General features: G+C 69.5%; 51 protein-coding genes and 6 pseudogenes. 14 read left to right on the forward strand and 43 right to left on the reverse strand.

Annotated features, from left to right (window positions below; genetic code table 11):
* Positions 1–337 precede the first annotated feature (337 nt).
* The 8 genes and pseudogenes from QC282_RS26550 to QC282_RS26585 all read right to left on the reverse strand — a co-directional run bounded on the left by QC282_RS26550 (position 338) and on the right by QC282_RS26585 (position 5,940).
* Positions 338–1,444: a hypothetical protein gene (locus tag QC282_RS26550; RefSeq protein WP_279552096.1), complete on the reverse strand. Its 1,107-nt coding sequence runs from the start codon at positions 1,442–1,444 to the stop codon at positions 338–340.
* A 46-nt stretch (positions 1,445–1,490) separates the two neighbouring features.
* Positions 1,491–2,087 (reverse strand): ATP-binding protein, encoded by a 597-nt coding sequence (locus tag QC282_RS26555; RefSeq protein ID WP_279552097.1) that lies wholly within the window; start codon positions 2,085–2,087, stop codon positions 1,491–1,493.
* Between the two features lie 24 nt (positions 2,088–2,111).
* On the reverse strand, positions 2,112–2,273 hold the full coding sequence (locus tag QC282_RS26560; protein WP_279552098.1) for a hypothetical protein: 162 nt from the start codon (positions 2,271–2,273) through the stop codon (positions 2,112–2,114).
* Between the two features lie 6 nt (positions 2,274–2,279).
* Entirely contained in the window at positions 2,280–2,588 is a 309-nt protein-coding gene (locus QC282_RS26565) for a hypothetical protein (RefSeq protein ID WP_279552099.1), read from the reverse strand.
* Positions 2,585–3,091 (reverse strand): Mu transposase C-terminal domain-containing protein, encoded by a 507-nt coding sequence (locus QC282_RS26570; protein WP_279552100.1) that lies wholly within the window; start codon positions 3,089–3,091, stop codon positions 2,585–2,587. Before QC282_RS26570 ends, QC282_RS26565 begins: the two co-directional genes overlap by 4 nt.
* Positions 3,092–3,719: 628 nt before the next feature.
* Positions 3,720–4,058: pseudogene (locus tag QC282_RS26575) on the reverse strand (hypothetical protein); the annotation flags it as partial.
* A gap of 67 nt (positions 4,059–4,125) precedes the next feature.
* Positions 4,126–5,259 carry an aromatic ring-hydroxylating dioxygenase subunit alpha gene (locus QC282_RS26580; RefSeq protein WP_279552101.1) on the reverse strand — a complete coding sequence of 378 codons (1,134 nt, stop codon included), beginning with the start codon at positions 5,257–5,259 and terminating at the stop codon, positions 4,126–4,128.
* Between the two features lie 66 nt (positions 5,260–5,325).
* Positions 5,326–5,940, reverse strand: a complete 615-nt coding sequence (locus tag QC282_RS26585; protein WP_279552102.1) for a sarcosine oxidase subunit gamma — start codon at positions 5,938–5,940, stop codon at positions 5,326–5,328.
* 522 nt (positions 5,941–6,462) lie between these two features.
* On the opposite strand from QC282_RS26585, the gene purU reads away from it, so the two are divergent.
* Positions 6,463–7,335 carry a formyltetrahydrofolate deformylase gene (gene purU, locus QC282_RS26590; RefSeq protein WP_279552103.1) on the forward strand — a complete coding sequence of 291 codons (873 nt, stop codon included), beginning with the start codon at positions 6,463–6,465 and terminating at the stop codon, positions 7,333–7,335.
* Between the two features lie 367 nt (positions 7,336–7,702).
* Here purU and QC282_RS26595 read toward each other — a convergent pair whose 3' ends face one another.
* The 7 genes from QC282_RS26595 to QC282_RS26625 all read right to left on the reverse strand — a co-directional run bounded on the left by QC282_RS26595 (position 7,703) and on the right by QC282_RS26625 (position 18,576).
* Positions 7,703–8,308: a sarcosine oxidase subunit gamma gene (locus QC282_RS26595; RefSeq protein WP_279552104.1), complete on the reverse strand. Its 606-nt coding sequence runs from the start codon at positions 8,306–8,308 to the stop codon at positions 7,703–7,705.
* Positions 8,301–11,585 (reverse strand): sarcosine oxidase subunit alpha family protein, encoded by a 3,285-nt coding sequence (locus QC282_RS26600; RefSeq protein WP_279552105.1) that lies wholly within the window; start codon positions 11,583–11,585, stop codon positions 8,301–8,303. Before QC282_RS26600 ends, QC282_RS26595 begins: the two co-directional genes overlap by 8 nt.
* Before the next feature lie 12 nt (positions 11,586–11,597).
* A complete protein-coding gene (locus QC282_RS26605; RefSeq protein WP_279552106.1) occupies positions 11,598–12,830 on the reverse strand; it encodes a sarcosine oxidase subunit beta family protein in 1,233 nt (410 codons plus the stop codon).
* Positions 12,827–14,116, reverse strand: coding sequence for a serine hydroxymethyltransferase (glyA, locus tag QC282_RS26610; RefSeq protein ID WP_279552107.1), 1,290 nt, complete (start codon positions 14,114–14,116; stop codon positions 12,827–12,829). Before glyA ends, QC282_RS26605 begins: the two co-directional genes overlap by 4 nt.
* A complete protein-coding gene (locus tag QC282_RS26615; protein WP_279552108.1) occupies positions 14,113–14,973 on the reverse strand; it encodes a bifunctional methylenetetrahydrofolate dehydrogenase/methenyltetrahydrofolate cyclohydrolase in 861 nt (286 codons plus the stop codon). The genes glyA and QC282_RS26615 overlap by 4 nt, the downstream gene beginning before the upstream one ends.
* A 37-nt stretch (positions 14,974–15,010) precedes the next feature.
* Complete coding sequence (locus QC282_RS26620; RefSeq protein ID WP_279552109.1) at positions 15,011–17,449, reverse strand: FAD-dependent oxidoreductase; 2,439 nt, start codon at positions 17,447–17,449, stop codon at positions 15,011–15,013.
* Positions 17,450–17,739: 290 nt separating this feature from the next.
* Positions 17,740–18,576 (reverse strand): methylenetetrahydrofolate reductase, encoded by an 837-nt coding sequence (locus QC282_RS26625; protein WP_279552110.1) that lies wholly within the window; start codon positions 18,574–18,576, stop codon positions 17,740–17,742.
* A 187-nt stretch (positions 18,577–18,763) separates the two neighbouring features.
* Here QC282_RS26625 and QC282_RS26630 point away from each other — a divergent pair, with 187 nt between their 5' ends.
* Positions 18,764–19,510, forward strand: coding sequence for an IclR family transcriptional regulator (locus tag QC282_RS26630; protein ID WP_279552111.1), 747 nt, complete (start codon positions 18,764–18,766; stop codon positions 19,508–19,510).
* A gap of 68 nt (positions 19,511–19,578) precedes the next feature.
* Here QC282_RS26630 and QC282_RS26635 read toward each other — a convergent pair whose 3' ends face one another.
* The 15 genes and pseudogenes from QC282_RS26635 to QC282_RS26705 all read right to left on the reverse strand — a co-directional run bounded on the left by QC282_RS26635 (position 19,579) and on the right by QC282_RS26705 (position 36,179).
* A complete protein-coding gene (locus QC282_RS26635) occupies positions 19,579–20,742 on the reverse strand; it encodes an NAD(P)/FAD-dependent oxidoreductase (RefSeq protein WP_279552112.1) in 1,164 nt (387 codons plus the stop codon).
* Complete coding sequence (locus tag QC282_RS26640) at positions 20,739–21,101, reverse strand: bifunctional 3-phenylpropionate/cinnamic acid dioxygenase ferredoxin subunit (protein WP_279552113.1); 363 nt, start codon at positions 21,099–21,101, stop codon at positions 20,739–20,741. The genes QC282_RS26635 and QC282_RS26640 overlap by 4 nt, the downstream gene beginning before the upstream one ends.
* 91 nt (positions 21,102–21,192) lie before the next feature.
* Positions 21,193–22,023: a dihydropteroate synthase gene (folP, locus tag QC282_RS26645; protein ID WP_279552114.1), complete on the reverse strand. Its 831-nt coding sequence runs from the start codon at positions 22,021–22,023 to the stop codon at positions 21,193–21,195.
* Positions 22,024–22,100: 77 nt separating this feature from the next.
* Positions 22,101–23,306 (reverse strand): NAD(P)/FAD-dependent oxidoreductase, encoded by a 1,206-nt coding sequence (locus QC282_RS26650; protein WP_279552115.1) that lies wholly within the window; start codon positions 23,304–23,306, stop codon positions 22,101–22,103.
* A complete protein-coding gene (locus tag QC282_RS26655; RefSeq protein ID WP_279552116.1) occupies positions 23,303–23,668 on the reverse strand; it encodes a bifunctional 3-phenylpropionate/cinnamic acid dioxygenase ferredoxin subunit in 366 nt (121 codons plus the stop codon). Before QC282_RS26655 ends, QC282_RS26650 begins: the two co-directional genes overlap by 4 nt.
* Before the next feature lie 275 nt (positions 23,669–23,943).
* Positions 23,944–25,008 carry a chorismate-binding protein gene (locus tag QC282_RS26660; protein WP_279552117.1) on the reverse strand — a complete coding sequence of 355 codons (1,065 nt, stop codon included), beginning with the start codon at positions 25,006–25,008 and terminating at the stop codon, positions 23,944–23,946.
* A 126-nt stretch (positions 25,009–25,134) separates the two neighbouring features.
* A complete protein-coding gene (locus QC282_RS26665; RefSeq protein ID WP_279552118.1) occupies positions 25,135–25,770 on the reverse strand; it encodes an MBL fold metallo-hydrolase in 636 nt (211 codons plus the stop codon).
* Complete coding sequence (locus tag QC282_RS26670; RefSeq protein WP_279552119.1) at positions 25,770–26,855, reverse strand: S-(hydroxymethyl)mycothiol dehydrogenase; 1,086 nt, start codon at positions 26,853–26,855, stop codon at positions 25,770–25,772. Before QC282_RS26670 ends, QC282_RS26665 begins: the two co-directional genes overlap by 1 nt.
* Positions 26,856–27,099: 244 nt before the next feature.
* Positions 27,100–28,713 carry a BCCT family transporter gene (locus QC282_RS26675; protein WP_279552120.1) on the reverse strand — a complete coding sequence of 538 codons (1,614 nt, stop codon included), beginning with the start codon at positions 28,711–28,713 and terminating at the stop codon, positions 27,100–27,102.
* Positions 28,714–28,891: 178 nt separating this feature from the next.
* A pseudogene (mshA, locus tag QC282_RS26680) lies at positions 28,892–30,122 on the reverse strand (D-inositol-3-phosphate glycosyltransferase).
* A 185-nt stretch (positions 30,123–30,307) separates the two neighbouring features.
* Positions 30,308–30,493: pseudogene (locus QC282_RS26685) on the reverse strand (hypothetical protein); the annotation flags it as partial.
* Between the two features lie 26 nt (positions 30,494–30,519).
* Positions 30,520–31,902, reverse strand: a complete 1,383-nt coding sequence (locus QC282_RS26690) for an L-serine ammonia-lyase (RefSeq protein WP_279552121.1) — start codon at positions 31,900–31,902, stop codon at positions 30,520–30,522.
* 137 nt (positions 31,903–32,039) lie between these two features.
* Entirely contained in the window at positions 32,040–32,429 is a 390-nt protein-coding gene (gcvH, locus tag QC282_RS26695; protein WP_336621090.1) for a glycine cleavage system protein GcvH, read from the reverse strand.
* Between the two features lie 861 nt (positions 32,430–33,290).
* Positions 33,291–34,380: pseudogene (locus QC282_RS26700) on the reverse strand (S-(hydroxymethyl)mycothiol dehydrogenase).
* 386 nt (positions 34,381–34,766) lie between these two features.
* Positions 34,767–36,179 (reverse strand): MFS transporter, encoded by a 1,413-nt coding sequence (locus QC282_RS26705; protein WP_279552123.1) that lies wholly within the window; start codon positions 36,177–36,179, stop codon positions 34,767–34,769.
* Between the two features lie 709 nt (positions 36,180–36,888).
* On the opposite strand from QC282_RS26705, the gene QC282_RS26710 reads away from it, so the two are divergent.
* On the forward strand, positions 36,889–37,686 hold the full coding sequence (locus tag QC282_RS26710) for an IclR family transcriptional regulator (RefSeq protein ID WP_279552124.1): 798 nt from the start codon (positions 36,889–36,891) through the stop codon (positions 37,684–37,686).
* Positions 37,687–38,028: 342 nt separating this feature from the next.
* Here the strand turns inward: QC282_RS26710 and QC282_RS26715 are convergent, their stop codons facing one another.
* The 7 genes and pseudogenes from QC282_RS26715 to QC282_RS26745 form a co-directional block, all read right to left on the reverse strand.
* On the reverse strand, positions 38,029–38,544 hold the full coding sequence (locus QC282_RS26715) for a GNAT family N-acetyltransferase (RefSeq protein WP_279552125.1): 516 nt from the start codon (positions 38,542–38,544) through the stop codon (positions 38,029–38,031).
* 182 nt (positions 38,545–38,726) lie between these two features.
* Positions 38,727–39,227, reverse strand: a complete 501-nt coding sequence (locus QC282_RS26720; RefSeq protein ID WP_336621089.1) for a hypothetical protein — start codon at positions 39,225–39,227, stop codon at positions 38,727–38,729.
* 13 nt (positions 39,228–39,240) lie between these two features.
* Positions 39,241–39,537 (reverse strand): hypothetical protein, encoded by a 297-nt coding sequence (locus QC282_RS26725; protein ID WP_279552145.1) that lies wholly within the window; start codon positions 39,535–39,537, stop codon positions 39,241–39,243.
* Between the two features lie 2 nt (positions 39,538–39,539).
* Positions 39,540–39,989 (reverse strand): annotated as a pseudogene (locus QC282_RS26730) (ion transporter); the annotation flags it as partial.
* A 176-nt stretch (positions 39,990–40,165) separates the two neighbouring features.
* On the reverse strand, positions 40,166–41,185 hold the full coding sequence (locus tag QC282_RS26735) for a hemolysin family protein (RefSeq protein WP_279552126.1): 1,020 nt from the start codon (positions 41,183–41,185) through the stop codon (positions 40,166–40,168).
* A complete protein-coding gene (locus QC282_RS26740) occupies positions 41,182–42,525 on the reverse strand; it encodes a hemolysin family protein (protein ID WP_279552127.1) in 1,344 nt (447 codons plus the stop codon). The genes QC282_RS26735 and QC282_RS26740 overlap by 4 nt, the downstream gene beginning before the upstream one ends.
* Positions 42,526–42,657: 132 nt before the next feature.
* The gene (locus QC282_RS26745) at positions 42,658–43,929 is read right to left on the reverse strand and encodes a hemolysin family protein (RefSeq protein ID WP_279552128.1); all 1,272 of its coding nucleotides are present in this window, start codon (positions 43,927–43,929) and stop codon (positions 42,658–42,660) included.
* Between the two features lie 442 nt (positions 43,930–44,371).
* On the opposite strand from QC282_RS26745, the gene QC282_RS26750 reads away from it, so the two are divergent.
* From QC282_RS26750 to QC282_RS26765, 4 genes are all read left to right on the forward strand, one after another.
* Positions 44,372–44,593: a hypothetical protein gene (locus QC282_RS26750; protein ID WP_279552129.1), complete on the forward strand. Its 222-nt coding sequence runs from the start codon at positions 44,372–44,374 to the stop codon at positions 44,591–44,593.
* Positions 44,594–44,688: 95 nt separating this feature from the next.
* Positions 44,689–45,750 carry a sporulation protein gene (locus QC282_RS26755; protein ID WP_279552143.1) on the forward strand — a complete coding sequence of 354 codons (1,062 nt, stop codon included), beginning with the start codon at positions 44,689–44,691 and terminating at the stop codon, positions 45,748–45,750.
* A gap of 111 nt (positions 45,751–45,861) precedes the next feature.
* Positions 45,862–46,317 carry a TerB family tellurite resistance protein gene (locus QC282_RS26760; RefSeq protein ID WP_279552130.1) on the forward strand — a complete coding sequence of 152 codons (456 nt, stop codon included), beginning with the start codon at positions 45,862–45,864 and terminating at the stop codon, positions 46,315–46,317.
* 32 nt (positions 46,318–46,349) lie between these two features.
* Positions 46,350–46,613 carry a GlsB/YeaQ/YmgE family stress response membrane protein gene (locus QC282_RS26765; RefSeq protein ID WP_279552131.1) on the forward strand — a complete coding sequence of 88 codons (264 nt, stop codon included), beginning with the start codon at positions 46,350–46,352 and terminating at the stop codon, positions 46,611–46,613.
* 91 nt (positions 46,614–46,704) lie between these two features.
* On the opposite strand, the gene QC282_RS26770 is transcribed toward QC282_RS26765, so the two are convergent.
* The 3 genes from QC282_RS26770 to QC282_RS26780 are packed head-to-tail and all read right to left on the reverse strand — an operon-like array spanning position 46,705 to position 48,605.
* Positions 46,705–47,634 carry a M56 family metallopeptidase gene (locus QC282_RS26770; RefSeq protein ID WP_279552132.1) on the reverse strand — a complete coding sequence of 310 codons (930 nt, stop codon included), beginning with the start codon at positions 47,632–47,634 and terminating at the stop codon, positions 46,705–46,707.
* A 5-nt stretch (positions 47,635–47,639) separates the two neighbouring features.
* Positions 47,640–48,044 (reverse strand): BlaI/MecI/CopY family transcriptional regulator, encoded by a 405-nt coding sequence (locus tag QC282_RS26775; protein ID WP_279552133.1) that lies wholly within the window; start codon positions 48,042–48,044, stop codon positions 47,640–47,642.
* A gap of 48 nt (positions 48,045–48,092) precedes the next feature.
* Complete coding sequence (locus QC282_RS26780; protein ID WP_279552144.1) at positions 48,093–48,605, reverse strand: BlaI/MecI/CopY family transcriptional regulator; 513 nt, start codon at positions 48,603–48,605, stop codon at positions 48,093–48,095.
* Positions 48,606–48,876: 271 nt separating this feature from the next.
* Between QC282_RS26780 and QC282_RS26785 the strand changes: the two are divergent.
* The 6 genes and pseudogenes from QC282_RS26785 to QC282_RS26810 all read left to right on the forward strand — a co-directional run.
* Positions 48,877–49,335, forward strand: a pseudogene (locus QC282_RS26785) (LCP family protein); the annotation flags it as partial.
* 363 nt (positions 49,336–49,698) lie between these two features.
* A complete protein-coding gene (locus tag QC282_RS26790) occupies positions 49,699–50,274 on the forward strand; it encodes a TerD family protein (RefSeq protein ID WP_279552134.1) in 576 nt (191 codons plus the stop codon).
* Between the two features lie 142 nt (positions 50,275–50,416).
* Positions 50,417–51,133: a hypothetical protein gene (locus QC282_RS26795; RefSeq protein WP_279552135.1), complete on the forward strand. Its 717-nt coding sequence runs from the start codon at positions 50,417–50,419 to the stop codon at positions 51,131–51,133.
* A gap of 174 nt (positions 51,134–51,307) precedes the next feature.
* Positions 51,308–51,892 carry a TerD family protein gene (locus QC282_RS26800; RefSeq protein WP_279552136.1) on the forward strand — a complete coding sequence of 195 codons (585 nt, stop codon included), beginning with the start codon at positions 51,308–51,310 and terminating at the stop codon, positions 51,890–51,892.
* Between the two features lie 39 nt (positions 51,893–51,931).
* Positions 51,932–52,201 carry a Sec-independent protein translocase subunit TatA gene (gene tatA / locus QC282_RS26805; RefSeq protein WP_279552137.1) on the forward strand — a complete coding sequence of 90 codons (270 nt, stop codon included), beginning with the start codon at positions 51,932–51,934 and terminating at the stop codon, positions 52,199–52,201.
* A 100-nt stretch (positions 52,202–52,301) separates the two neighbouring features.
* Positions 52,302–52,568, forward strand: a complete 267-nt coding sequence (locus QC282_RS26810; RefSeq protein ID WP_279552138.1) for a GlsB/YeaQ/YmgE family stress response membrane protein — start codon at positions 52,302–52,304, stop codon at positions 52,566–52,568.
* Between the two features lie 140 nt (positions 52,569–52,708).
* On the opposite strand, the gene QC282_RS26815 is transcribed toward QC282_RS26810, so the two are convergent.
* Both QC282_RS26815 and QC282_RS26820 read right to left on the reverse strand, forming a co-directional pair.
* On the reverse strand, positions 52,709–53,260 hold the full coding sequence (locus QC282_RS26815; RefSeq protein ID WP_279552139.1) for a hypothetical protein: 552 nt from the start codon (positions 53,258–53,260) through the stop codon (positions 52,709–52,711).
* A gap of 402 nt (positions 53,261–53,662) precedes the next feature.
* Entirely contained in the window at positions 53,663–54,151 is a 489-nt protein-coding gene (locus tag QC282_RS26820) for a hypothetical protein (protein WP_279552140.1), read from the reverse strand.
* 823 nt (positions 54,152–54,974) lie between these two features.
* On the opposite strand from QC282_RS26820, the gene QC282_RS26825 reads away from it, so the two are divergent.
* Complete coding sequence (locus QC282_RS26825) at positions 54,975–55,484, forward strand: hypothetical protein (RefSeq protein ID WP_279552141.1); 510 nt, start codon at positions 54,975–54,977, stop codon at positions 55,482–55,484.
* Between the two features lie 66 nt (positions 55,485–55,550).
* Here the strand turns inward: QC282_RS26825 and QC282_RS26830 are convergent, their stop codons facing one another.
* Positions 55,551–55,937: a NucA/NucB deoxyribonuclease domain-containing protein gene (locus QC282_RS26830; RefSeq protein ID WP_279552142.1), complete on the reverse strand. Its 387-nt coding sequence runs from the start codon at positions 55,935–55,937 to the stop codon at positions 55,551–55,553.
* Positions 55,938–56,053: the final 116 nt, after the last annotated feature.

Consider the following 56,053-nt stretch of genomic DNA (forward strand, 5'->3'; position numbering starts at 1 on the left):
CTCCAGCCTTCCACCGCGCTGCGCGCGGCAAACGGGCCTCCGGCCCGTGCGGCAGCAGGGGAAGGGGGTTGTGCGGCTTGGGGAGGAACGTGACGATGAGCCAGAGGGCGGCTTCGGAGAGAAGAAGCCCGAGGGTGCTCCCGTCCCGGAACTGTGGAGGGCCCGGGTTGGGTGCTCAGATCTGTGCTTCAAAATGGCTTCCGGATCGAATCTGGATCACGTCTTACCTGCCGCCTCCGCCTCACACGGCTCCCGCAGACCACTGAACTGCGCAGCATCCGGTGCTCCTGCTCGCTTCTTGCAGTCACGGGCTATGGCCCTGGGCGGTAATCGACCGTCAGAGCATCGCGTATGGCTGGGGTTTGGGCTTGTAGCCGGGTGGCTGAGGGCAGCCGCGCATGTCTTCTGGCGTGATCCAGGGCAGGTGGTGGTGGGCGTTGCTGAGTGGCCACACGGTCGGTGGCGGTGGTCTTCTGCGCGTGTTCTTGCGCCGCTTGGGGCGTGGTGGCTGGGGCGGGCGCAGTTTCAGTTGCTCTGCGAAGTCGGTCAGGTAGGGCAGTCCTGTGGGCTCGTAGGGATCGGTGAACAGCTTGTCGCTGCTGGTGCCGGTGGCCAGGAGATGAGTGAACGCAGCAACCCAGAGAAGAGCCCGTGCCCAGGCGGGCACGGGGTGGGTCATGCAGCCCTGGCGGACGTTGTGGCGATCGTGGAGCGTCACCGTGCTGCCGTCCAGGGCGGCATCCCGTACCCGGGCGGTGGAGAGCTGGCTGGTCGAGGCGGCCGTGAAACAGGCGGTGGCGAGCTCGGCCGCGAGATAAGGATGGGCGGTGCCGGCATGAAGGCGCCGGGCGACCTCCTGCTCGGTCAGCGCGGGTATCGCGGGAGGCGTGAAGCCGCGCTCGCTCGCCAGGGGGGCGGCACACGTGCAGGCCGGGCTGTCCTCCCAGGACATCAGCGTGGTCAGGGCCGGCAGGCTGATCCACCGCCGTCGCAGCACGTTGGCCGTGGGCTCGTCGTCTGGAGATTCCTGCTGGGAGAACACCGCTTCGGCGTCGGGCACGGTGTGCTGCGTGCGGGCCAGGGTGCGCTCCAGTGTCCGCGGGAGCGTCCGCTGGTGGCAGACGAGGGCGAGGCGTACCCCGGTGCGGGAGCGCAGCGCGATCAGCTCGGCGAGGCAACGCTGGTGGAGGAGGTGGACGCGCAGGACGGTCAGGTGGGTGACGGGGCCGGCGAGAGTCCAGGCCGCGCACAGTGTCCATGCGGGGCGGGGATCGGAGGCGGGGTAGGCGGTCAGAGGGGCGGGTTTGCCGAGGGCGGCAAGGATGTCGCAGGCCAGGGTGAAAGTGGAGTCGGTTGCGGGGGTGGGATGGACGGTGATGCGTCCGCCTGACGGGTCGTGCGCGGCCAGGGCCGCGCGAGTGTGGGTGACGTCGTCGGGGTCCAAGACCAGTGTGACGGGCGGCGGATGGGGGCAGGCCAGCATGTTCGTCTCACGCGGCCTGGCGGGTGCTGAGTTTGCTGTAGGCCCAGCGCAGCAGTTCCTCGTCCACCTGCTCGCGGCCGCTTTCTTTCATCTCGGTGACGAGGTGATGGGTGATCTTCGCCCAGGCGCGGAAGTTCCCGTGCGCGGCTTCCTGGTCGCAGACCGCGATCAGTTCGGCCTCAGCGTCGGCCCATACAGGGTGGAAGGCGGGGATGACGGTGAGGACCTCGTCCAGGGGCATGCGGCCGATCTCCTGCCAGGCGTACACGCGGGACTCGAGCATCGGCTCGCTCTGCAGCATCTCGAAACAGCCGTTGCCGCCGGTGAACACGATGGTGAGGTCGGATGAGGTGTCGTCCCACAGATAGCGCAGGTACTCGAAACACAGCTTCGACAGCCACTGCGCTTCGTCGCACACCAGCACCCGCGGCTCCTCCAGCGCACCGCGCAGCATCCGGTCGAACTCGATCGCATGTGACAGCGGACAGCCCGGCAGGCCCAGGGCGTGGAACAGTTCGTGCCGCAGGTCCCAGGTGGAAGGGCGGGCCCGGAACTGAATCCGGCGGGTCAGTGTCGGTGCGAGTTCGCGCAGGGAGGCGTTCACTGCGAACGACTTCCCGTTGCCGGCTTACCCGTAGACGCAGATCATCGCCTTCCCCTCGATCGCCGCCCGGATGTTCTCCCGCGCCGCCAGCAGCGCCCGTATGGAGACGATCTGGGCGCCGGGCAGGCGCATGAAGTGGTCTTCCCGCTCCCCGGGCAAACGCCCCTTGCGTTCGGCGGTAGCCATCTGGTGTCACTCCTCGGTGTGCGAAGCAGGTGCGGTGCCAGTTGCATCGCCCGACACCGAGGGCCGCGGCACGGGACCCGGGCGCAGCCCGGCGGCGGTGGAGGGACGCGGGCGGGCCCAGTCGGCAGGCGGGTCCCGGGGCGGGATCAGGTCCGGCAGCGCCCGGCCCGCCAGATCGGTCTCCTTCGCGCGGGCGATCTCCGCCCGGGCCTGCTGCCCGGTGACCGTCCGCCGCGGACGAGGAACATCCGGTGTAGTGGTGGCCGTGTAGCGGGCGCGGCGCAGCTTCTCCGCCGCCTTCAAGTCGGCCCTCAACGCACGGGCCTTCTTCTCCCTGACCGCGCTGAGCTCTCTGCGCTGCTCGAGCGTCGCTTCCTCTGCCAGATGGGCGGTCCCCAGATGACGGTCCGGATGCTCGCAGAGAAGACCTCGACCTGGCCGTCGTGGTGCGGCAAATAGCGAAGCCGCACGCGTGTACCAACGTGCCCGACCATCCACGGAGCGATGTAGAACCGGCGCCGCCACCTGACCCCGCTCGTCGAAATTTTCCGCACCCTGCCGTCGTCCTCCAGGGAGAAGAACGCCAGTTGCTCCTCGGGCACGTCCTCCACCGGGGTCGGATCCGCCTCCCATGCCGCCATCGGGGTCAGCCCCGACGCAAGGACCGAGGGCCGGTGCCCGGTGTTCCACCAGCGCACCCAGCCCAGCAGCGCTTCGACGAAGTCCGCGAAGGACAGCAGATCGCCCACCTCGTCGGGGCGATGAACACCCACAGGCCGGGCGCGGCGGGTGTAACCGGGAAGCGAGACCAGGAACATTTCCTCCACCGCGCTGTTCAGCGCCTCGATGGTGCCCTTGCGGTAGGGCGTTACGCCGGCAGATCCTCCACCGGCACCGCGAAAGCGCCCAACGCACGCCCCGCCGTCCGGCGCAAGAACTCCTTGCCCCGGTCCACCCGCACCCGGCCAGGCAGCCCACCGAAGGGACCGTAGGGACCAGCACGGCTGATCCCCGCACGCAACACCGCCAACACCGCATCCCGCGCAGGCTCATGCGTCAGCAACCGTGCCAGCACGCGACCCCAACTGGCTCCAACGCCGCCAACGCCAACACGACGGCCACGCATAGCCCCAAGACGACCAACCGCCATCCGCACTCCCGGAGACCGAGCCACGGCGGGACGGCAGGCTAGCGGCTCGCCGCAGAACCCCAGAGGCAGCACACCCACCAGGAAACGCGGACGGCAGACCAGCCCGAGGGCTCAACGAGCAACCAACCAACAACATGCCTACAGACACCGCAAAGATCGACAGCACCGAAACCGCAAACCCGTCACCACACACACGGCAGCAACGTCAGCAGATACCCGCAGATCAAACACTTGACCAGCAGCAAATCCAACTGGCACCCATGCGGCCATCAACTGACAAAACCGTGCAGCCCATTACGGATGGTCGGTACGGAATGGCGGTGCTGGGTGAGGCCCATCGCCCAGCAGACGACGATCTTCTCGGCGGCCAGCACGTCCCGGAACGACTCCTCGATCTCCTGCACCGAGAGGCCTGTGGCTTCCAGGGTGTCGTCCCAGGACGTCTTGCGGGTCTGCTCGGCGAAGGCTTCGAAGCGGTGGGTGTGCGCGGTGATGAAGTCGCTGTCGAGGACCGTGCCCGGAGCGGTGTCCTCTGCTTCGAGGAGCATCCGGTTGAAGGCCTGGAACAGGGCTTGGTCGCCGCCGAGCCTGATCTGCAGGAACCGGTCGGACAGCTGGGTGCCGCCGCCGACCACAGCCGGTGCCGGACGGAGCAGGGACGTGGCTCTCCGCCCGGCACCGCCGCCGGCTCACTCCTGGTGACTACTGGGGCAGTTGGGTGCCCAGCCGCTCCTGAACCCACTCGTGGAACTCGCCGATGTGGTGCTCGCTCGGCACCAGGACGCCGCCCTTGGCGTACAGCCTTGAGTTCATCGCGGGCTGGCAGCGCTCGCAGGCGTCGAAGTCCTGCCGGTTGACCCGGTCGAACAGTTCCACGGACCGGCTGACGTCCTTGCCGCTCTCGACCACGTGCGGCAGGTACAGCCAGTCACATTCCACGATCGTCCGGTCGACCGCCACGGGGTACATCCGGTGGAAGATCACGTGGTCGGGGACCAGGTTGATGAACACCTGGGGCCGCACCGTGATCGCGTAGTAGCGGCGGTCCTGTTCCTCGGAGACCGTGGGGATGCGGTCCAGGCCTTCGGAGCCGTCGACGGTGAAGCCCTGGACGTCCTCGCCGAACTCCGCGCCGTGGCCCACGTAGTACTGCGCCGCATAGCCGTCGGCGAACTCGGGGAGGACCTCGGTGAGTTCGGGGTGGATCGTCGCGCAGTGGTAGCACTCCATGAAGTTCTCGATGATCAGCTTCCAGTTCGCCTTCACGTCGTAGACGATGCGCTTGCCGACCTCGAGATCCTCGATCCCGTACCGCTCGATGGACTCCACGTCTCCCAGACGGTCCACCACGTCCGCGATCACCGACTGCTCGAACGGGGGCGGGTTCTCGGCCAGGCACACCCACACGTAGCCCAGCCACTCGTGCACCGCCACGCTCGCCAGGCCGTACTCGGTCCGGCCGACGTCCGGCATCTTCGTCAGGTTCGGGGCCGCGACGAGCTTGCCCTCGAGGTCGTAGGTCCAGGCGTGGTACGGGCACTGGAACGCGCGCTTCACCTCGCCGGACTCCTCCGTGCACAGCTTCGCGCCCCGGTGCCGGCACACGTTGAAGTAGGCACGGACGGACTTGTCCCGCGCCCGGGTCACCAGGATGCTCTCACGCCCGACGTCCACGGTCTTGAAGGCACCGGGCTTCGCCAGCTCCGACGAGCGTGCCACGCAGAACCACATGGCCTCGAAGATGCGCTCCTGCTCCAGGCGGAAGATCGCCGGGTCCGTGTAGTGGTCACCGGGGAGGGTCGCGATCAGGCTCTCCGGAAGGTCGGTCGTAGTCATTGTTCACCTCGGGGGATGTGTCTTGGGCAGGTGGTTCGTGCCGACGGGAAGGAGGTCAGAGGCTTTTCAGCGCCCTTGGAGGGCGGGCCGCCCGAGGTACTCCGTGGCCGCGTCCAGGAGCCAAGCGGCGAGGTATCCGGAGTAGGAGGAGCGGACCAGCACCCAGAATCCGGGCTTGAGACCGTCACGGGCCACGATGACGACCTGGGCGCGGGCCAGTGTGGTCTGTGCGCAGTGGCCGATCCCGAAGGCCCGCGGGTGCAGGTCGAGGGAACAGCCCTGTGCGAGGAGATCGCGGGAGAGGGGTCCGGCGACGAGCAGTGTGGTCCGCTGCGCGGAGACGTCGACGACCGCCGAGGGCTCGTCGCCGATCGCGGTGCGCAGTCGCTCGGCCAGGTCGGTCGCCGTCGCCGGCCCGACGACGAGCCACTCGTCGGGGCCGAGCCACAGCACGGCCAGTTCGGCGCCCCGATTCACGGTGTTCGGTGACAGGGGCAGCGGCACTCCCAGAGCCAGGCCTGCCGCCTTGGCCGCCGGGCTCTTGGGGTCGAGCCGGACGGTGATCTGGGTGAGGAAGGGGAGTTCGGCCAGGCGCAGCGCTCCGCGCGAGTTCCGGGTCACGGCGGTGAAGCGATCGGCGGCGTGCGCCAGCGGACTGCGACGGGTCGTGGTGTGGGCCATCGGGGCGGGCTCCCTCGGAGGTCGTGGAGAACTGGGCTGAGGCCTGTCCGGCACATCCGGCCGGCTCCAGGCAGCGGTGCTGTGTCAGCGCGGGCGGACGGGCCCGGCGCGCCCGGCTGTGCGGCGCAGGAGGGTGTCGAAGCCGGGACGACCGCCCTGCCTCAGGCGTCCGGCACCGCTCTCGGGTTGCCCGGGAAGGCCGGCGCCCGGAAGGTGAGGATTCATCACAGAGCTCCCTAACGCCCACGGGAGAGACCGAATCCCCGAGAAGTTGTTTCATACGCAACCCGCATCGGGGAACGCAACAAACAGTGCAGTCCCTCCGGACCGCTGTCAAGAGGTCGACGCAAGACCAGGACGCACACCTGCGCCGCAAGCGGAGGTGATGGCGCCCGAGGGGGCCGACGCGCCAACTCGCAGCGAACGAACGTCAGGAAAGCCCCTTGACCGCAGGCTGCTGCGAGCCGAGTATGTTGCGTATCAGTCTCACTGTTGCGTAATGCGCACTACCTGGAGGGCTCAGTGTCTCTTCGACCCCCACCCGACAGCGAGTTCGTCCTCACCCTCTCCTGCCCCGACCAGGCCGGCCTCGTCCACGCCGTCACCAGCTTCCTCGTCGAGCGCTCCGGGAACATCCAGGAGAGCCAGCAGTTCGACGACCGGCTCCAAGGCCGTTTCTTCATGCGTGTGCACTTCGAGGTCTCGGATCCGGGCACGACACTGGAGGATCTGCGCGCCGGCTTCGCCCCGGTGGCGGAGGCCTACCGGATCTCCTGGCAGCTGCGCCACGCGGCGACTCCGACCCGCACGCTGATCATGGTGTCCAAGTTCGGTCACTGCCTGAACGACCTGCTCTTCCGCTGGAGCATCGGCGCGCTGGACATCGAGGTGCCCGCGATCGTCTCCAACCACCGGGAATTCGAACCGCTCGCGGAGCGCCACGGGATCCCGTTCCACCACGTCCCGGTGACTCCGCAGACGAAGACCGAGGCAGAGGCACGTCTGCTGGAACTCGTCGACGAACTCGACGTCGACCTCGTCGTCCTCGCCCGCTACATGCAGATCCTCTCCGACGACCTGTGCAAGCGTCTCGAAGGCCGGGCCATCAACATCCACCACTCGTTCCTGCCGAGCTTCAAGGGCGCACGACCGTACGCCCAGGCACACGAACGGGGCGTCAAGCTCATCGGCGCCACGGCGCACTACGTCACCCCGGATCTCGACGAGGGACCCATCATCGAACAGGACGTCGTCCGCGTGGACCACTCGCAGAGCCCGGAGAATCTGGTCGCCCTGGGACGCGACGTCGAAGCCCAGGTCCTCGCCCGCGCCGTGGAATGGCACAGCCGGAGCCGGATCATGATCAATGGCAACCGCACGGTCGTCTTCCGCTGAGCTGTCGACTCGCGAAGGAGTGACCCATGTAAAGGGCCGCCGCGTATGCGGCGGCCCTTTACATGGGCGCGCACTGAAAGAGCGCAAGTCTGCCGGTGTGGAGCCCTCGGGGCCCTAGGCAAGCCGCACGCGGCCGGCCGGCCCACCGCCGCACGCGGCTCGCAGGCGAACCCAACCGCGGTCGGTCCCGCACGTCCCGCCGATCTGCCGGAGATCCGTCCGGCCCCTGCCAGGGACACCGAAACGCCAAAGGCAAAAGTTCCGGTGGTCCGCGTCGAGCCATTGCGGACCACCGGAACGAGCGGCGATCGGAGGTCAGGGGCTGGTCACCGATCGCACGACACTGCGGCAGGCGGGTCTGCCGGTCTCAGGCCCTCCATTCCGTGGCCGCGTCCAGCAGCCAGTCCGTCAGGTAGCCGGCGAAGGACGAACGTACCAGCACCCGGAACCCGCCCCCGGGCTCGTCCGGGGCGACCAGCACGACCTGTGCGCGGGCCAGGGTGGTCTGGGCACAGCGTCCGGCCCGGAAGGCACGCGGGTGCAAATCCAACGGGCAGCCGTGGGCCAACAGGTCACGGGCGCGTGGCCCCGAGACGACGAGGGTGGTGCGCTGCGCGGAGACGTCGGTGACGGAGACCGGTTCGTCGCCGCCGGCCTCCCGGATCCGGCTCTCCAGATCCTGACGACTGCCGGGCGGTCCGAGCACCAGCCACTCGTCGGGGCCCAGCGACAGGACGGACAGGTTCCCGGCGCGGACGACGGTGTCGGGCTCGGCGGGCAGTTGGAGGCCCAGTGCCAGTCCGACGGCGTCCGCTGCCGCTCCCTTGGGGTCGAGCCGGACGTCGATCTGGGTGAGCAGGGGCAGTTCGGACAGTTCCAGGGCTCCGCCGGTGTCTCGGCCGACGGCGGCCAGGCGGTCCGCCGCGTGCGCCAGTGGGCTGCGGCGGGCTGCCGGAAGAACGGCGTCAGCCATCGCGGCGGGCTTCCTCGGGGTCGTAGAGGACGGGGCCGGTGACGGTCACGGGAACAATCCGGTCGCCCACGGGGGCGTAGAGCCGCTCTCCGATGCGCTCCCGGCCGCCCTTGATCAGGGCGAGGGCGAAGGTCCGGCCGAGCGCCGCACTGCGGTAGCTGGAGGTGACGTGGCCGAGCATCGGGACCGGGGGGGCGGGCAGCACACCGTCGGCGACCAGATGCGTGCCCTCGGGGAGGAAGGTGCCGGGGTCCTCGGGCAGCAGACCGACCAGGTGCTTGCGGTCGGGGCGGGCGGCGTCGGCACGGGCGTGGGACCGCTTGCCTATGAAGTCCGGCTTCTTCTTGGACACCACCCAGCTCATGCCGAGGTCCTGCGGCGTCACCGTACCGTCGGTGTCCTGGCCGACGATCGGATAGCCCTTCTCCGCCCGCAGGACGTGCATCGTCTCCGTGCCGTACGGGGTGATGCCGAAGGGCCGGCCCGCCTCGTACAGCGCCTCCCACAGCGCCAACGCCTCCCACGGCGACACGTTGATCTCGTAGGCCAGTTCGCCGGAGAAGCTGATCCGGCACACCCGCGCCTCGATGCCCGCGACGGTCGTGTCCCGCCACGCCATGAACGGGAAGCTGTCGTTGTCCACCGCCAGCGTCGGCGCGAGCCCGGCCAGCACCTCGCGGGAGCGGGGGCCGACCAGAGCCACGGTGGCCCACTGCTCGGTCACCGAGGTGCAGTGCACGCGCAGTTCCGGCCACTCGGTCTGCAGCCACTCCTCCATCCAGTCCAGCACGGCCGCGGCGTTGCCCGTGGTCGTGGTGACCAGGAAGCGGTCCGGTGCCAGGCGGATGACGGTGCCGTCGTCGAAGACCATCCCGTCCGCACGGCACATCACGCCGTAGCGGATCATGCCGACCTTCAGGGTGCTCATCATGTTCGTGTAGAGCCGGTCCAGGAACACACCGGCGTCCGGGCCCTGCACATCGATCTTCCCGAGCGTGGACGCGTCCATGAACGCCACGCCCTCCCGGGCAGAACTGCACTCGCGCAGGACCGCCGCCTCCATGTCCTCGCCGTCCTGCGGGTAGTACCACGGCCGCTTCCACTGCCCGACGTTCTCGAACAGCGCACCGTGCTCGACATGCCACTCGTGCAGCGCCGTCACCCGGATCGGATCGAGCAGTGAGCCCCGGTCACGGCCGGCCAGCGCGGCGAAAGAGACCGGTGTGTAGGGCGGCCGGAAGGTGGTGGTGCCGAGGTCGGAGATGTCCACGCCGAGCAGTTCGGCGACGACACCGCTGGAGAGGACTCCGGAGGTCTTGCCCTGGTCGTTGGCGGTGCCGGCCGTGGTGTAGCGCTTGGTGTGCTCCACCGAGCGCAGACCGGCGCCGGTCGCGCGGGCCAGGTCGTCGACCGTGACGTCGCGCTGGAGGTCGACGAAGCGGGGCGCCCCGGCCGCGCCAGGGACGAGGAAGACGTGCATGGGCGGCGACTGCGGCACGGCGGCCAGGTCGGGAAGGCGGGGCGTCACCGAGGTGTAGCCCTCGGCCTCGATCGCGCGAGCGCCGACTGCGGCACCCTGCGCGAGAACCTCGGCCAGGTCCAGGACGCCGTTCGCGCCGCCCGCGGCCTCGACGGCCTGGTGGCAGGTGTCGGGGACGAAGGAGCCGAGCGAGTCGTCGTAGCGCAGCTTGCCGCCCGCCTGGCTGAACAGGTGGGCCGCGGGGTTCCATCCCCCGGACACCAGCAGCAGGTCCACGGCGAACTCCCGGCGCGCCGCTGTCTCCCCGTACGGGGCGACAGTCACCGCGGTGAGGCGTTCGGTGCCTTCCGTGCCGGTGACGGCGTGTCCGGTCAGCACCTCGATGCCGGCTTCCCGGGCGCGGTCCGCCCACTGGCCCGGCTCGGACCGCGTGTCGACGACCGCTGTGACCTCCACGCCTGCCGCGACGAGGTCGAGGGCGGCGGCGTAGGCGCTGTCGTTGGTGGTGAGGACGACGGCGTGGCGACCGGGCAGGACACCGTGACGGTTGACGTAGGAGCGGGCCGAGGCGGCCAGCATCACACCGGGGCGGTCGTTGTCCGCGAAGGCCAGCGAGCGCTCGTGGGCGCCGGTGGCGAGCACGACGCGCCGGGCGCGGATGCGCCAGACGCGCTCGCGGGAAACATGACCGGGGGCGTCCGCACCGAGGTGGTTGGTGCGGCGCTCGACGGCGAGCAGATGATTGTCGTCGTAATAGCCGAAGACGGTGGTTCGGTGCAGCACGCGCACCTCGGGGGCGGCCTCGAGCCCGCGGCCGACTTCGGCCACCCAGTCGAGCAGTTCACCCGTCCCCAGCAGGCTTCCGCCCAGCTCGGGCTGGTCGTCGGCGAGGATGACGCGGGCACCGCTGCGGGCGGCGGCGGCCGCCGCCGCGAGTCCGGCCGGTCCGGCGCCGACGACGAGCAGGTCGCAGTGCGCGTGGACTGCGTCGTAGCGGGCGGGGTCCGGGTCGGTGGCGAGCCTCCCCTGGCCGGGCAGGCTGCTCGCCACCAGGCCGTCGTACAGCTCGACCGTCGTCGCGGGCAGCATCGGCTCGGGGAAGGGTTCCTCGATCTGGACGACGGCGTTGGGCTCCTCCACGCCGGCGGAGAAGATTCCGCGCGGTCGGCCGAGCTTGATGCTCGTGCCGGCCTGGATGACGCCGTTGGCGAGGAGGGCGGAGGCGAGGGTGTCGCCTCGGTAGCCCTGGTACTCGGTGCCGTCGAAGACAAAGGTGAGCGGCTTGTCGCGGTGGATCCGGCCGCGCGTGGGGTGCCGGAACGGCTGGGCCGTGGCGGAGCCGTCGATGGGTGCAGGGCCCCCGCCGCCCTCGCCCGCACCGTCCTGAAGGGACTGCGCCCCTTCGGCTCCGTCAGGGCGCTCCGCCCTCTGGACCCCCGCGGGCTCCGAACGGGCCTCGTCCTCAGGCGCCGGACGGGCCGGTTGCGCCGTACGCGGTCCGGAAGCGATCGGACGCGGCTCGACTGTCGCCGGGCGCTCCTCCCCCGCCCGGTACACCGCCAGGATCTCGTTCGTCGCCGTGTTGCGCACCGCGTTGAACCAGCGGCGGCAGCCCGCCGCGTGGCTCCAGCGTTCGGCGAACGGGCCCTTTGGGTTGTCGCGGAAGAAAAGGTAGCGTGCCCATTCCTCGTCGGTCAGGACCGCGGGGTCCTCGGGGTAGGGCACGTGTGCCTGGCCACCGTAGTGGAACTCGGCCTCGTCACGGGGCCCGCACCAGGGGCATGGGATGAGAAGCATGGGTTCGGCTCCCTAGTGGGCTACCGCGGCCGCGCCGTGCTCGTCGACGAGCGCGCCGGTGGTGAAACGGTCGAGCGAGAAGGGGGCGTTGAGGTGGTGGGGGGTGTCATGGGCGATGGTGTGGGCGTAGACCCAGCCGACGCCGGGGGTGGCCTTGAAGCCTCCGGTGCCCCAGCCGCAGTTGAGGTAGAGGTTGTCGACGGGGCTGAGCCCGACGATCGGTGAGGCGTCGGGGCTGACGTCGACGATGCCGCCCCAGGTGCGCAGCACGTGGGCGCGGGCGAAGACGGGGAAGAGTTCCAGGGCGGCCGACATCTGCTCTTCGATGATGTGGAAGGCGCCGCGCTGGGTGTAGGCGTTGTACGCGTCGATGCCCGCGCCCATCACCAGCTCGCCCTTGTGTGCCTGACTGACGTACACGTGGACCGCGTTGGACATGACGACGGTCGGATGCACCGGCTCGAGGAGCTCGGAGACCAGCGCCTGCAGCGGGTGGCTCTGGATGGGCAGTTCGATGCCGGCCATGGCGGCGAGCACCGAGGTGTGGCCGGCCGAGCAGAGCGCGACCTTCCCCGCCGCGATCGGGCCGAGCGTGGTCTGCACACCGACGACGCGGCCGTCGACGACGTCGATGCCGGTGACTTCGCAGTTCTGGATGATGTCGATCCCGGCCGCGTCGGCGGAGCGGGCGAAGCCCCAGGCGACGTAGTCGTGCTTGGCGATGCCGGCGCGCGGCTGGTAGGTCGCGCCCAGCACCGGATAGCGCACTTCCTGCGAGATGTTGACGATCGGGCAGACCTCTTTGACCTGCTCGGCGTCGAGCCATTCGGCGTCCACGCCGTTGAGCCGGTTCGCCTCGACGCGGCGGACGCTGTCGCGCACGTCCTGGAGGCTGTGCGCGAGGTTCAGCACGCCACGCTGCGAGAACAGGATGGGGTAGTCGAGCTCCTCGTCCAGCCCCTCCCACAGCTTGAGCGCGTGCTCGTAGATGCCGGCGCTCTCGTCCCACAGGTAGTTGGAGCGGATGATGGTGGTGTTGCGGGCCATGTTGCCGCCCGCGAGCCAGCCTTTCTCCAGGACGGCGACGTTGGTGATGCCGTGGTTCTTCGCCAGGTAGTGGGCGGTGGCCAGGCCGTGGCCGCCGCCGCCGACGATCACCACGTCGTACGACCGCTTGGGTTCGGGCGTGCGCCACAACCAGTCGGGGTGGTCCGGGAGGTCGGCGCCGGGCGTTCGGGGACTCATCGTGCGTCTCCGGCTTCTGCTTCGGAAAGGTGCGGATAGAGCGGGTGCTTGGCGGCGAGGGCCTCGGTGCGGCCGCGCAGGTCCTCGATGTCGGGGTTGGGCTGGAGCGCCAGGGCGATCACGTCGGCGACCTCGGCGAAGTCCTCGTCGGTGAAGCCTCGGGTGGCCAGTGCGGGGGTGCCGATGCGCAGTCCCGAGGTCACCATGGGCGGCCGCGGGTCGAAGGGGACCGCGTTGCGGTTGACGGTGATGCCGATCCGGTGGAGAAGGTCCTCGGCCTGCTTGCCGTCCAGTTCGGAATCGCGCAGGTCGACCAGGACCAGGTGCACGTCCGTGCCACCGGTGAGGACCTTCACTCCGGCCGCCGCCGCGTCCGGCCGCGTGAGCCGCTCGGCGAGAATTCGGGAGCCGGCGAGGGTACGGGCCTGGCGGTCGGCGAACTCGGGTGACGCGGCCACCTTGAATGCCACCGCCTTGGCGGCGATGACATGCTCCAGCGGTCCGCCCTGCATACCGGGGAACACCGCCGAGTTGATCTTCTTCGCGAGGTCGGCGTCGTTGGTCAGGATGACTCCGCCGCGCGGACCGCCGAGCGTCTTGTGGGTCGTCGTCGTGGTGACGTGCGCGTGCGGCACGGGGTTGTGGTGCAGCCCGGCGGCGACCAGACCCGCGAAGTGCGCCATGTCGACCATCAGCAGGGCGCCCACCTCGTCGGCGATCCGTCGGAAGGCCGCGAAGTCCAGTTGCCGTGGGTACGCCGACCAGCCCGCGATGATCATCTTGGGGCGGTGTTCCTTGGCGAGGCGTTCCACCTCGTCCATGTCGACGAGGTTGTCCGCCTCGGACACGTGATACGGCACGATGTTGAGCATCTTGCCGCTGTAGTTGATGCGCATGCCGTGGGTGAGGTGCCCGCCGTGCGCGAGGTCCAGGCCGAGGACGGTGTCGCCGGGCTGGAGCAGCGCGAAGAAGACGGCGGTGTTCGCCTGGGCGCCCGAGTGCGGCTGGACATTGGCGAACCCGGCGCCGAAGAGGGACTTGATCCGCTCGATGGCCAGCCGCTCGGTGACATCGACGTGTTCGCAACCGCCGTAGTAACGGCGGCCGGGGTAACCCTCGGCGTACTTGTTGGTCGCGACCGATCCCTGAGCCTCCATCACGGCGGTGGGGGCGAAGTTCTCGGAGGCGATCATTTCGAGGGTGGACTGCTGGCGGTGCAGTTCGGCGCGGAGCGCGGCGTGGACCTCGGGGTCCAGCTCCGCCAGGGGGGTGTTCAGCGCGTTCATACGGTGTTCGCGTTCCTCTCGGCGGCCTCGACGACATTGGCGAGCAGCATGGCTCGGGTCATGGGGCCCACACCTCCGGGCATCGGCGCGAGCCACCCGGCGACCGAGGCCGCGTCCGGGTGCACATCGCCGACCAGTCCCCGATCGGTGCGGGTGATGCCGACGTCCAGGACCGCCGCGCCGGGGCGCAGCATGTCCTTGGTGATCAGCTCGGGCGAGCCTGCGGCGGCGATGACGATGTCCGCCTCGCGCAGGTGCCAGGACAGGCCCTTGGTGCCGGTGTGGCACAGGGTGACGGTGGCGTTCTCGGATTTGCGGGTGAGCAGCAGTCCGATGGGACGGCCGACCGTGATGCCCCGTCCGACCACGCACACCCGCGCTCCCGCTAGCGGCACGTCGTGGCGGCGGAGCAGTTCGACGATGCCGCGCGGTGTGCAGGGCAGCGGGGCCTCGACGCCGAGGGCGAGCCGGCCGAGGTTGACGGGGTGCAGGCCGTCGGCGTCCTTGGCCGGGTCCATGCGTTCCAGGACAGCGTTCGCGTCCAGGTGGCGCGGGAGCGGCAGTTGGACGATGTAGCCGGTGCAGGCCGGGTCGGCGTTGAGCTCGTCGATGACCTCCTCGACCTGCTGCTGGGTGGCGTCGGCGGGCAGTTCCCGGCGCAGGGAGGCGATGCCCACCTGCGCGCAGTCCCGGTGCTTTCCGGAGACGTAGGCGTGGCTGCCCGGGTCGTCACCGACCAGGACGGTGCCGAGGCCGGGCGGCCGGCCGAGGGTGGCGGTCAGCTTGGCCACGCGTTCGGCCAGTTCGCGGCGGACGGCGGCGGCGGTCGCCTTGCCGTCGAGCAGCTGTGCGTTCACCGGCAGTGCTCCTTTTCCTTCATGTCGGCGCTGTGCGTCAGCCACGGAGGCGGGACATGGTCGGGTCGAACAGGGGCTCCTCGGCGACGACCGCCTCGACGCGCCGGTCGAAGTAGCCGATCTGCAGGGTGCGGCCGGTGGTGGCGAGCTCCGCCGGGAGCCAGGCGTAGGCGATGCCCTTGCCGATCGTGTAGCCGAAGGCGGCGCTGGTGACGTAGCCGACGGGGCGGTCGCCGTCGTACACCGGCTCCTTGCCCATCACGACGGCCTGCGGGTCGTCGACGGTGAGGCAGGTCAGCCTGCGTCGCACGTCGGCCTTGCGCTGTTCCAGCGCGGCCTTGCCGATGAAGTCGCCCTTGTCGAGCCTGACGGCGAACCCGACACCGGCCTCGTAGGGGTCGTGCTCGTAGGTCATGTCGGTGCCGAAGGAGCGGTAACCCTTCTCCAGGCGGAGGCTGTTGAAGGCGCCGCGGCCCGCCACGATGCCGCCCAGCGGCCGGGCCGCCTCCCACAGGGTGTCCCACAGCTTCTGTCCCTGGTCGGCGGTGGTGTAGAGCTCCCAGCCGAGTTCGCCGACGTACGACAGTCGCATCGCGGTGACGGGCACGGAGCCTATGTACGCCTGCTTGGCCCGGAAGTACTTCAGGCCGTCGCGCGAGAAGTCCGCGTCCGTGAGCGGCTGGAGCACCTCGCGGGCGAGCGGTCCCCACAGGCCGATGCAACAGGTGCCGGCGGTGGTGTCGCGGACCTGGACGGTGCCGTCGGCGGGCAGGTGGCGGGTGAACCAGTCGAGGTCCAGGTTGCCGTTGGCTCCGATCTGGAAGCGGTCGGGGGCGAGCCGGGCGACGGTGATGTCGCTGCGGATGCCGCCGTCATGGTCGAGCAGGAGGGTGTAGGTGACAGAGCCGACGGACTTGTCGATCTTGCCGGTGCACAGCCGCTCCAGGAAGGCGGCGGAGCCGGGCCCGCTCACCTCGAGCCGCTTGAGGGCCGTCATGTCGTACATCGCGACGGTCTCCCGGGTGACCTGCGCCTCGGCGCCGACGATGGGCGACCAGAAGCGCGCCGCCCAGTCGTTGGGGGTCACGATGGAGCGGCCTTCGACCAGGCCCGCGTTGGCCTCGTACCACTGGGGGCGCTCCCAGCCGTTCGCATCCAGGAAGAAGGCGCCGAGTTCCTGCTGGCGGGCGTAGAAGGGGCTGGTGCGCAGGGGCCGCAGGTCCTCCGGCGGCTGGAGCGGGTGGAGGATGTCGTAGACCTCGGCGAAGTTCCGGCAGTCGCGGGCCAGCACGTACTCCGGGGCCAACTGGTGCGGCTCGAAGCGGTTCACGTCGCACTCGTGCAGGTCGAAGGACGAGCAGTGGCCGTCGACCAGCCATTCGGCCATGGCCCGGCCCACGCCGGCGGAGTGGGTGACCCACACGGCCTCCGCGACCCAGAAGCCCTTGACGTCCGGGGACTCGCCGAGGAGGGGCAGGCCGTCGGTGGTGAACGAGAACAGGCCGTTGATGCCTTCCTCGACCTTGGCCTCGCGGGTGGCGGGGATCAGTGACTGGGTCTCGGTCCAGGCCTCCTCGAAGTCCTCCTCGGTGAACTTCAGCACCGACGGCATCTCGTCGGCGTCGTCCACGGACAGGATCTCGTCGGCGGTGATCGGCATGGGGCGGTGACCGTAGTAGCCGATGCCCAGGCCGTCGAAGCGGTCGCGGTAGTAGAGGTCGGCGTCCTGGTGCCGCAGGATCGGGCGCACCGCCTCCTCGGTCTGGCCGGCCAGCGCCGGGACGGGGCCGGTCCAGGCGAGCTGGTGGGCGAGCGGTGTGAGAGGCAGGTTCATACCGGCCATGCGGGCGATCTTCGGGCCCCAGATGCCGGCGCAGCACACGACGATGTCGGCGGGGATCTCGCCCTGGTCGGTGAGGACGCCGGTCACCCGGCCCTCGGTGTGCTGGACGTCCAGGACCTCGTGACGGGCGAGGAAGCGCACGCCGCGTTCGGTGGCCCGGCGGATCTGCGCCTCGACGGCGAGGACGGCCTTCGCGAGGCCGTCGGTCGGAACCAGCAGACCGCCGAGGACCTTGTCCGGGTTCACGAGCGGGTGCTGTTCGACGCACTCCTCGGGGCCGATCAGCCGGGCCTCGATGCCCCATGAGGTGAGCCACCCGTGGCGCCGCTGGAGCTCCGCGACGCGCTCAGGGCTGGTCGCCACCTCCAGGCCGCCGACCTGGAGGAAACAGGGCTTGCCGTCGACCTCGAGCGAGCAGAACTTCTCGACGGTGTAGCGGGCCATTTCCGTCATGGTCTTGGACGAGTTGGTCTGGAAGACCAGGCCCGGGGCGTGCGATGTCGAGCCCCCCGTGGCAGGGAGCGGGCCCTGGTCGACCACCGTCACTTCGGTCCAGCCTCGCTCGGAGATCTCGTCGGCGAGCGCCGCTCCCACGACGCCCGCTCCGATGATGACCACCCGGGGTCCCGCCATCGCCGCACCTCCGACGTTGAAAACGTTTTAGTTGCTTGTTACGCAACACAGTTCAGGTTGCGCAACTCAATGTGCCCCCCGAGGGGGTGAGTGTCAAGAGGTCCGTGACGTCGGGAAACAGGCCGGAACACAACAGGGCCCGGCAGGCCGTCGAGGAGGCCTGCCGGGCCCTGCAGACGGCCGCCCGATCATCCGGCGCGAGACAGTACGGGCCGCCGTCCGGTGGCCCGGTTCCGCTGCTCGCACCGTTCGGCGCGGCCGTGTCGCACACGGCTTCGACGTCGGAAGGCTCAGCCGTCCGACCGGTCGAGCAGGGCACGGCGCCACCGCTCGGTCTCGGCGATCTGATTGAAGGTGAAGACGTGCAGGCCGGCCACTCCCGCGGAGGGCTCGGTGAGCGCTCCGGCACTGCGGGCGAGCAGCCGGCCGGGCGAGTAGCCGCCGGGGGCCGCGAAGCGCAGGAACCAGGACGCGTGCTTGGTCAGGAAGCGGGTCGACTCCCCCACGCCGATCTTCGCCGCCACGGACAGCAGTTTGGCCCGCTGCACCGGCCCCGCGACCCCCACGCGCAGGGGCAGGGTCACGCCGCGACGGCGCACCCGGCCCACCCAGTCACCGAGCAACCGCGGGTCGAAGCAGAGGTTGCTGACGATGTAGGTGGCGTGCGCCCGCTTGTCCCACATCGCCTGGATGGTGAGATCGTCGTGGATCAGCGGATGACTCTCGGGGTATCCGGTGATCCCGACCTGAGCGAAGGGACTGCCCAGTGCGTCCAGCCTGCGCAGTAACGGCAGCGCACCGTCGTAGGGCCCGGCCGGCGGATCGGCGTCGCCCGCCGGGACGAAGACGTCGTCGACACCGGCGCAGCGGAGCCGGTCGACGACATCCTTCACGTGTGCGTCGTCCCGCAACAGCCGTGCGGGCACGTGCGGTACGACGCGGAAGCCGTGGGCCGCGAGCCGGGTGGCGAGGTCCAGCGTGGGCTCCAGGCCCTTGACCGGCGAAGCCGTCACCGTGACGGCGATGTCGCGCGGAACGTGGGCAAGCACCTTGTCTTCGGTCGCCCTCGCGGGCAGCACTTCGTAACGGACGCTGCGCAGGAGCGCGCGGAAGGATTCACCGGTCATCGCACCTTCTTTCGCGGCCCGAGCCAGGAACTCAGCATGATGCGATGCAGTTGCACATTGCGCAACTCCAACGTTCCATGCCGAGCCTGTGGCGTGCGCCGCTGTCGTCGATGTTTACTAGGAGTATGGTTGCGCCATGAGCAACTTCCGTCCGGATAACGAAGCGACAGATTCGCAAGCCGGCGGCGTGCAGTCCGTCGACCGCGCCATCACCGTGCTGGAGATCCTGGCCGAGCACGGAGAGGCCGGAGTCAGTGAGGTGGCCGCCGACATCGGGGTGCACAAGTCCACCGCGTTCCGGCTGCTCGGCGCCCTGGAGACGCGAGGCCTGGTGGAACAGGTGGGCGAGCGCGGCAAGTACCGTCTGGCCTTCGGCATCGTGCGCCTCGCCGGCGCGGTCACCGGACGGATCGACATCACCCAGCAGAGCCGCCCGGTCTGCGAACGTCTCGCCGACGAGATCGGCGAGACCGTCAACGTCGCCGTGATGCGGGAGCACTACGCGATCAACCTTTACCAAGTGCGCGGTCCCGGTGCCATCACCGCGCACAACTGGGTCGGCCAGCTGACCCCGCTGCACGCCACCTCCAGCGGCAAGGTCCTCCTGGCGCACATGCCGGCCAAGGAACGCGCCGCGCTCCTGTCGAAGATGCGCCTGAACAAGATGACCCCGCACACCCTGTCGACGAAGACTCAGCTCGAGAAGAACCTCGCCGAGACCCGGGAGCGTGGCTACTCCTGGACCCTGGAGGAGTTGGAGGTCGGGCTGCACGCCATGGCCGCGCCGGTCCGCGACCGGGACGGAAACGTCATCGCGGCCCTCAGCGCCTCCGGGCCCGCGTACCGGCTCACCGAGAAGCTCATGCACGAACTCGCTCCCGTGCTGGTCAAGGGCGCGGATGAGATCAGCCATCGCATGGGCTACCCGGGCTGAGACGGCGCGCGGGTCGGGGTCGCCGTGCGTTCCCGGGAGGACGCCGCGGACCGGTCGCGCCGCCGCGGTCAGGGCGGCGGTGCCGCTAGCTGCTTGCGCCATCGCGTGAACAGCCGTGTCTGGTTCATGCCGAGCACGGCGACCGGACGCCCGGCGCGCCGGTAGACGGCGAGGACGTCGCGGCCCTCGGGGGTGCCTTCCTCGATCGTCACGCTGTCCGCGCCCGCCGCATGGCCGACGAACTGGATCTTCACGCCGTACTGGTCGGACCAGAAGTACGGCGGCCTGGGCACGCCCGGTTGCGCCGCACCCCACGACAGCAGCGCGGCCACGGCCGCGTCCGGCCGCTCCCGGGCACCGGTCCAGTGTTCGACGCGGCGGTGCGCGCCCGCCCGCGGGTCATACCAGGAAGCGCAGTCACCGACAGCAACCACGCCGGCCAGACTGGTGCGGCCGTCCACACCGCACTTCACGCCGTTGTCGAGCGCGACGCCGGAGCCCTCCAGCCACTCGACGCACGGGCGCGCGCCGACACCGACGACGACGGTGTCGGCCGGGACGGTACGCCCGTCGTCGAGCAGAACGGCACTGACCCGGGTGTCACCGCTCAGTCCCTTGACGCCCACGCCGCACAACAGCCGTACGCCGTGATCCGCGTGAAGGGCGGAGACGATGCGGCCCATACCCTCGCCGAGCGGTCCGGCCAGCGGGGTGGGTGCCGCCTCCACGACCGTCACGTCGAGTCCGAGGGCGTATGCGGTGGAGGCGACCTCGGCTCCGATGAACCCGCCGCCGATCACGACGAGCCTGCCGCCCAGTGCCAGGTCCTCCCTCAGGGCACGGGCGTCGTCCAGGGTGCGCAGCGTGTGCACACCCGCCAGGCCGTGCGCCCCCGGCAGAGTCCGCGCGGCCGCGCCGGTCGCGATGACGATGCCGTCGACCCTCACCTCTCGGCCGTCGGCGAGCCGGACGGCACGCCGTTCCCTGTCGAGCCCGGTGGCGCGGGCGCCGAACAGCCACTCCGCCGCCAGGTCCTCGCCGTCCTGCTCCAGTTCCAGATCGCCTTCATCGATCTTGCCGGCCAGGAACTCCTTGGACAGCGGCGGCCTGTCGTAGGGGCGGTGCGGTTCCTCGCCGATGACGATCAGCTGCCCGTCGAAGCCCTGTTTCCGCAATGAGCGCGCCGCGGACAGGCCTGCGAGCGAGGCCCCCACCACGGCCACGGTCCTCATGCGGGACCGCCGGCGAGCCTGGCCGCGACACATGGCGGCAGATTGGGGGCCTCCGTGGACAGCTTGACGTGGATCATGCCGTCCTGGACGACGACCTCGTGGGTGCGGACGGGGAGCTTGGCCGGTGGAGCATCGACGGCCCCCGTCCGGAGGTCGAACTTCGAAGCGTGAAGCGGGCATTCCACCTCACAGCCCTCCAGCCAGCCGTCGGCGAGCGAGGCGTCCTGATGGGTGCAGGTGTCGTCGATGGCGAAGACCTCGCCGTCGTCGGTGTGGAAGACCGAAACCGGCGGATCGATGTCGAGCCGGTGAGCCTCTCCTCGCGGCAGATCCGCGAGACGGCACGCGGGAATCATCATGACACCTCGGTGCGTATAGCGAAACGGATTGCGTTGAACGCAACGCCAGTCTGAGGGCGGCCACGAATCCCTGTCAAGGCATTCGCGGCCCTCACAGCTGCGACATCCGCGGCGTCGCTGCCGCGGCCTCCAGGCCCCAACGGGCCGTCACGCGCACCGCGTCCGACGTCGAGGCGACGTCGTGGACACGGACACACCAGGCGCCCTGCGCGGCCGCCAGGACGGACACCGCCGACGTGGCCGCGTCCCGCAACCGCGCAGAACGGGGCCGGCCCGTCGCCGGGTCCGCCAGCAGGTGGCCCAGAAAGGACTTCCGCGCCGCGCCCACGAGGACCGGCCGGCCCAGCGCGACGATCTCCCCGAGGCGGGCCAGCAACTGCCAGTTGTGATCGGCGTGCTTGGCGAACCCGAGACCCGGGTCGACGATGAGGTGGTCCGGCGAGATGCCGGCGTGCAGCGCCGCCTCCACCCGCAGCCGCAACTCGTCGGCCACGTCGGTGACGACATCGCCGTACACGGCGTTCGTCTGCATGTCGGCGGAGTGCCCACGCCAGTGCATGGCCACGTACGGCGTCCCGGCCTGCGCCACCAGCGGCAGCATCGCGGGGTCGGCGAGCCCGCCCGACACATCGTTGACGAGTCTCGCGCCGGCCTCGATGGCGCGCGCGGCGACCTCGGCCCGCATGGTGTCGACGCTGACGGGCACACCGGTGGCAGCGAGTTCACGGACGACGGGCAGTACGCGCCTCAGCTCCTCCTCCACCGGCGGGCGCAGGGCCCCGGGGCGGGTCGACTCGCCACCCACGTCCAGGATGTCCGCACCCTCGTCGATCAGCGCGAGCCCGTGCGCGACGGCCCGTTGCGGGTCGGACCACCGCCCACCGTCGGAGAACGAGTCGGGCGTGACGTTCACGATGCCCATGACCAGGGTCCGGCCGGGCCGGGGAAGCCCGCGTGGGTACGGCGCGGGAACTCCCTGACCCGTCCGGGTCGCGGTGCTCATGAGGTCCCGGCCCGGACCGTGGCGGTCGCCAGCTGCCGACGCCAGCGCGTGAACGGCTTGACCCGGTTCACTCCCAGGGCGGCCACCGGGTGGCCGGCGCGCCGGTAGACCGCGAGGAAACTCCGGTCGGCCGGGTCGCCGTCCTCCACCGTCACGCTGTCGGCCTGTGCGGCATACCCGGCGAACTGGATCCGCACGCCGTACTGGTCGGACCAGAAGTACGGCGGGCGGGGCGGGGTGGACGGGACGTCCCCGCCGGAGAGCAGGGCGGCCGCAGCCGCCGACGGGCGTTCCTTGGCGCCGGTCCAGTGCTCGACTCGGCGATGGACGCCGAGAACCGGGTCGTACCAGGCGGCACAGTCGCCGACCGCGACGACGCCCGGCACGCTCGTCGTGCCGTCGGCCCCGCAGCGCACGCCGTTGTCGAGCACGACGCCCGACCCCTCGAGCCACCCGGTGCAGGGAGTCGCGCCGATCCCTACGACGACCGTGTCGGCCGGGATGCTGCGGCCGTCGTCGAGCAGGACGGCCGTCACCCTCTCCCTGCCCTCCCCCGAGCCGTCGTCCGGCCTGCTGGTCATCCCTCGCACGCCGGTCCCGCACAGCAGGCGGACGCCGTGATCACCGTGCAGCAGGGAGACGGCTGCCGCCATGTCGGGCCCGAGCGCGCCGGCGAGCGGTGCGGGACCGGCCGCGACGAACGTGACCTCGAGGCCCATGCCGCGAGCCGTCGAGGCCACTTCGGCGCCGACGAACCCGCCGCCGACGACCACCAGTCGGCCACCGCACGCCAGATCGTCCCGCAGGGCCCGGGCGTCGTCGAGCGTGCGCAGTACGTGCACACCGACGAGACCGTCGGTGCCGGGCAGGGTCCGCGCGGCGGCTCCCGTGGCGATCACGACGCCCTCCGCGCGCACCTCCCTGCCGTCGGCGAGTCGCACGGAGCGGTCCCGGGTCCCCAGGCCGACGGCTCGTGCGCCGAGGATCCATTCGGCACCGAGGTCCTCGCCTTCCGTCTCCAGGGCGAGTTCGGCGTCGTCAAGCGCGCCGGTGAGAAACTCCTTCGACAACGGCGGCCTGTCATAGGGGCGGTGAGGCTCGTCGCCGATGATGACGAGGCGCCCGTCGTAGCCCTGGCCGCGCAGCGAACGGGCGGCGGACAGTCCGGCGAGCGAGGCGCCCACGATGGCCACGGTCTTCATGCGGAGCCTCCGGCCAGACGGGCGGCCGTGCAGGAGGGCGGCAGGTTCGGCGGGGCGTCGGACAGCACCACGTGGATCATGCCGTCCTCGACGAGGACCTCATGGGTGCGCACCGGGAGCCTTGCCGGAGGGGCGTCCACGCTGCCGGTTCGAAGGTCGAACTTCGAAGCGTGCAGCGGGCATTCGACCCAGCACCCCTCCAGCCAGCCTTCGGACAGCGAGGCGTCCTGATGGGTGCAGGTGTCGTCGATGGCATAGATCTCGCCGTCCTCGGTGTGGAACACCGCGACAGGCGGATCGGTCTCGAGCCTGTAGGACTCGCCTCGCGGCAGATCGGCGAGACGGCACGCGGGAATCACCATGACACCTCGTTGCATATAGAGGAACAGTGTGCGATTTACGCAACGAGTTTGCGGGCGCTCCAAAGCCCTGTCAAGGCACAGGGAAGGCCGGAGAAAGTGAGTCGGGGCTGAGCCGGGCACGACGGCTGACGCCGGGGGGCGGGTAGCCCACGGCTGACGCCGGGGGCGGGCAGCCACCCGAACTCCTGCGGGCACGAAGGCGTCGGGGCGCACACCGGACAGATGTCGGCACGCCCGCTGTGCGGCCGCACGGTTTTCAGGTCTCTTGAAGGGCTTCAGACCGCACGGGGCTGTCTCGACACCCGACGCGGCCTCGACGAGGCGAGAGCCAGCAGCCGGGAGGCCTTCAGCTCCGTCTCGTCCCACTCCCGCTCCGGGTCGGAGCCCCAGGTGATGCCGGCCCCCGTGCCGAAGCGCAGCACCGGTCCTCCCGGGGCGCCGCGGTGGATCCAGAAGGTGCGGATCCCCACTGCCAGTTCACCGGTACGCCGGTCGGCGTCGACCCAGCCGATGCCGCCGCAGTACGGGCCGCGGGGCGCGGTCTCCAGGGCGTCGATGATGCGCAGCGCGCTGGACTTGGGCGCGCCCGTGACGGAGCCCGGCGGGAACGTTCCGGCCAGCAGCTCGGGCCATCCCGCGCCGGTCGCCAGTTCGCCGCGGACGGTCGAGACCAGATGCACCAGGCCGGGGTGTTCCTCGACGGCGCACAGGGCGGGGACGGTCACGGATCCGGTGGCGCAGACCTGTCCCAGGTCGTTGCGGACCAGGTCCACGATCATCACGTTCTCGGCGTGGTCCTTGTCCTGCAGGTCGTCCGCCGTGCGCCCGGTGCCCTTGATCGGCCCGGACTCGACAGTGCGGCCCGTACGGCGCAGGAAGAGCTCGGGCGAGGCGGTGGCCACCTCGACGCCGTGTGCGGGGAGCCGGACCGTACCGGCGTAGGGGGCGGGGTTGCCTCGGGCGAGAAGCATGGTCAGCGCGTCGACGTCCGCGGCGGCCGGGTCGGGCAGTCGCGCGGAGAGCACCCGGCAGAGGTTGGCCTGGTAGACCTCGCCCGCCGCGATGTGCTCGCGGATGCGGCGCACGCCCGCGATATAGGCGGCGCGGTCCAGCGACGAGGTCCAGTCGCCTGCGGCCGGTCCGCGCCAGGCCCCGGTCACCGGTGCGGGCGGCCGCTCGCGGCGCACGTCACCGAACCGGGCGCAGACCAGACGGCCTTCGAAGTCCGCGACGACTGCCCAGAAGCCGGAGGACTCCAGGGCGGCAGGGTCGCTGGTCACATCACGCAGGTCGGTGGCGACGAGCCCGCCGAAGCGGGCCAGCGGGGCGAGATCGCGCACGACGGTTCGTCCAGTGAGGAGGCGGGGATTTGGCGGCGGAGGGTGGATCGGGGCGCTCGGCTGCGGGTGTCGTCCGAGGGACGCCGTGGCAGTCGAGCGCCCCGACGGGGCATGGCAGGGCCCGCGTCACCAGCCGCGGGCCACCCACTCGGCGAGGTGTGGTGCCTCTGCGGCGACAGTGGTCGTCTCGCCGTGGCCGGTGTGGACGACCGTCTCCCCCGGGAGCGTCAGCAGCCGGTCCCGGATCGAGGTGGTGATCGTGCCGAAGTCGCTGTACGAGCGCCCGGTCGCGCCGGGGCCTCCGGCGAACAGGGTGTCGCCGCTGAACAGGGCCCCCAGCTCGGGTGCGTACAGGCACACGGCCCCCGGAGCGTGTCCGGGCGTGTGGAGAACCCGAAGGCCGATGCCCGCGACCTTCAGCTCCTCACCGTCGGCGAGCGCGCCGTCGGGCCGCCGGTCCGGGTGCGCCAGCTCCCACAGCACCTGGTCGTCGGGGTGCAGAAGGACGGGGGCACCCGTGGCGTCCGCGACGGCAGGAGCGGCGCTCACATGGTCGTCGTGGGCGTGAGTGCACACGATGGCCGTCAGACGGCGGTCACCGACGGCCGCCAGGATGGCGTCGGCGTCGTGCGCCGCGTCGATGACCACGACCTCGTCGTCGTCACCGACGATCCAGACGTTGTTGTCGACCTCCCAGGTGCCGCCGTCGAGGCTGAAGGTGCCGCTGGTGACGAGGTGTTCGATACGGACGGTACCGGCCATCACAGCACCACCACCGAGCGCAGGACGTCACCGTGGTGCATCTTCTCGAACGCCTTCTCCACGTCACCGAGACCGATGGTCTCGCTGACGAACGCGTCCAGGTCGAAGCGTCCCGACAGGTACAGGTCGATGAGCGCAGGGAAGTCGCGCGAGGGCAGACAGTCGCCGTACCAGCTGGACTTCAGCGCGCCACCGCGTCCGAAGACGTCGATCAGCGGAAGTTCCACGGTCATTTCCGGAGTGGGCACGCCGACCAGGACGACCGTGCCGGCCAAGTCGCGGGCGTAGAAGGCCTGCTTGTACGTCTCGGGCCGGCCGACCGCGTCGACGACCACGTCCGCGCCGTTGCCGCCGGTCAGCTCACGCACGGCTTCCACGACGTCCGCCGCCTTGCCGTCGATCACATGCGTGGCGCCCATGCTCATGGCCCGGTCGAGCTTGCGCTGGTCGACGTCGACGGCGATGACCTTGGTCGCGCCGGCGAGCCTCGCCCCCGCGACGGCGGCCATACCCACCCCACCACAGCCGATGACGGCGACGGAGTCCCCACGGCCGACGGCGCCGGTGTTCACGGCCGCGCCGAAGCCCGCCATGACGCCGCATCCCAGCAGGCCGGCGGCGGCCGCCGGAGCCGCCGGGTCGACTTTGGTGCACTGTCCCTCGGCAACCAGCGTCTTCTCCGCGAAGGCACCGATGCCGAGCGCGGGCGAGAGCGGCGTGCCGTCGAGCAGCGTCATCGACTGCTTGGCGTTGTGCGTGGCGAAGCAGTACCAGGGCTTGCCCTTGCTGCACGCCCTGCACTGCCCGCAGACCGCACGCCAGTTCAGGATGACGAAGTCACCCGGCTCGATGCCGGTGACACCCTCTCCGACGGCCTCGACGCGGCCCGCGGCCTCGTGCCCCAGCAAGAAGGGGAACTCGTCGTTGATGCCGCCCTCCCGGTAGTGGAGGTCGGTGTGGCAGACGCCGCACGCCTCGATCGCGACAAGCGCCTCCCCCGGGCCGGGATCGGGTACAACGATCGTCTCGACGGACACCGGGGCGCCCTTCTTAAGGGCGACGACGGCACGAACCTCGTGAGCCATGGGTTACTCCTCTGGCGGGAACTTTCAACTGCGTGTTGCTTAATCAGACACACGCACCGTTATACGCAACTGAGCATCGGGGAAGGGCAGGTGCGAGGTCAAGTGGCCGACTGCCACCGGGTGAGTTGGCGTTGGGCGACGTCGACGCGGGCGGGGCGCGGGCGGGGACGGCATCCTGGGATGCGGCCCTCGCCCGCGCCCTGAGTCGGCCGGTTTTCGGCCGGTTTTCGTCTCTTCCGGCAGCTCAGCCGGTAACCTGCGGATCCGCCACCTCGGTCGGTCGCGCACCGTCGTCCGGCGCGCGTTCGTCGGCGGCTACCACGGCCTCCGGGGCCCGTTCACCTCTCGGTTCGGCGCGCAGCGCCTTGACCAGGGAGACACACATGCCGATCATCACGAACAGGAACGGGAAGGCGGCGATGATGGCGACCTGCTTGACCGCTTCCAGGCCTCCGGCCAGCAGCAGGACGGCCGCGACCAGGCCGGTCAACGTGCCCCAGAGGATCACGACGGGTCGGCTGGGGTTCGCGCAGCCCCGGCAGGAGAGCATGCCCAGCACCACGGATGCCGCATCGGCACCGCTGACGAAGAACAGGCCGACCAGGACGATCACCAGGACCGAGGTGATGGTGAACCAGGGCAGCGTCTGCAAGGTGGCGAACAGGCCCGCTTCCTCGCCCTCGGCGACCGCCGCGGACAGCCGGCCGCCGTGCATCTCCTGATTCAGCGCGGTCCCGCCGAGGATCGCGAACCACACGACGCTCACCACGCTCGGCGCGATGATCACACCGACGATGAACTGGCGGATCGTGCGACCACGGGAGATCCGCGCGATGAACGTGCCCACGAACGGCGTCCAGGAGATCCACCACGCCCAGTAGAAGATCGTCCAGCCGGAGAGCCATTCGCTGCCGCCGAAGGCACCCGTCGTGAAGCTCATCTCCGGAAGGGAGGCCAGGTAGCCGCCCAGCGCCTCGGTCTGGCTGTTCAGGATGAATACCGTGGGGCCCACGACGAAGACGAACAGCAGCAGAACGCCGGCCAGGATCATGTTGCCGTTGCTCAGCCACTGGATACCGCGATGTACCCCGGTGAGGGCCGAGACGACGAACAGGACGGTGAGCACCGCGATGATCAAGACGGCCAGCGCGGTGGAGTCCGCGATCCCCCAGAGCTCGTTCAGTCCGCTGTTGATCTGCAACGCGCCGAGCCCCAGGGAGACGGCGGAGCCGAAGAGGGTGGCGAAGATGGCCAGAATGTCGATGGACTTGCCCAGCGGTCCGTTCACCCGGTCGCCGAGCAGCGGCCGGAAGGCTGAACTGATCAGACTGTTGCCGCTCTTGCGGAATCCGAAGTAGGCGAGGGCGAGGCCGGCGACGGCGTACATGGCCCACGGGTGGACTGCCCAGTGGAAGTACGAGTACTCCAGCGCGACGCGGGCCGCGTCGTCCGTGCCCGCCTTGGCGGTGCCGGGCGGTGGGCTGGCCATGTGCATGAGTGGCTCACTCGCGCCGTAGAACATCAGGCCGATGCCCATGCCGGCGCTGAACATCATCGCCACCCATGAGGCGGTGCTGAATTCCGGACGGTCGGTGTCCTTGCCGAGCCGGATACAGCCGAACCGGCTGAACGCCAGCACAACCGCCAGCAGGACGAATCCGGAACTGGCCAGGACGAAGAGCCAGCCGAAGTTCTCGATGATCCGCCCCAGCGTCACCTCGGCCACGGTGGCGAGACTGTCGGTGAAGAACACTCCCCACGCCACGAAGAGGGCGGACAGCGTCACGGAGATGTAGAGGACTGCCGGATCAAGCCGAGTCGTGGCCGAACTCGGTTTCTTTGTCGCAGGGGTACTCATCGGCGACCTTCCGTACGGGGCATGGAGAGAGGAGAGGGGGCGGACGGGAAGAGGAAGTTCCCTGCCGCTCGAAACCTGCGCACATGGTGCGCAACACGCAACCGAAAGCTCGATGTGCAACAGTTTCGCGGTCAGCCCCGACAGGTCAAGCCCCGTACACCCATCGTTATGACGACGGTCACATCGCCTCCGCGTAGACGGCCGCCGTCGCCGCGGCGGTCCTGTCCCAGCCGAAGGAGCGGGCGTGCCGGACGGCGGCCTCGCCCATCCGAACGCAGAGTGCCGGGTCGTCGGCGAAACTCTGCAACGCACGTGCGTAGTCGACCGGGTCGTGCCCCGGTACGAGCAAGCCGCTCGTACCGTCTCGCACCGCCACGGGCAGACCGCCCACCTCCGCTGCGATCACCGGGGTGCCGCAGGCCTGCGCCTCGATGGCCACCAGGCCGAAGGATTCGCTGTAGGACGGCGTGACCAGGACCGACGCCGCGCGATACCAGTCGGCGAGCTGCTCCTGACCCACCGGCGACTGGAACCGCACGACATCACCGATGCCGAGGTGCGCCGCCAGCTTCTGCAGCCCGTCCGGCTTCGACAGGCCGTTGCCGCTCGGCCCACCCACGACCGGGACCATGATCCGCTCTCGGAGCCACGGCCGTTCTTCCAGCAACCGGGCCACCGAGAAACAGCAGGACGTCCGGCGCTTTCAAGGGCTGTATCCGCCCCACGAACAAAGGTATGAGCGCGTCTTGGGGCAGGCCGAGGCGGGCGCGCGCCGCAGCCCGGCCGACCTCGACGCCGGACGGGTCGGGCCGGAAACGCTCCAGATCGACGCCGGGGTGGACGACCGTGACCCGGCTGCTGTCGGCGCCATAGTGGCGGAGCAACTCCTCCGCTTCCTTCCGGGTGTTGGCGATCAGCCGGTCCGCGGCGGCGACGATCCGGGACTCGCCGACAACCCGGGCCGCAGGCTCGGGGGTGTCGCCCTCGGCGAGGTTGGCGTTCTTGACCTTGGCCATGGTGTGCATGGCGTGCACCAGGGGCAGGCCCCAGCGCCGGGCGGCGAGCCGACCGACATGACCGGAGAGCCAGTAGTGCGAGTGGACCAGATCGTAGTGGCCTGGGCGGTGGCCGGCCCACGCCTGCATCACGCCATACGCGAAGGCGCACAGTTGGGCGGGCAGGTCCTCCTTGGCAAGCCCCTCATAGGGGCCGGCGTCGATGTGCCGCACGAGGACGCCGGGGGCCAGTTCCACGGCGGACGGAAGCACGGCAGAAGTGGCGCGCGTAAAGATCTCGACCTCGATGCCGATCGCGGCGAGACGCCGGGCCAGCTCCACGATGTAGACGTTCATTCCACCGGCATCGCCGGTGCCCGGCTGGTGCAGCGGAGAGGTGTGCACGCTGAGCATCGCCACACGGCGCGGGTGGCGGCGGGCGTCGCGAGGCCGCGGCCACGAGGCGTCGACAGGGGTGCCGGGGACGAGACCACGGTCCTCGCCGAGCCGGCGCAGGTGCCGGCTCACCTGGCCGGCCCGCCTTCCGGCTGCCGTGGCCTGCCGACTGCCGTCCGAAGGTCGATACGCTGCTCGCCGTTCAGCCGGACGACCTCGTCGTCGGTGAGCAGATCAGGCTTGGTCAGCCACCGCAAACCCTCTTCCGGCATGCAGGAGGCGCCGCGCGGATCGCACCTGTCGGTGAGTGAGACCCACAGGTCGGTGGCGGCACACCCGTAGGTGTCGACGAGTCCCGGCCCGACTGCGACTCGATCGTGCTCGCCCATGAACAACCCTCTCAACTCCCCCGCGCTCAGCACTCGATGACGTTGACAGCGAGTCCGCCGCGAGCCGTCTCCTTGTACTTGACCTTCATGTCGGCGCCGGTCTCCTTCATGGTTTTGATGACCTTGTCGAGTGAAACGTGGTGGCGACCGTCGCCGCGCAGCGCCATGCGGGCGGCGGTCACGGCCTTGACCGCGGCCATGCCGTTGCGCTCGATGCACGGGATCTGGACCAGGCCGCCGACGGGGTCGCAGGTGAGGCCGAGGTTGTGCTCCATGCCGATCTCCGCGGCGTTCTCCACCTGCTCGGGGGTGGCGCCCAGCACTTCGGCCAGACCACCCGCGGCCATCGAGCAGGCCGAGCCGACCTCGCCCTGGCAGCCGACCTCGGCGCCCGAGATGGAGGCGTTCTCCTTGAACAGCATGCCGATCGCGCCCGCGGTGAGCAGAAACCGGACGACGTCCTCCTCGTCGGCGCCGGGCACGAAGTTGATGTAGTAGTGCAGGACCGCCGGGATGATGCCGGCCGCGCCGTTGGTCGGGGCGGTCACGACCCGGCCGCCGGCCGCGTTCTCCTCGTTCACGGCCATCGCGTAGAGGGTTACCCACTCCATCGCACGGAGCGCCGGATCGCCCTCGCTGCGCATCGCCCGGGCCGCGGCCGCGGCGCGACGGCGGACCTTCAGACCGCCGGGGAGAATCCCCTCACTGGACAGTCCGCGGGAGACACAGGCCTGCATGACCCGCCAGATCTCCAGCAGGCCCTCGTGGATCTCGTCCTCGGTGCGCCAGGCCTTCTCGTTCTCCAGCATCAGCGCGGAGATCGACAGACCTGTCTCGCGCGCCAGGCTCAGCAATTCGTCACCGGTGCGGAAGGGGTACTTCAGGACGGTGTCGTCCAGCTTGACCCGGTCCGCGCCGACGGCCTCCTCGTCGACCACGAAACCGCCACCGACCGAGTAGTACGTCTTCTCCAGCAGCGGCTGCCCGCCCACGTCGTACGCACTGATGGTCATGCCGTTGGCGTGATAAGGCAGTGAACGCCGGCGGTGCAGGACCAGCTGGGTGTCGACGTCGAAGTCGATCTCGTGGTCCGGTCCGATCTCGGTACCGAGGAGGCGGATGCGCTTGGTACTGCGGATCCGCCCGACGTCCAGCTCGGCCTGGGCGACGTCGACCGTGTGCGGTTCGTTGCCCTCCAGGCCGAGCAGCACGGCCTTCGGGGTGCCGTGGCCGTGGCCGGTGGCACCGAGGGAGCCGAACAGCTCCGCTCGCACCGCGGCGGACTGCGCGAGCAGGCCGTCCCTCTTCAGCCGGGCGGCGAACATTCGGGCGGCTCGCATCGGGCCGACGGTGTGCGAGCTGGACGGACCGATGCCGATGGAGAACAGGTCGAAGACGCTGATTGCCACGCCACACTCCATGGGGTGGAAGGGAATTACGAACATGCCGCGGGCACGGCCCGCGGGAGGCGGTCACATGAGTGGGTGAACGGGGTCCCGCTCCGCCGAGGTGGTGACGCGGGCAGTGCACGCGCCGCTGTCGTACGTCATCGGCCGTCTCCTTGGACATGCGCGCAGTACGCGGCGTACGCGTCGGCGGACAGCGCACCGGCGATGTTCTCGACCCGCAGCCTGAACAGCCAGCCGAGGGTGTAGGGAGCGGCGATGACGACGCCTGGTGCGCCGGCCAGCGCGGTGTTGACCTCCAGGACCTCACCCGAGGCCGGGGCATAGAGCTCACCGACGGCTGTGGGAGAACTGATCGCCCCGCATGCCTCACCCGCCTCGACCCGGGTACCGACCGCCGGCAGCCGGAGGTGGACGACATCACCGAGGGCCTGTGCCGCGAAGGCGGTGATGCCCACGGTGGCGTTGCCCGCATCGACGAGCAACCACTCGTGGTCCCAGGTGTACCGCAGGTGCTGCGGAACGCTCAGGGCGGTCTCCCGCGGGGACCGCGCACGGTGCCGGGGCGGGGAGCTCATGAGACGGAGGCCTCAGCGACCGGGGCGGGGGTGCGGCACAACCGGTTGAACAGCCTCGGCCGGTCCATGGCGAGCACGGCGACGGGGGTGTTCCTCACGCCGGTTCTCCGGCAGCGACGCGGAGAACGGGGTAGCCGTCCTCGAAGGGGCCGTGGTGGACGGGCGCCGGTTCCTTCCCCGAGAGGAAGGTCGGCCGGCCCGCGCGCAGACCGAACAAGGCCAAGGGCAGGGGGCCTTCGACGCACCAGCCCGCCGGCCGGCCGTGGGCCGGTGCGGCCTCCTGGGTGCGTGCGGATGGACTCGCCAGGCGGCAGGTCTTCGATCCGGCACACCGTGATCATGGAGAACCTCCGGGTTGCGGGTGCCCGACGGGGAATGGGAGCCGTCGGCCGGGGGTGGGCACCCGACCATTCGACGGAGTACAAGCAGCGAACGATTGTCTCGGATAACACAACCAAACTCGCTATGCGCAACATGCTTTCGTTTACTCCAAGGCGTTGTCAAGAGAGAAGCCGCATCGGTCCGCCGTGGCGTCGCTCCCCCGGCCAACGGCAAAAGGCCCGTGCACCTGCCGGAGGAGACACACGACAGGTGCTCGGGCGGTACAGACGAATCAGTGGGCGGGCCGCTCGTGCGAGAGGGTGCTGGTCTGCCGTTCGACACGACGCCGCCCGGACAGCACGGACAGCACGGACAGCACGGACAGCACGGAAGAGGGTGTCGCCACACTCCGACGCCGGCCACCGTCAGCGCTGTCGGCGGTCAGTCGCCAGTAACCGGGTGCCTCTCGGGGTGGGCCGTCCTTGCAGGCGCTCACGGGATCACCACCGAGCGCAGGACCTCACCGCGACGCATCTTGGCGAAGGCCGGCTCCACCTCGTCCAGTGTGATCTTCTCGCTGACGAAGCTCGCCAGGTCGAAGCGGCCCTGCAGACAGAGCTCGATCAGCGCAGGGAAGTCCCGTGAGGGCAGGCAGTCGCCGTACCACGAGGACTTCAAAGCTCCGCCCCCGGCCGAAGACATCCAGCAGAGGCAGCTCGATCGTCAGCCTCGGGGTGGAGACACCGGCCAGGACGGTGGTGCCGGCCAGGTCGCGGGCGTAGAAGGCCTGCTTGTAGGTCTCAGGGCGGCCCACGGCGTCCACGACCACGGCGGCACCGAAGCCGCCGGTGAGCGTACGAATGGCCTCGACAGCGTCGGCCCTGGAGGAGTCGACGGTGTCGGTGGCGCCGAACCTCTCGGCCCGTCGCAGCTTCCCCTCGTCGACGTCGACGGCGATGATGCGGGCGCCGCCTGCGACGTTGGCACCGGCGATCGCGGCCATGCCCACGGCGCCGCAGCCGATCACCGCGATCGAGTCTCCGCGGCCGACGCCGCCGGTGTTGACCGCGGCGCCGAATCCGGCCATCACGCCGCAGCCCAGCAGCCCCGCAGCGGCCGGCGAGGCGGTCGCGTCCACATTGGTGCACTGCCCGGCCGCAACCAGGGTCTCCTCGGCGAAGGCACCGATACCCAGGGCCGGGGACAGCGGAATGCCGTCTGCCAGCGTCATCGGCCGACCTGCGTGGCGAGGGGCGAAGCAGTACCACGGCCTGCCCTTGCGACAAGCCCGGCACTGACCACCGCATACCGCGCGCCAGTTGAGCACGACGACGTCACCGGGCGCGACCTCGGTGACCCCCTCACCGACCGATTCGACCACCCCTGCGGCCTCGTGGCCGAGCAGGAAGGGGAATTCGTCGGCGACCTCACCCTCCCGGTAGTGCAGGTCGATGCGGCAGACACCACAGGCGTGCACCCGCACCAACGCCTCGCCCGGACCAGGGTCCGGCACCAGGACGGTCTCCAGCGCGACGGGGGCACCCTTCTCGCGAGCGACGACGGCTCGTATCTCATGTGTCACTGTGGTTCTCCTCGCCGAGGGAGACGGCCGAATCCCAGGTGCGACCGGATGTGCTGGTTGGCGCGGCGTCGCATCGCCCTGGCGGAACGATGAGACGAGGGATCGGCGCCTTCGCCGTGCACGGAAGCTCCCACGAACGCGGGTGGTGCAGGGCGTCTTGGCACTGGGCACCGGCCTCCCCGGCCCCAGGAGGGACGAGGTCGAGCCGGCACTCCGTTGCGCATGACATTCACTGCTTCACAAGAGAAACCGTCTGCCGCAGGATGAGCGGCGCTGTCAAGGGGCGCCGAAGAACGTGTGATCCGGCCGGACGGACCTGCCAGGACACGCGGCTGTCCGGCCTCATGGGGCGGACAGCCGCGTGTCTCTGCCCGGCGCGCGCGGCGTCAGGAACGCTCGAGATCGCTCTCCCGCACGTCGGCTCCGCGCTTCTCGTCGGCCTCTGCGGGGTGTCGGGAGTCGGCCGGGACGGCACTGGTCTCCGCCAGCGTGCGACCCCGGGTCTCCTCGGCCCACGCAAAAGACACCAGCCAGCCGACCAGGGTGATACCGGCGCCGATCAGCATGGTCGTGCCAATGCCCAGCCTGCTCAGAGAGATCGGCAGCAGGAAGGTACCCGCGGCGGCGCCGATACGGCTGATCGAGGTGGCCACGCCCCCTGCGGTGGCTCGGATACTGGTGGGGAACAGCTCGTTGGGATAGGTCCACTCCAGCACCGTGGGGCCGCCGGAGAGCAGGGCGTAGGTACAGAAGCAGGCGACGACCACCGCGACGGGAAGCGAGTCCCCGCCTCCGAGCACCGCGAGCGGGATCGCCATCAAGGCGAACGACCAGACGATGACGGGGCGGCGCCCCACCCGGTCCACCAGACGCAGCGCGGGAATGCAGCCCAGCACGAACACGGAACTGATCAGCGCCGAACCGAGGTTGCTGGCATTGCCCTCGCCGAGACCGAAGGATCCCAGGATGGCCGGCCCGAAGGTGTACAGGGCGAACATCGGCGTGATCTGACACATGTAGAACAGCCCGCAGAACAGCGTCCGCCGCAGATAGATGCCCTGGAACAGGTCACGCAACCGGTACCGTTCCACGGCTCGTTCGGCGGCCGCGGCGGCGAGCAGGTCATCGATGGGGACGGTACGGCCGAGAGCCCGCTTGATCGACTTCTGGGCATCGACGGTGCGCCCCTTGTTCACCAGCCACAACGGCGACTCGGGTGTACCGATACGCATCAAAAGGATCACTGCGCTCAGCAACGCTCCGGAGGCCAGCATCCACCGCCAAGCGCCGGCGCCACCGATCTCGGCCAGGACGTAGCCGACCACATAGGCGGCCGCCGCACCGACATACCAAGCGAGGATGAGAATCCCGAGCAACCGGCCGCGATGCCGGTTCGGCACCCATTCAGCCAGCAGTGACGTCGCGATGGGGTAGTCGGCTCCGACGGCCACGCCAAGGATGAAGCGCAGCACCACGAGCTGCCAGGCGTCAGTGGCGAACACCGACAGCACCGATACGACGACCAGGATCATCAGGTCGATGGTGTACATCGCCTCACGGCCGAGCTTGTCGGTGGCGATGCCGCCGAACAGGCCTCCGACGAAGATGCCGACCAAGGCGGCGGCACCGATGAGGCTTTCCTCTCCGATGCTCAGGTTCAGCTCGTTGCTCATGCCGATCAGCGCGACACCGATGATGCTGAGCAGGTAGCCGTCTAGGAACGGACCTCCGGCGCAGGCCCAAGTGAGTTTGCGATGGAACTTGTTCAGCGGCACCTCGTCGATGGCACTGATGGACATTTGAGCTCCCGGACTGGGGGACGGGGGACTGTGTGGCTCACGACCGTGACCCCCTTCCGGCGGAACCGGGTTCGAAGAACCCGGCCCGGGACCGACCTGGGCGGTGCCATCACGGTTGACGCCCCACGACGGAGTTGCATTCAAAGAAACGCGTTCCTTCAGTCGCAACAGAACATCCATCCCGGAGCGACGTCAAGGCAACCTGCACAAGGTTTTGCAAGTTCCTCTCGCATCCCGCAACAGCTCACCGCGCACCCCCATCCCCATGACGGGCGTCGCTTACACCGCCGCCCGCCCGGTCTTGAGGGACCTCATCGCCCGCAGGGCCACGTTTCACATTGCGGTGTTTCGTTCATATAGAGAAACACCCTGTGGCCGCCCTCCTGCCGACACCCTCATTTTCAGCCACGGCCGCCACCGCTGTCCCGGGGGGGGGTCCGCTGACGGAACGAAGGATCCGTTCCGCTCACAGCTCCGCCGCTCGGCGATCCGGTGCGCACCCGGAGTCGACGGAGCGGGCACCGAAGACGGCCTGTCCCCGGTTCACCCCCCGCGGCAAGGTCGAGCACTCCAGGAGACGGGGCGCGCCGGGGCCGGTCGCAGAGTCCGCTCGCAGGGCGGGTGACGGCCCCGAGGGCTCCATTCGGTTCTCGGTATATCGACTTGCCCATCCCCGACAGGGGAGCAAAACCAGTCGTATAGTTGCGCCATGAGCAACTACACGGCAGACGGCGAAGCAGCAGGCGCCGCGGCGGGCGGGGTGCAGTCCGTCGACCGCGCCGTCAGCGTCTTGGAGATTCTCGCTCAGCGCGCAGAGGCGGGCGTGAGCGAGGTCGCCGCCGAGCTCAATGTCCACAAGTCGACCGCGTTCCGCCTCCTCGGAGCGCTTGAGGCACGCGGGCTCGTCGAGCAGTCGACCGAGCGGGGCAAGTACCGGCTCGGCTTCGGGATCGTACGCCTGGCGGGCGCGGTCACGGACCGTCTCGATCTCACCCAGCAGGGCCGAGCTGTGTGCGAGCGACTCAGCGAGGAGATCGGCGAGACCGTCAACATCGCCGTTCTACAGGAGCATTACGCGGTCAACCTGTACCAGATGCGTGGCCCGGGCGCGATCGGCACCAACAACTGGGTCGGGCAGCTCACGCCCCTGCACGCCACGTCCAGCGGCAAGATCCTTCTGGCCCACCTGCCCGCGGAAGACCGCGCCGCAGCACTCGCGGCGTCCGGGATGCAGAAACTGACGCCGCACACAATAACTTCCCAGTCCCAACTGGGAAAAGATCTCACGGAGGCGCGGGAGCGCGGTTACGCGGTGACACTGGAGGAATTCGAGATCGGCCTGCACGCCGTGGCGGCTCCGATCCGGTCTCACACCGGTGAGGTCGTCGCCGCCCTCAGCGCCTCCGGCCCCGCGTACCGCCTCAGTGAGCAGCGCATCTGCGAGATTGCTCCCGTCCTGCTCAAAGGCGCCGAGGAGATCAGTCACCGCATGGGGTACGCCCACTGAGTCCGCTCGGCCGAAGGGTGCGGGCTGTGCTTGCCGTACGACGGCGAGGATGCGCTGCTGGTCCGGCGGGAGCGCGGCCTCCTCCACGCCCGGTGCACGGTGCGGGATCAGCATCACCGCATGCCCGCCCACCCGCCAGGTGCCGACGCGGCCGAGGCGCGTTCGTCAGCGATCTGTTCACTCACCTGCTCAACGACTCGTCGGTGACGGAAATTTCGTTCCGCTCGGCCCGTACCTCCCCCAGCTGCTCGACCAGTTGGTCTTCGAGTTCGTCCAATTCCACGCCGCGCGGTGATCCGTTCCAGCAGTTCGGGATCCAAGATGCACCTGTCGTCGCTGAACTCAGAGGACGCGCTGGTAGTGGAGCTCAGTGAGCGTGATCTCGTCGTAGACATCGTCTCGAGTTGCACCGTCGGCTTGATAGCCGGCCCGCTCGTAGAAGCGCCGGGCTGGTTGGTTGTCACAGAGAACCCACAAGGCCGACGCCTCGAAGCCCTGGCTCTTCATCTGAGCGTGAGCCTCACCCAGGAGCCTCCGCCCGATGCCCTGACCGATCAGATCCGGTGCGACGTACAGGGCGTAGACCTCACCTACCCGCCCAACACCAGACATCTCATGTTGACAGGGCCCAAAGCAGATCCACCCCACCGGGCCGCGGTCACCGAGCGCAACAAGGTCTCGTGACTTCCGACGGGGTTGAGGGAACAACTGCCGCCGCTGACCGGCATCTCCTTCGTCAGTCATTGCATCCAGGTACGTCTGGGGAACGATGCCGGCGTACGCCGCCTGCCATCCCCGGACCCGGATCGTCGAGACGGCCCCGATGTCAGCCTCATCCATCTCCCGCACACGCATCATCGCGTCACGGTAATGCCACAGGTACCTCAGAACGAACTGCTTTACCCTGCTGCCGGACCTTCAGGTCCGAAAGCCCCTCCTGACGGACGATCCACTCCTCAAGCAGTCGCTCACGACGAGTGCGAGTATCCCCGAGAACCGGTCGAACGAGCCGTTCACCTGCGTTGTCGAGTGGCGGAGACTCACTGATCGGCATGTTGCTGAAGCGAGTTGGAGTCGGTGGTGCTCAAGGAGGGCGACACAGTATGTCGCTGAGGAGTTTCCGCCGGGGTTTCGGGTGTGGGCCCGTTGCGGTGAATCCACAGGAGAGCTCCTGCCAGCAGCACTGTGCCTCCCAGCAGCCACGGCGGCAGGCCTGAGGGAAGGACACCAATGATCAAGCCGGTGAGAGCTGCCACCAGTTGCAGAGCGAGAGACTGGACGGACAGTGCGGTGGCCCGGCCCGGACTTGAGACATGGCGGTGCAGGAGGGCGTTCTCACCGGGTCCCGCTGCGCCGAGACCGAGGTAGACGAGGCCGTAGCCGATGGCGGCGAGGATCATGGAACCCACTCCTGTGAACGCTGCGGTGGCGCCGAGCAGAAGGAGGCTGATCGCGCTCGCGCCGAGACTCACCATGACCGCGCGCTCGCCACTGCCCGCGAACCGGGCGGTCAGTGGTGCAAGGTGGCTGCCGAGACTCATCGCCGTGCGGCATCTACAGCGTATCGCCGACTGCCTGGTACAGCTGTCCCTGCTGCCGGGCGGCACGACGGTGCGGTCCGTGGCAAGCGCCTGGATCGAAACCGGCCGCACCGCACACCGGCAGCCGGCCGTCGAGATTCTCGAGACCATGGCGCTCCACCCGGTTACCGGCGTCGCCGTCCGCAAGCAGCTCTGCGAGGTACTCCGCCTGCCGCGCCGTCAGGACGCCGGCTTCGACACCCTGCTTGATGAGCTGGAACAGCGGCTTGGTACCCGCGTCCGTGATCCGGTCGCGCAACACGATCTCCACCGCATCGCGTAGACGTACAGCAACAGGGCACCGACGACCAGGAAGCTGAAGGTGCCGGGCAGACTGCGCCCGACGGCGACCATGAAGGTGCGCAGTTGGGGCAGGAAGCGGGCGGTGCGCAGGACTCGGGCTAGGCGCAGCAGCCGCAGGATGGTGCCGTTCTCGCGAACGACCGGCAGGAATGCGGAGACCACGACGGCCAGTTCGAACAGATTCCACGGATCACGGAAGAAGTCGCGGGGGCGGTCGGTGTGCGCGCAGGCCCGCAGGAGTATCTCAACCGTGAAAGCGGCCAGACAGACGTGTTCGGCCAGGTGTAACCACTGGTCCCAGTCCTCGACCACAGCGCTGTACGCCTCCGCGCCCAGCAGTGCCGCGTTGGCGAGGATCAGGCCGAACACGGTGAGGGCGAACCGCCGGGCCTCCGTGATGGCACGGGCCCGTTCCGCCAGCCTCCGGCGGGAGAGACTTCTACAGCACTGTAGATGGTTGCGCCGTGCCGGGGCGGCTTCAGCAGGATACCTCACCGCTCACGCACCCGAGCGCCCGATGCGTGCACCTCGGGCAGACTCCGTGAGGGGACGGGCGGTATGCCCGCCCCCTCAACGGGTGTTGCCCATTTGGGAGGTCAGGCCGTCTGGGGCTGGAGGTAGCGGGCGAGTAGGTCGTCCAGGCTGACCAGGCCGGTGAGGCGGCCGGTGTCGTCGCAGACGAGTGCGAGCGAGGCGCGGTGCCGGCGGAGCAGGTCGATCGCGTCCGCGACGGTGGCGTTCTCGGTCAGCTCCGGTACGGGGCGGGCCAGGGCTCGGGCGGTGATGGTACGGCCCTGAGCGCGGGCGACCAGCGCGTCGCGGGCGTGGAGGGAGCCGAGGACCGTGCCGCTCTCGCGGACCAGCAGCCGGGTGCGGTCGTGGTCGGCGGCGGTGCGCAGGATGTCGTCGATGCCGGTGTCGCCGTCGACCGAGGTGATCTCGGCGGCCGGGACCTGGAGGTCGCTCACCGGGGTCTGGGGCTCGGTCAGCGAGCGGGTGATCAGCTCGGAGTCGGACTCGCTGATCAGGCCGAGTCGCTGCGACTCCTCGACGAGATGGGTGAGTTGCTCGCGGTTGTGGACCGAGGCCAGTTCGTCGCGCGGGCTGACCCGGCACAGCCGTACCAGGGCGTTGCTGATCCGGTTGAGCAGCCCGATCAGCGGCCGTACCGTCTTCACCACGGCCCGGAAGGGCGGGGACAGCAGCATCGCGGAGCGCTCGGGGTGGGCGATGGCCCAGGACTTGGGCGCCATCTCGCCGACGACCATGTGCAGGAACACCACGACGATCATCGCGACGGCGAACGCGATGCCGTAGCTGAACGCGCTGGGCAGGCCCAGGTCGTGCAGCAGCGGGTCGAGTTCGTGGGAGATCGCGGGCTTGGAGAGCGAGCCCAGGCCCAGCGTGCACACGGTGATGCCGAGCTGGGCGCCGGCCAGCATCAGTGACAGCTCACGCATCCCGGCCAGCGCGGCCTTGGCGCCGCGCCGACCTGAAGCTGCGGCCTTCTCCATCCGGTGGCGTTTGGCGGCGACCAGCGCGAACTCGGCGGCGACGAAGAAGGCGCTGCCGATCAGCAGCAGAACGGTGACGAAGAGCGCCATCGGGAAACTCATGCCTGCTCCTCCTCATGCTCCGCCACGGGCAGCCGCTCCAGGCGGACCCGCTCCGGCACGTGCCGGTCGAGCGTGCGTACGTCGATCACCGCGCTGCCCCCTTCGGGCAGGCCGACGATCAGCCGGTCGCCGATGGCCGGGAAGCGGCCGAGTCGGTCGATGACCAGACCGGCCACGGTGTCGTAGTCCTCCTCCTCGGGAAGGTCGATACCGGTGGCGTCGGCGACCTCGTCGAGGCGGCGTCCGGCATCCACCAGCCAGCCTGCGCCATCGGGGGCGGCAAGTTCAGTGACGGTGTCCGTCTCGTCGGCGATGTCACCGACCAGTTCCTCGGCGATGTCCTCGTAGGTGACGATGCCCGACACCCCGCCGTGCTCGTCCAGGACCACGGCGAACTCGTCGTCCAGCTCACGCATCCGGGTCACCGCGTCCGGCAGCGGCAGTGTGTCCGGCAGCAGGAGCGGCCTGCGGGCGAGTGTGCCCGCGGTGGCGGTGGCGAGGCGGTCGGCGGGCAGCCGCATCAGCTCGCGCACGCCGAGGACGCCCGCGACGTCGTCCGGGTGATCGCCCAGTACGGGGTACGTGGAGTGACCGTGCTTGCCGATCAGCTCGACCGTTTCGGCGGCGGAGGCGCCCTTGCGGACGAAGACGGCGTCCACGCGCGGCACCATCACCTCGTCCAGCGTCCGCTCGGAGAACTCCAGGACGTGGTCGATCAGGTCGGCGGTGTCCTTGGGCAGCTCGCCCTGCTCGTGGGACTCGCCGATCAGATGGCCGAGTTCCTCCAGGGTGGCGCCGTGGTGCAGTTCCTCGACGGGCTCGATGCCGACTTTGCGCAGCAGCCCGTTCGCCGCGCCGTCGAAGACCCGTACGAGAGGACCGACGATCTTCAGGTAGCCGAGGGTGGAGGCGGCCAGCGACTTCGCCAGCCGCTCCGGCACCGCGATCGCGAGGTTCTTCGGCGCTAGTTCGCCCAGCACCATCTGCACGGCCGTGGCCAGCCCGAAGGCAAGGACGACGGAGATGCCGGAGACGGCTCCCTCGGGAAGGCCGATGCCAGTCAGGGCCGGTTCGAGCAGCGCGGACACGGACGGCTCGGCGATGAAACCGACGACCAGGCCGGTCACGGTGATGCCCAGCTGTGCGCCGGACAGCATGAACGACAGCCGCTCCAGCACCTTCAGAGCGCGAGCCGCCTTCCTATCGCCCGCCTCGGCCTCACGGGTCAGGGCGAGCCGGTCGGCGGAGACGTACGCGAACTCCTGGGCCACGAAGTAGCCGGTGCCGGCGGTGAGGACGAAGACGGCCAGCAGGCCGAGTACGGCATTCGCGGTACTCATCGAACACCACCCTGCCGCACGCCGCGATCAAAACGATCATTTGAAATCTGGCGGAACGGTCGGGGACTGTACCCCGGGGAGTCCGTCGGTCTGGCGGACACGGGCTTGCTCCTTGAGTAGGCGTGCAGGGAACTAGACGATTGTGACGGAGTGCGCATTCCGGAGTGTTTCCGTGCAAACCCGCCGGGTGGCGTCGGCGGTCAGGCGGCGGGCAGGGCCGGGCCGACCAGTTCGGACAGGACGTCCTCCATGGTCACGAAGCCCAGGACAGCACCCTTCTCGCCAGTCACCGCGGCCAGATGGCTGCCGTCGGTGCGCAGAGCGGTGAGGGTGTCGTCGGGGCGGACCAGGCAGCAGATCGGGGACCTCGACGGGGTCGTGCTCGTCGCGGACCTCGCCGACGACCTCCTCGACGATGTCCTCCACCGTCGCCACGCCCGCCGTGCCGCCGTACTCGTCGATGACCACGGCCATCGTGCGCATCTCGCGCAGCCGCTCCAGCAGCCGGTCGGCGGTCAGGCTGTCCGGCACCAGCAGCGGGGCGGTGGCCAGCTCGGTCACGGGCGTGAGCTGCCGCTTCTCCGGCACCAGGGCTAGCACGTCGCGGATGTGGACGGTGCCGATGACCTCGTCCAGGCTGTCGCGGTAGACCGGGAAGCGGGACAGTCCGGTGGCGTGGGTGAGGTTCGCGGCGTCGGCGGCCGTGGCGTGCGCTTCGAGCGCCTTGACGTCCACTCGCGGGGTCATCACGTTCTCCGCCGTCAGCTCGCTCAGGTGCAGGGTGCGCACGAACAGTTCGGCGGAGTCCGCCTCCAGGGCGCCCTCTGCGGCTGAGTGCCGGGCGAGCGCGATGAGTTCCTCGGCGCTGCGGGCGGAGGCCAGCTCCTCGGTCGGCTCCAGTCCGAAGCGGCGTACGAACCGGTTCGCGGTGTCGTTCAGGTGGTGGATGAACGGGCCGAACGCGGCGGTGAAGCCGCGCTGCGGGCCGGCGACCACCTTGGCAACGGCCAGCGGGCGGGAGATCGCCCAGTTCTTCGGCACCAGCTCACCCACCACCATCAGGACCACGGTGGACACGGCCACGCCCAGCACGGTCGCCACCGACGAGGCGGCACCGCCCAGACCGACCGCCTGCAAAGGGCCGCGCAACAGCGCCGCCAGCGACGGCTCGGCCAGCATGCCGATCACCAGAGAGGTGACCGTGATGCCGAGCTGGGCGCCGGAGAGCTGGACGGTCAGGCGGCGTACGGCCTTCAGCGCGCTCTCGGCACCGCGCTCGCCCACCTCGGCGGCACGCTCCAGGTCAGCGCGCTCGACGGTGGTCAGGGAAAACTCGGCCGCGACGAACACCGCACACGCCAAGGTGAGGGCCAGGGCCAAGAGCAGGAGCAGGACTTCGGTCACCGTGCCACCCCCGATCCCCCACGCATACGCGGCGGGCGGGCAATGGCACGGCTGGGACTGGGAGGCTCACCCATGGTGGGTCCGCTGCTCCTTCTTGACTCATCGGGGTCGGGCGGATCCCGGGGCGGTTCGGTGAGGCGTCCACACCCCGACCCCATGGTAAAGGGACGGCAAAGCCGCGCGCCGGGCGGCTTCCGCCGCCCGAGCGAGTGCTTTTCGGACGTTCCGCTGGGATGTCGTCCGTGTGGGCTGCCTCACCCCTATGCTTCTACATGCGTGTAGATAACGCGAGGGGCGGGCCGGATGTTCCCGGCTGCCCTGCGGGCGACGGGCAGGGACGGGAGGGCCACACCGGTTTGAGCAGGTCATCATCCGCCGACCATGGCCACCCCGGCGGCATGTCGTCCGGAATTTCCATCCGTATTTCCCTGGGAGGGCTGCCATGGCTTCGATCGACCTGGACAAGGTGCTGGACAAGGCGTGGGCGGACAAGAGTCTGCCGGAGATCCTCGCCGCGCCGGTCTCCGCGCTGAAGGGGGTCTCTGACCGGGACGGTGAACTCCTTCAGGAGGCGTTCGGCGTCAAGACGGTCGCCGACCTGGCCGAGCTGAAGTACGCGCGCTGGGCGCAGGCCCTGGCCGCCCTCGACACCTCCGCCAAGTAGTCCTCTCCCGCCGGGCGGCTGGACCCCGCCCCTTCGGGGTCTGCCGCCCGGCGGGGTCAAGAACCGTACGTACACATGAAGGAGTGAACGCCACGATGGTGTTCAAGCGGCTGCTCGGCTCGCTCGGCGTGGGCGGGCCCACGGTGGACACGGTCCTGGCCCCGGGCGCGGTGCTGCCCGGCGGGACCCTGAGCGGGCAGGTCCACCTGAAGGGCGGCGACGCCGACTTCACGATCGAGCACATCACCCTGGAACTGGTGGCCCGCGTCGAGGCCGAACATGACGGGGAGTCCGAGGGCGCGGTCGTCTTCGACCGGTTCACCGTCGGCGGCGGCTTCCGCCTCGCCGCAGGCGAGGCGCACAGCGTGCCCTTCAGCGTGATGCTGCCGTGGGAGACCCCCGTCACCGAGCTCTACGGGCAGCCTCTGGGCATCGTGCTCGGGGTACGCACCGAACTGGCAGTGGCGGGCGCGAAGGACAAGGGTGACCTCGACCAGCTCGCGGTGCGCCCGCTGCCCGCCCAGGAGGCGGTCCTGGAGGCACTCGGGCAGCTCGGCTTCGGCTTCAAGTCCGCGGACCTGGAGCTGGGCCGCATCGGCGGCACCGGCCAGCAGCTCCCCTTCTACCAGGAGCTCGAACTCACGCCGCCCCCGCAGTACGCGCACCAGGTCAACGAGATCGAGGTGACCTTCCTCGCGAACCCGGGCCACATGGAGGTGGTCCTGGAGGCCGACAAGCGTGGCGGCCTCTTCCCCGGGGGCCGCGACGCGGTGACCCGCTTCACCGTCAGCCACCACGGCGTCGAGCAGCACGACTGGCACGCGGAAGTCGACGGCTGGATCCGTCAGCTCATCGAGCACCGCGCCTCCCACGGTACTCACGGCTCGTACGGGCACGGCGAGCCGCACCACGGCGCCCACTATGGACACGGCGACCCCTATGCCGCCCATGGCCGCCACGTCCACAAGGACGAGCACGGCCACGGCGGCCACCACGGGGACGGGCACCGCTCTGGGCCGGGCTTGGGCACTGCGATCGCGGCCGGCGCGGCGGGTCTCGCTGTCGGTGTGGTCGGCGGCATGGTCGCGGCCGAAGTCGTCGACGAGGTGGGCGACTTCTTCGAAGGCGACGAAGACGAGGAGGGCGGCGAGGACTGAGGAGTCCGCGCGCTCTTGCCGCTCCTGATAGCTTCTACATCAATGTAGAAGGTGTGGTTGTCCGGGCCCTCCCCTTTGGCCCGGGCGGCCCTTGAGACGTACGGAGTGGGCATGGCCCTGTGGGACCGCATTAGGGAGTCCGCATCGACGATGCAGACCCAGCTGAACGCGAAGAAGAACGACCTCAAGTCCGGCGCCTTCCGTGACGCTTCCATGGCGATGTGCGCGCTGGTGGCCGCCGCGGACGGCACGATCGACCCGTCCGAGCGGCGCAGGGTGGCGCAGCTGATCGCTACCAACGAGGTGCTGCAGAACTTCGACGCCATGGACCTGCAGCGGCGCTTCGAGGACAATCTGGACAAGCTGACCGCCGACTTCGACTTCGGCAAGGTGAGTGTGCTGCAGGAGATCGCCAAGGCGAAGAAGAAGCCCGCCGAGGCGCGCGCCGTCATCCAGATCGGCATCGTCATCGGCGGCGCCGACGGCGACTTCGACAAGACCGAGCAGGCCATCGTCCGTGAAGCGTGCTTCACGCTCAACCTGCCGCCGCACGAGTTCGACCTGTAAAGCCCCGCACGATGCACGGGAAGGAGACGGGTATGGAGATCTCCGGGGTCATCAGTGCCATCGTGATCGGCGTCATCGTCGGCGCGCTGGGACGGCTGGTTCTGCCGGGCCGTCAGCGCATCGGCGTGCTGTGGACGATCGGCGTCGGTATCGCCGCGGCCTTCGTCGGGACCGGTATCGCCGCGGGCCTGGGGGTGGCGGACACCAAAGGGGTCGACTGGATCGAATGGCTCATCCAGATCGGGCTCGCCGCAGTGGGCGTGACCGCCCTCGAACGCTTCAAAGCCCGCAGCTGACCCGGCAACCGAACAGGGGTGCTGCCGCCGGAGGTGTGCTGGCGCCGGACGGGCGGCAGCACACCTCTTCGCCATGCATGGCGGGGTCCTGCTACATCGGGGTGGCCGCGTGAAGGATGAGGAATAGCGTGACGGCCGAGTTCGCCGAGGACAGCGCCGATACGGTGGTGCCCGCGGCGGCTGTCCAGGCGGCCAGGCCCACCGCGGTGAAGACCGGCGGCCAGATCCGTGTGGCGGGAGCCGGGCCGAGCAGGGCGGCGACCCGGCGCGGCACCGGGCCGGGGGCCGCGAAGTGCGCGAGCGTGGCGATGGGTGCGCCCCGGGAGATCAGCGCGGACTTGCCGATCGCAAGTGCCACCGTGCGCCGGCTGCCCACCGCGGTGGCCGCCTCCTCGTCCGCCCACCGCTCAGCCGTGTATGTGACGGCGGTCCGCAGCGGGCGCAGGAACGGGTTGGCCCGTGCGGCGAGCTGCACGGTGAGCAGGAACCGGTGGTGGCGGCAGGTCAGGTGGACGCGCTCGTGGGCGAACAAGGCCCGCCGCTCGGCCGAACTGAGCCCGGCCAGCATCCCGGTGGTGACCACGATCCGATTCCGCTTGCCTGGCAGCGCGTAGGCGTAGGGCAGTTCGTCGGGCAGCACCGCCACCGGCGTTGCGGGCAGGCCGGCAAGGGCACGCTCGGCCCGGCGGCGTACGCGGTGGTGGCGCCACGCCGTCCGGGTGCAGGCGGCGAGCACCGCAATCAGGGCGGGGATCGCGGCCTTACCCGCGATCTCGTCGTAGGGCACCGCCTCGCGGACCTCCGGGTCCGACCAGCCGTCGGGCAGCGGGTTGCCGGGCAGTTGCGCGGTGCCGACCACCATCAACAGGGCCAGGCACAGGGTGCTGCACACCGCGAGCACCCCGGCGACGGCCGACAGCAGCCAGGTCGCCGCTCTGGGGTGCAGATGCTGTTCGGCAAGGCGGGCGATGGGCCAGGCCGTTAACGGCAGCACCAGCGGCAGGAAGACGAAGACCCCCATGGCGGTTAGCCTTCCCCCTCCGCGGGCCCCTGGGCCAGCAGATCGCGCAGCACCTGTTCATCCCCCGGCGTCAGGCTGGTCAGGAAGCGGGCCAGCACCGCTTCCCGGTCGGCCTCGGCGTCCAGGACCTTCCGCATCCGCAAAGCAGCCAGCCCGGCCTCGTCGGCGACCGCCGTCCACTCGAACCAGCGGCCCGCCCGCCGGCGGGCGACCGCACCCTTGGCGTGCAGCCGGGTCAGGATGGTCATCACCGTGGTGTAGGCGAGGGTGCCGCCGAGGCGCTCCTGGACCCAGGCCGCAGGAACCGCCCCGGGAGCCTGGCGCAGCGCAGCGAGCACCTGCGTCTCCAACTCGCCTTGGCCGCGCCGGCGCGGGGACTGCTCGATACCGCCCCTGTTCTGGTCCGTCATACCGTCAACCTTCCGTCTGCCGGTTCCGCCTGCCGCTGCGGGGGCGGTTCATCGTACTGAGCCTGTCGCCCGCCCGCCCAACGCCGTTTCCGCAACGTCCACGTCCAGGAGCCGGCCAACGGGCACGCCCGGACAGGGCGGGTCCCATCGACTGGCCGTGCCCATGTCCGCTCCCGCGTTTGTGGTGCTGCCGAGTCTCAGCCGCAGCGACCGTTCGTCGTCCGGAGGCAGTCCGGCGACGAAGTGGCTGAGCACCGCCCCCCGGTCGTTCTCCTTGTCGAGCACGTGGTGCATGCGCCGGGCGGCCAAGCCCGCCCCGTCGAAGAGGGCTCTCCAGACGTAGGAGCGCCCGTCGCGGTGGCGTACCACGGCCCGCTTGCCGAGCAGCCTCGTCAGCGTGGTCACCACTGTGGTGCAGGCGAGAGCGGGGTCGATCTGCTCGCGCACCCAGCCGGCCGTCACCGGCCCCGGCGCGCCGCCCAGGACGGCCAGCACATTGACTTCCAGTACGCCCTGGTCCTTCGCGGGGGCGTGCGCGCACCGGCTCGTCCTGCTTGTTATCCAACCGCTGCTCCTCTCCGCCGCTGCCGGGCGCGAGGCGATGAAGCATGCCGTCGCACACGTTCAGGATGCCCTCTGCCCCTCACCGCCTTCTACGCCGTTGTAGATTCTTGACTCCACGGGCACGGGAGTGGGGCCGCCGGACGGCATCACGGCAGAGCACAGCGAACCGCCGCACCGGGCGGCACAGGGAGGCGGACACGTGGACAGACAGCCTGGCGCGTCCCGCGAACACCGCAGGCCGGACACCCGATCCCGAGGGCACCGGCACATCAAGACCCGGCTGACCCGGCGCGGGAGCATCCTGGCCCTGACCGGTGCCGCCCTGGCCGTACTGCTCGTCGTCGGCGGCACCGGCTACTGGCTGTACCAGCGCCTCGACAGCAACATCCAGGCCGCCGGTATTGACAACAAGATCGGCGGGGGCCGTTCGGTCAACCTCAGCCCTGGCGCGAAGAACATCCTGGTGGTCGGCTCGGACAGCCGCGACGGCGACAACGCCGAGTACGGCAAGGGCCTGACCACCATGCAGTCGGACACCCTGATGGTGCCGCACATCGCCGCGAACCGGGAATGGGCCGCCGTCGTCTCGCTGCCCCGCGATTCCTGGGTGCTGACACCCGCCTGCGACCGCGGGAACGGCACCAGCACCGCACCGCACCACTTCAAGATCAATGAGGCGTTCGCGATCGGTGGCACCACGGGCGGCATCGGCGGCGCTGCCGCCTGCAGGCCGGCTACACGGTGACCGGCGCCGGCAACGCGCCCACGCCGGCGAAGGAAACCACCGTGACCTGTCCGTCTGGCCTCGAAGAGCAGGCGATGGCCCTGGCCGCCCGGCTCAGGATCCCCGCCACCCCCAGGCAGGACCCGCCAGGCCGCACCCGGTGCGGTGACCCTCACCGTCGGCGCCAGCTACCCCGGCCTGCGCGGCTGACCGGCTGCCCGGCTGCCCGCATCACCGCGCTCCATTTCCGATTGCGGCACGGACGGCCCTGGCAACCTCCAGCAACTTCTACAGTGCTGTAGATTTTGAGTTCAGTCACTGACGAGCCGGGCTACGCCCGGCCTCGGACACGGAAAGGGATGCGACATGGGTGTGAGCCTCTCCAAGGGCGGCAATGTCTCGCTGAGCAAGGAGGCGCCGGGCCTGACCGCCGTCCTGGTCGGCCTCGGATGGGACGTCCGCACGACCACGGGCACCGACTACGACCTCGACGCCTCCGCGCTGCTGGTCAACGAGTCCGGCAAGGTGCTTTCCGACCGGCACTTCGTCTTCTTCAACAACCTGAAGAGCCCCGACGGATCGGTGGAGCACACCGGCGACAACCTCACCGGCGAAGGCGAGGGCGACGACGAGGCCATCAAGGTCGACCTGACCACCGTCCCCGCCGACGTCACCCGGATCGTCTTCCCCGTCTCCATCCACGACGCCGAAAACCGCGGCCACAGCTTCGGCCAGGTCCGCAACGCCTACATCCGCGTCGTCAACCAGGCGGGAGGCGCCGAACTCGCCCGCTACGACCTGTCTGAGGACGCCGCCACCGAGACCGCGATGGTCTTCGGCGAGCTGTACCGCAACGGCGCCGAGTGGAAGTTCCGCGCCGTCGGCCAGGGCTACGCCTCCGGCCTGGCAGGCATCGCCGCCGACTTCGGCGTCAACGTCTAACCCGCCACCACGCGTCTGCGGGCGGGCCGGACCGTACGTCCGCCCCGCCCGCAACGAGCACATCCGCTGCCACATGCCGCCCAGCGGGCCGCGCCGCCACAACGCCGGCACCATCCCGCACTACATGATCGGGGGGACCTTCATGAACGAGCCTGGCCGCCTCGAAGCAGTCGACAGAGCAGACTTCGAACACACGCTGCACGTCGCGCTCAACACCACTGACATCCGCGAGGCCCTGCAAAAGCCGACCGCACAGGTCACCGCCGAGCAACTCCGCGCCCGGGCACTGACCGCGGCCGACACCCTCGCCGCCGAAACCGCGACCGAGTACGCCGCCCTGCTGCGGCTGCGGACCGCAGCCGCCCCGGCCCCCACCGGCCGGCCCCGCCAGCCCACGCCCGCGACCGCCGGGAACGGGTTGCTGGCGGCACTGGCCGTACTCACCCCAGCCCTGTCCGCCGCGGCGGCGGCCATCTTCCTTCTCCTCGGCTACGGGCTCCAACTGGCCGGCGCCCAGCAGCACCTCGCTATCTCGCTGATCCGGGCGGGCTGGGTCGCCGGGGCCGTGGCGGTGCTCGCTGCCGCCGCAGCGGGCGCCGCACTCCTGATCACCGCGGCCCGGCATCGCGCCACGTCCCGCAACCCGCAGCAGGACGCCGCCTCCCTCGCCCAGGCCCACGCGGCATGGCGCCAGGCCCTGCTGGAGCGCGGACTGCTTCCGTTCCTGCGCCGCGAGCTGCACCACCCGCCCACCCCCGCGCCGCAGTCCCGCCCCGCCTCGCCTCCCGCTCAGCGGAATGCGAGCCCCGGCTACAGCACCCCGGACTTCACCGGCCCCTCTTTCCCTTCCCGGGACTGACCCCGCTCCCACGAGTGCGCGCAGGCCGAACGGGTGCCGCCGCACCAGGCCGTACCTGCTGGGGCCGGGCGCGCCCCTGTGTGCCTCTTCTACAGTGCTGTAGATTTATGTGGGCTGCCCCCATACACCCGGTAGGGCAGCGCAGTTCGGCCCCCGAGGACCAGGAGGAAACCGGTGACAGTCACGCTGACCAAGGGCCAGCAGATCAGCCTGGAGAAGAGCGGCGGGCAACCGCTCAGCGTCGTACGGATGGGACTGGGCTGGCAGGCGGCGCCCCGTAAGGGCTTCCTCGCCAGGCTCACCGGCCCACGCGAGATCGACCTCGACGCCTCCGCGGTGCTCTTCGCCGGCACCGAGCCGGTTGACGTCGTCTTCTTCCAGCACCTGGTCAGCGACGACGGATCGGTCCGCCACACCGGCGACAACCTCGTCGGCGGCGCCGGGCAGGGCGGCGACGACGAATCGATCCTCGTCGACCTACTGCGCCTGCCCGCCCACGTCGACCAGATCGTCTTCACCGTCAACTCCTTCACCGGCCAGACCTTCGCCGAAGTACAGAACGCCTTCTGCCGTCTCATCGACGAGAACACCGGCCAGGAACTGGCCCGCTACACCCTCTCCGGCGGCGGCTCCTACACCGCCCAGATCATCGCCAAGGTTCACCGTTCCAGCGGTGGATGGCACATGTCCGCCATCGGGGAGCCGGCCAACGGCCGCACCTTCCAGGACCTGATGCCCGCCATCGCCAGCCACCTCTAGCCACCCTGCCGCCCGCCACCGGGGAGAAGACGGACACCCATGTTCGGCATCAGCGAACTCGCCATCATCCTCATCGTCGTCATATTGATCTTCGGCGCCAAGAAGCTTCCCGAACTCGCCCGTTCCATCGGCAAGTCGGCCCGCATCCTCAAGAGCGAGGCCAAAGCGATGAAGTCCGACCAGACGCCGCCGACCACAGCGGAGGCAGCCACGCACGAGGTCACAGCCCCGCGCATCATCCGGGCCGCACCCGGAGACACCACCGGCCGTCCCGCAGAACAGCCGGGCAACGACACACCGCGGACCTGACCAGCCCTCAACCAAAGCCCGCCCCGACCACGTCCCCCCTTCCGCAGACCCGCCGGGCCGCCAGCGTCCGCCAGACCGATTCGGAAAGCAGCGTCACAGCATGGGCATCATCAGTTGGATCGTCCTCGGACTCCTGGCCGGAGCCATCGCCAAGATCCTCCTGCCCGGCCGCGACCCGGGCGGCCTCATCGGCACCACCCTCATCGGGATCGCCGGCGCCTTCACCGGCGGCTGGCTCTCCGCCAAGTTCCTCGACCGGCCCATACAGAACCAGTTCTTCGACCTCGCCACCTGGGGCGCGGCCATCGGCGGCTCCCTAGTCCTGCTGATCGCCTACCGCCTCCTCTTCGGCAGTTCCCGCGACTGACGCCCAGCCAGGGCCAACCCGTCGGCGAGGCGGTCCGACTCCTCGGCATATGCCCGGCAACTGGTGTAGCCGGTCCGGGCCAAGCCGGCCAAGAAGACGACCGCGAAGAAGACGGCTGGCCGCAAACCGCGGCGCAGCGCCTAGTCCGTGTACCGAAAGTGGATCCTGAGCTGTGAATGATCACGGTTCATGGGGCGGGGAGAGAAGTCCCAGTCAGGACTCGATGCTCCCTCCAGCGTCGAGCGGAAGGGGTACTCATCGCAGTCCTGTCCTTCCTTGGGCTGCTCCGCGTAGGGGAGGCCGGTGTTGGCGTAGTCACCGACCTTCTGGCAGGCGTCGTCCTTCTCCGCCGTGTTGGCATTCATGATCGTCGGGTGCAGCGACTCGGTCAGGCGGTGCAGACCTTCCGGTGTACATGTTCCGTCGTACTCACCGGGGAACACCTTTGACGTGGAACTGGTCGGGTAGGTCTTGTTCGGAGTGGTGAACACAAGCTGGATGTGCTCAGCTACCTCGCGGTTCGGTGAGCCATCACCGGTGGAATAGGCGACGTACGGCACGGCCTCAAGGAACACGCACGAGTGCGGACGTTCCGGCGCGAAGTACGTGGCGGAGTCACACCGTGGTGTCAGGGACGGCACAACCCCCGGCTCGCTAGTGCTGATTTCTTCGCTGTCCGTGTAGTACTGCATGCTGACACCGTGGGCCCCTTGTTTTGTCCCGCCCCCACATACCGGATTCAGGGCTGTTGGTGTTCCACGGAAACCAGTCGGTGTTGTTGTCCCACGTACCCCACGTCATCGTCGCCGGCCCCTGGAATGTGGAGCACTGCGTCAGGAGTGGCTGGCACTGTCCGATCAGCGACAACTCGACGCCCGGAGCGGTCCACCAGTCGTCGATCGGGCCCCACTGGTAATCAACCGAGCCCTGCTGGAGCCGGGCGAACAGGCGCGTCGACCGGCTGTCGGTGTACTTCTGGCCGAAGAGCTCCATGTTGGCGTACGTCGTGCCCATGCTTGATCTTCTGGTTGGTCGCCTTGTCGACCTTCCAGTAATCTGCGGTGATCTTCTGTCGTGCGCAGTAGGTGTACCGGTCAAAGGATCGTGTAGTCGGTGTAGGAGCTGTCGAACGAGAAGCACAGCTGAGCGAGTGCGTCCGGCGGTGTGTCACCGACCGCGTAGGTGTACGTGAATGCGTTGACGTTGTCCATTGACAGCGTGCTGGAAGTCTTGACCGTCGTGGGCTCCGGGAGCTTGAACGGCTTCTCCTTGGCTGCGGTGGCGAATGACCGGGCCTTCTCGATCACCGCCTTGAAGTCTTCGGCGGTGCCCTTGCCTTCCTTGGGCTTCGACTTCAGGTGGTCGGGGCGTTTGGTCTGGGCGTCATTCGCTGAAGGGGACGCCAGCTCACCTTTGGCACGCTTCTTGGCCTTGGCGATGTCCTCCTCCGTGAGCAGGACCTCCGTCTTGAGCACACCAGGGGCCGGGCGGACAGTGGTGGAAATCTGGGGCTCGATGTGGTTCGAGACCGTGGTGACGGTGTCCTTCTGCGAGGTGTCAACGCTCGGGAGGGTTGCCACCACGATCGCTGCGGCGGCCGGCCGCTGCCGCGGTGTTCCCGGCGGCTTGGGGCGGCACGTGGGCCCTGGTCATTTTGCGGTATTCAGCGCACAGGCCGCAGATGCGTGAGCCCTTGCTCCACGGATCCAGCCCCAATGTCCCCTCAGGGCGCCGTTTCCCCGACATGCGCGGAGCGTAGCGAGTCGGTACGCCTGAACGCCCCGAAATTATCGGCACGCTGTCGCGACGGAGAGCGCCCGTCCCTGACCTCGTGGGCCCCCGATCGGATGACTGACCGGTGCCCCGGCGAACCGCTGGGCGCAGCGTCGCGTGACAGCGGGCATGGGAGCGGTCAATGAGGTTCGGGAAACACGGGCGATGGGCCGAAGTACCTGAGCATCGTCCCCGGCGTTCTTCCCGCGTCTGCGGGAGGAACGCGTCTGGGAGCGACGGCACTGCGGGCGAAGCCGGGTCGTCCGATGGCGACCCCGGCCCGACAACGCCGCCTCGCTCGAGCGTCCACTTCGGCACCCTCTACCCGCTGGGGCGGCATCGTCCTCGACGTGGTCGGCGACCGCCTCGTATCCCGCTCGACCGTGCACGACTGAAATGCAGGCCATGGGCGACCGCGCCGCCCCACGAGGAGTCGACGCGCCCAGCGAACAGGAGGTCGTCGAGGTCATCATCGCCCCCTTGTCGCCGGCCTTCACTTCGGCACGGCCCCAGGGCCAAAACGCGACCGCCCACCTCGTCGGCCGCCTACAGCAACTCACCAAGCGCAAGGCCGTAGTCTAATCCGAGGGCATTATGCTGCTCGCGACTCAACTGATAACGTGCGAGGTGCCCTTGAGCAGGCTGCTGGATATTTTCGAGACCGTGGTTTCTCCAAGTTATCGCATCTTTGGGCTGGTTGACACGAGTGTCGATACGTATGCACCACATGCGGATCGCACGAATTGGCTTCTTTCCGCCCCTGGCATGGTCTATCTACAGGTGCCGCCCCAAGTGATCCGGGCGTCTGTGCGGTTGGAGAGTTGGTCAACGGTTCCGCCGGCAAGCGATACTCAATGGTCCGGTGCGGAGGACGTGGAGGTGGAGCTTCCCGGCGGCGACCTCGCGCTGGAGACCATCGATGGAGGGCAGAAAGAGGTCCCCTTGATCCTGCCCTCGTCCGGATTTTACCGGATGCGATGGCAGTGGATATTCAATCGTACAGGCGGGCCTTTCACCTCTCCGCTGGTGGGACACCGGGAACCCCTGCCCATGCCGCCGGGGCACGAAGAGAAACTGAATGGCGCAGATCAATACTGCCTGGTCCAGATCTGGCGCACAGCCGCCAGTGAAGGGACTGAGTGAAAGAAATGCGGGGCCGGTCTGGTGGACCGGCCCCGCATGATGACCATCTCAGGCCAGATGTCCCGGTCAGTCGCCGATGACGACTATGAACGGGTCATGGCTCAGGATCCGGTCATTGTCGTACCAGGCGCCGAGGCGCCGCCCGGCTTCTTGATTCTCGTCCGAGTCGATGTAGCGGACGGAGAAGTCGTCGCGGTACGGATCCCCCTCGTACTGGTAGCGCGCGGCCCCCTGGTAACTGGAGGCGAAGGGGAATTCGTCGCAGTCGCGCCGCTCTCCCGCCGTGGGTCGACCCGGGACGGCGGGGTTGTTACACGTGGAGGAGACGACGGAGCGGTTGGCGTCGTAGCGTGCCTGCTCGCTCGGCCCGAAGCCCGGTACGAGGCGGTGCATCGGATCCAAGGCACTCCCGCCGGGCAGCTTCTTGTCGCTCTTCGTCGGGTAAGACGGCATCTCATTTGGTGAGTCTGTGCGACGATTCGTCGGCCAGTGGAAAGTCATGAGTGGGGGCGAAGGTCGATGGAGTACATCAATCTTGATGCGCAGGTCGGCGACCTGTCAGGGGTCTT

The sequence above is a fragment of the Streptomyces sp. DH24 genome, assembly GCF_029813775.1.
Lineage (GTDB): Bacteria > Actinomycetota > Actinomycetes > Streptomycetales > Streptomycetaceae > Streptomyces.

What these genes read in the sequence shown, in the direction of transcription:
- QC282_RS26595 (WP_279552104.1), bottom strand. Translation starts at nt 8,308, where the DNA reads ATGGCTGACGCCGTTCTTCCGGCAGCCCGCCGCAGCCCACTGGCGCAC.
- QC282_RS26815 (WP_279552139.1), bottom strand. Translation starts at nt 53,260, where the DNA reads ATGCAGTACTACACGGACAGCGAAGAAATCAGCACTAGCGAGCCGGGG.
- QC282_RS26775 (WP_279552133.1), bottom strand. Translation starts at nt 48,044, where the DNA reads ATGACGGACCAGAACAGGGGCGGTATCGAGCAGTCCCCGCGCCGGCGC.
- QC282_RS26650 (WP_279552115.1), bottom strand. Translation starts at nt 23,306, where the DNA reads ATGAAGACCGTGGCCATCGTGGGCGCCTCGCTCGCCGGACTGTCCGCC.
- QC282_RS26830 (WP_279552142.1), bottom strand. Translation starts at nt 55,937, where the DNA reads ATGCCGTCTTACCCGACGAAGAGCGACAAGAAGCTGCCCGGCGGGAGT.
- QC282_RS26640 (WP_279552113.1), bottom strand. Translation starts at nt 21,101, where the DNA reads ATGATGATTCCCGCGTGCCGTCTCGCGGATCTGCCGCGAGGAGAGGCT.
- QC282_RS26790 (WP_279552134.1), top strand. Translation starts at nt 49,699, where the DNA reads ATGGGTGTGAGCCTCTCCAAGGGCGGCAATGTCTCGCTGAGCAAGGAG.
- QC282_RS26770 (WP_279552132.1), bottom strand. Translation starts at nt 47,634, where the DNA reads ATGGGGGTCTTCGTCTTCCTGCCGCTGGTGCTGCCGTTAACGGCCTGG.
- QC282_RS26580 (WP_279552101.1), bottom strand. Translation starts at nt 5,259, where the DNA reads ATGACTACGACCGACCTTCCGGAGAGCCTGATCGCGACCCTCCCCGGT.
- QC282_RS26665 (WP_279552118.1), bottom strand. Translation starts at nt 25,770, where the DNA reads ATGGCCGGTACCGTCCGTATCGAACACCTCGTCACCAGCGGCACCTTC.
- QC282_RS26720 (WP_336621089.1), bottom strand. Translation starts at nt 39,227, where the DNA reads ATGAGTCTCGGCAGCCACCTTGCACCACTGACCGCCCGGTTCGCGGGC.
- QC282_RS26600 (WP_279552105.1), bottom strand. Translation starts at nt 11,585, where the DNA reads ATGCTTCTCATCCCATGCCCCTGGTGCGGGCCCCGTGACGAGGCCGAG.
- QC282_RS26765 (WP_279552131.1), top strand. Translation starts at nt 46,350, where the DNA reads ATGGAGATCTCCGGGGTCATCAGTGCCATCGTGATCGGCGTCATCGTC.
- QC282_RS26710 (WP_279552124.1), top strand. Translation starts at nt 36,889, where the DNA reads ATGAGCAACTACACGGCAGACGGCGAAGCAGCAGGCGCCGCGGCGGGC.
- QC282_RS26675 (WP_279552120.1), bottom strand. Translation starts at nt 28,713, where the DNA reads ATGAGTACCCCTGCGACAAAGAAACCGAGTTCGGCCACGACTCGGCTT.
- QC282_RS26810 (WP_279552138.1), top strand. Translation starts at nt 52,302, where the DNA reads ATGGGCATCATCAGTTGGATCGTCCTCGGACTCCTGGCCGGAGCCATC.
- QC282_RS26570 (WP_279552100.1), bottom strand. Translation starts at nt 3,091, where the DNA reads ATGTTCCTGGTCTCGCTTCCCGGTTACACCCGCCGCGCCCGGCCTGTG.
- QC282_RS26740 (WP_279552127.1), bottom strand. Translation starts at nt 42,525, where the DNA reads ATGAGTACCGCGAATGCCGTACTCGGCCTGCTGGCCGTCTTCGTCCTC.
- QC282_RS26560 (WP_279552098.1), bottom strand. Translation starts at nt 2,273, where the DNA reads ATGGCTACCGCCGAACGCAAGGGGCGTTTGCCCGGGGAGCGGGAAGAC.
- QC282_RS26670 (WP_279552119.1), bottom strand. Translation starts at nt 26,855, where the DNA reads ATGGCTCACGAGGTTCGTGCCGTCGTCGCCCTTAAGAAGGGCGCCCCG.
- tatA (WP_279552137.1), top strand. Translation starts at nt 51,932, where the DNA reads ATGTTCGGCATCAGCGAACTCGCCATCATCCTCATCGTCGTCATATTG.
- QC282_RS26585 (WP_279552102.1), bottom strand. Translation starts at nt 5,940, where the DNA reads ATGGCCCACACCACGACCCGTCGCAGTCCGCTGGCGCACGCCGCCGAT.
- QC282_RS26735 (WP_279552126.1), bottom strand. Translation starts at nt 41,185, where the DNA reads ATGAGTTTCCCGATGGCGCTCTTCGTCACCGTTCTGCTGCTGATCGGC.
- QC282_RS26755 (WP_279552143.1), top strand. Translation starts at nt 44,689, where the DNA reads ATGGTGTTCAAGCGGCTGCTCGGCTCGCTCGGCGTGGGCGGGCCCACG.
- QC282_RS26795 (WP_279552135.1), top strand. Translation starts at nt 50,417, where the DNA reads ATGAACGAGCCTGGCCGCCTCGAAGCAGTCGACAGAGCAGACTTCGAA.
- QC282_RS26655 (WP_279552116.1), bottom strand. Translation starts at nt 23,668, where the DNA reads ATGGTGATTCCCGCGTGCCGTCTCGCCGATCTGCCGCGAGGCGAGTCC.
- QC282_RS26635 (WP_279552112.1), bottom strand. Translation starts at nt 20,742, where the DNA reads ATGAGGACCGTGGCCGTGGTGGGGGCCTCGCTCGCAGGCCTGTCCGCG.
- QC282_RS26605 (WP_279552106.1), bottom strand. Translation starts at nt 12,830, where the DNA reads ATGAGTCCCCGAACGCCCGGCGCCGACCTCCCGGACCACCCCGACTGG.
- QC282_RS26705 (WP_279552123.1), bottom strand. Translation starts at nt 36,179, where the DNA reads ATGTCCATCAGTGCCATCGACGAGGTGCCGCTGAACAAGTTCCATCGC.
- glyA (WP_279552107.1), bottom strand. Translation starts at nt 14,116, where the DNA reads ATGAACGCGCTGAACACCCCCCTGGCGGAGCTGGACCCCGAGGTCCAC.
- QC282_RS26760 (WP_279552130.1), top strand. Translation starts at nt 45,862, where the DNA reads ATGGCCCTGTGGGACCGCATTAGGGAGTCCGCATCGACGATGCAGACC.
- QC282_RS26620 (WP_279552109.1), bottom strand. Translation starts at nt 17,449, where the DNA reads ATGGCGGGACCCCGGGTGGTCATCATCGGAGCGGGCGTCGTGGGAGCG.
- QC282_RS26625 (WP_279552110.1), bottom strand. Translation starts at nt 18,576, where the DNA reads ATGACCGGTGAATCCTTCCGCGCGCTCCTGCGCAGCGTCCGTTACGAA.
- folP (WP_279552114.1), bottom strand. Translation starts at nt 22,023, where the DNA reads ATGGGCATCGTGAACGTCACGCCCGACTCGTTCTCCGACGGTGGGCGG.
- QC282_RS26750 (WP_279552129.1), top strand. Translation starts at nt 44,372, where the DNA reads ATGGCTTCGATCGACCTGGACAAGGTGCTGGACAAGGCGTGGGCGGAC.
- QC282_RS26715 (WP_279552125.1), bottom strand. Translation starts at nt 38,544, where the DNA reads ATGATGCGTGTGCGGGAGATGGATGAGGCTGACATCGGGGCCGTCTCG.